54 protein-coding genes (2 of these 54 cut by a window edge) are annotated in these 55,953 nt (G+C 70.2%); 23 read left to right on the forward strand and 31 right to left on the reverse strand.

The annotated features are described in order from the left end of the window. Window positions 1-657, reverse strand: the 5' portion of a protein-coding gene (locus AB0I04_RS07715; protein WP_360880768.1) for an ABC transporter ATP-binding protein. It extends 87 nt beyond the left edge of the window; only the first 657 of its 744 coding nucleotides appear in the window; its start codon is at window positions 655-657; its stop codon lies off the left edge, out of view. A 212-nt stretch (window positions 658-869) separates the two neighbouring features. On the opposite strand from AB0I04_RS07715, the gene AB0I04_RS07720 reads away from it, so the two are divergent. Further along, window positions 870-1,253, forward strand: coding sequence for a hypothetical protein (locus tag AB0I04_RS07720; protein WP_360880771.1), 384 nt, complete (start codon window positions 870-872; stop codon window positions 1,251-1,253). 433 nt (window positions 1,254-1,686) lie between these two features. Here AB0I04_RS07720 and AB0I04_RS07725 read toward each other — a convergent pair whose 3' ends face one another. Both AB0I04_RS07725 and AB0I04_RS07730 read right to left on the reverse strand, forming a co-directional pair. After that, window positions 1,687-1,887 (reverse strand): hypothetical protein, encoded by a 201-nt coding sequence (locus AB0I04_RS07725; protein ID WP_360880774.1) that lies wholly within the window; start codon window positions 1,885-1,887, stop codon window positions 1,687-1,689. A 160-nt stretch (window positions 1,888-2,047) separates the two neighbouring features. Continuing rightward, window positions 2,048-2,548, reverse strand: a complete 501-nt coding sequence (locus AB0I04_RS07730; protein WP_360880776.1) for a MarR family transcriptional regulator — start codon at window positions 2,546-2,548, stop codon at window positions 2,048-2,050. 58 nt (window positions 2,549-2,606) lie between these two features. Here AB0I04_RS07730 and AB0I04_RS07735 point away from each other — a divergent pair, with 58 nt between their 5' ends. Beyond that, window positions 2,607-3,431: an NAD(P)H-binding protein gene (locus AB0I04_RS07735; RefSeq protein WP_360880778.1), complete on the forward strand. Its 825-nt coding sequence runs from the start codon at window positions 2,607-2,609 to the stop codon at window positions 3,429-3,431. Between the two features lie 49 nt (window positions 3,432-3,480). On the opposite strand, the gene AB0I04_RS07740 is transcribed toward AB0I04_RS07735, so the two are convergent. Then, window positions 3,481-4,554: a LacI family DNA-binding transcriptional regulator gene (locus tag AB0I04_RS07740; RefSeq protein ID WP_360880780.1), complete on the reverse strand. Its 1,074-nt coding sequence runs from the start codon at window positions 4,552-4,554 to the stop codon at window positions 3,481-3,483. 359 nt (window positions 4,555-4,913) lie between these two features. Here AB0I04_RS07740 and AB0I04_RS07745 point away from each other — a divergent pair, with 359 nt between their 5' ends. Beyond that, window positions 4,914-8,117 (forward strand): LamG-like jellyroll fold domain-containing protein, encoded by a 3,204-nt coding sequence (locus AB0I04_RS07745; protein WP_360880782.1) that lies wholly within the window; start codon window positions 4,914-4,916, stop codon window positions 8,115-8,117. Between the two features lie 61 nt (window positions 8,118-8,178). On the opposite strand, the gene AB0I04_RS07750 is transcribed toward AB0I04_RS07745, so the two are convergent. After that, window positions 8,179-9,024 carry an SDR family oxidoreductase gene (locus tag AB0I04_RS07750; RefSeq protein WP_360880784.1) on the reverse strand — a complete coding sequence of 282 codons (846 nt, stop codon included), beginning with the start codon at window positions 9,022-9,024 and terminating at the stop codon, window positions 8,179-8,181. Window positions 9,025-9,101: 77 nt separating this feature from the next. On the opposite strand from AB0I04_RS07750, the gene AB0I04_RS07755 reads away from it, so the two are divergent. Further along, on the forward strand, window positions 9,102-9,662 hold the full coding sequence (locus AB0I04_RS07755; RefSeq protein ID WP_360880786.1) for a MarR family transcriptional regulator: 561 nt from the start codon (window positions 9,102-9,104) through the stop codon (window positions 9,660-9,662). Window positions 9,663-9,690: 28 nt separating this feature from the next. On the opposite strand, the gene AB0I04_RS07760 is transcribed toward AB0I04_RS07755, so the two are convergent. Together AB0I04_RS07760 and AB0I04_RS07765 are read right to left on the reverse strand one after the other, a co-directional pair. Further along, the gene (locus AB0I04_RS07760; RefSeq protein WP_360880788.1) at window positions 9,691-10,125 is read right to left on the reverse strand and encodes an NUDIX domain-containing protein; all 435 of its coding nucleotides are present in this window, start codon (window positions 10,123-10,125) and stop codon (window positions 9,691-9,693) included. Window positions 10,126-10,133: 8 nt separating this feature from the next. Beyond that, window positions 10,134-10,475 carry a DoxX family protein gene (locus AB0I04_RS07765; protein WP_360880790.1) on the reverse strand — a complete coding sequence of 114 codons (342 nt, stop codon included), beginning with the start codon at window positions 10,473-10,475 and terminating at the stop codon, window positions 10,134-10,136. On the opposite strand from AB0I04_RS07765, the gene AB0I04_RS07770 reads away from it, so the two are divergent. Both AB0I04_RS07770 and AB0I04_RS07775 read left to right on the forward strand, forming a co-directional pair. Then, window positions 10,474-10,707, forward strand: a complete 234-nt coding sequence (locus AB0I04_RS07770) for a hypothetical protein (protein ID WP_360880792.1) — start codon at window positions 10,474-10,476, stop codon at window positions 10,705-10,707. The genes AB0I04_RS07765 and AB0I04_RS07770 overlap by 2 nt on opposite strands. Next, window positions 10,697-11,326: a GNAT family N-acetyltransferase gene (locus AB0I04_RS07775; protein ID WP_360880794.1), complete on the forward strand. Its 630-nt coding sequence runs from the start codon at window positions 10,697-10,699 to the stop codon at window positions 11,324-11,326. Before AB0I04_RS07770 ends, AB0I04_RS07775 begins: the two co-directional genes overlap by 11 nt. A gap of 87 nt (window positions 11,327-11,413) precedes the next feature. On the opposite strand, the gene AB0I04_RS07780 is transcribed toward AB0I04_RS07775, so the two are convergent. Genes AB0I04_RS07780 through AB0I04_RS07790 form a run of 3 tightly spaced genes read right to left on the reverse strand, consistent with a single transcriptional unit; the run spans window position 11,414 to window position 13,077 of the window. Then, entirely contained in the window at window positions 11,414-11,983 is a 570-nt protein-coding gene (locus AB0I04_RS07780; RefSeq protein WP_360880796.1) for a 1,4-alpha-glucan branching protein, read from the reverse strand. 54 nt (window positions 11,984-12,037) lie between these two features. Further along, the gene (locus tag AB0I04_RS07785) at window positions 12,038-12,745 is read right to left on the reverse strand and encodes an NAD(P)H-dependent oxidoreductase (protein WP_360880798.1); all 708 of its coding nucleotides are present in this window, start codon (window positions 12,743-12,745) and stop codon (window positions 12,038-12,040) included. Between the two features lie 32 nt (window positions 12,746-12,777). Further along, complete coding sequence (locus AB0I04_RS07790; protein WP_360880800.1) at window positions 12,778-13,077, reverse strand: hypothetical protein; 300 nt, start codon at window positions 13,075-13,077, stop codon at window positions 12,778-12,780. 114 nt (window positions 13,078-13,191) lie between these two features. Between AB0I04_RS07790 and AB0I04_RS07795 the strand changes: the two genes are divergently transcribed. Next, a complete protein-coding gene (locus AB0I04_RS07795) occupies window positions 13,192-13,815 on the forward strand; it encodes a TetR/AcrR family transcriptional regulator (RefSeq protein WP_360880802.1) in 624 nt (207 codons plus the stop codon). Between the two features lie 74 nt (window positions 13,816-13,889). Here AB0I04_RS07795 and AB0I04_RS07800 read toward each other — a convergent pair whose 3' ends face one another. Together AB0I04_RS07800 and AB0I04_RS07805 are read right to left on the reverse strand one after the other, a co-directional pair. Continuing rightward, complete coding sequence (locus AB0I04_RS07800; protein WP_360880804.1) at window positions 13,890-15,182, reverse strand: MFS transporter; 1,293 nt, start codon at window positions 15,180-15,182, stop codon at window positions 13,890-13,892. Beyond that, on the reverse strand, window positions 15,182-15,757 hold the full coding sequence (locus AB0I04_RS07805; RefSeq protein WP_360880806.1) for a helix-turn-helix domain-containing protein: 576 nt from the start codon (window positions 15,755-15,757) through the stop codon (window positions 15,182-15,184). The genes AB0I04_RS07800 and AB0I04_RS07805 overlap by 1 nt, the downstream gene beginning before the upstream one ends. Window positions 15,758-15,853: 96 nt before the next feature. On the opposite strand from AB0I04_RS07805, the gene pip reads away from it, so the two are divergent. After that, window positions 15,854-16,816 (forward strand): prolyl aminopeptidase, encoded by a 963-nt coding sequence (gene pip / locus AB0I04_RS07810; protein WP_360880808.1) that lies wholly within the window; start codon window positions 15,854-15,856, stop codon window positions 16,814-16,816. Window positions 16,817-17,391: 575 nt separating this feature from the next. Here pip and AB0I04_RS07815 read toward each other — a convergent pair. Together AB0I04_RS07815 and AB0I04_RS07820 are read right to left on the reverse strand one after the other, a co-directional pair. After that, complete coding sequence (locus AB0I04_RS07815) at window positions 17,392-17,514, reverse strand: DUF397 domain-containing protein (protein WP_360880810.1); 123 nt, start codon at window positions 17,512-17,514, stop codon at window positions 17,392-17,394. After that, a complete protein-coding gene (locus AB0I04_RS07820; protein ID WP_360880812.1) occupies window positions 17,511-18,362 on the reverse strand; it encodes a helix-turn-helix transcriptional regulator in 852 nt (283 codons plus the stop codon). The genes AB0I04_RS07815 and AB0I04_RS07820 overlap by 4 nt, the downstream gene beginning before the upstream one ends. Before the next feature lie 108 nt (window positions 18,363-18,470). On the opposite strand from AB0I04_RS07820, the gene AB0I04_RS07825 reads away from it, so the two are divergent. The 4 genes from AB0I04_RS07825 to AB0I04_RS07840 all read left to right on the forward strand — a co-directional run bounded on the left by AB0I04_RS07825 (window position 18,471) and on the right by AB0I04_RS07840 (window position 21,577). Further along, window positions 18,471-18,878, forward strand: a complete 408-nt coding sequence (locus AB0I04_RS07825; protein WP_360880814.1) for an ATP-binding protein — start codon at window positions 18,471-18,473, stop codon at window positions 18,876-18,878. A gap of 16 nt (window positions 18,879-18,894) precedes the next feature. After that, on the forward strand, window positions 18,895-19,215 hold the full coding sequence (locus AB0I04_RS07830; RefSeq protein ID WP_360880816.1) for a hypothetical protein: 321 nt from the start codon (window positions 18,895-18,897) through the stop codon (window positions 19,213-19,215). A 158-nt stretch (window positions 19,216-19,373) separates the two neighbouring features. Beyond that, window positions 19,374-20,576 (forward strand): serine hydrolase domain-containing protein, encoded by a 1,203-nt coding sequence (locus AB0I04_RS07835; RefSeq protein WP_360880818.1) that lies wholly within the window; start codon window positions 19,374-19,376, stop codon window positions 20,574-20,576. A 653-nt stretch (window positions 20,577-21,229) separates the two neighbouring features. After that, entirely contained in the window at window positions 21,230-21,577 is a 348-nt protein-coding gene (locus tag AB0I04_RS07840; RefSeq protein WP_360880820.1) for a hypothetical protein, read from the forward strand. Between the two features lie 30 nt (window positions 21,578-21,607). On the opposite strand, the gene AB0I04_RS07845 is transcribed toward AB0I04_RS07840, so the two are convergent. The 6 genes from AB0I04_RS07845 to AB0I04_RS07870 form a co-directional block, all read right to left on the reverse strand. After that, a complete protein-coding gene (locus tag AB0I04_RS07845) occupies window positions 21,608-22,474 on the reverse strand; it encodes a carbohydrate ABC transporter permease (protein WP_360880822.1) in 867 nt (288 codons plus the stop codon). Beyond that, complete coding sequence (locus AB0I04_RS07850; RefSeq protein WP_360880824.1) at window positions 22,471-23,418, reverse strand: sugar ABC transporter permease; 948 nt, start codon at window positions 23,416-23,418, stop codon at window positions 22,471-22,473. The genes AB0I04_RS07845 and AB0I04_RS07850 overlap by 4 nt, the downstream gene beginning before the upstream one ends. 64 nt (window positions 23,419-23,482) lie before the next feature. After that, the gene (locus AB0I04_RS07855) at window positions 23,483-24,799 is read right to left on the reverse strand and encodes an extracellular solute-binding protein (protein WP_360880826.1); all 1,317 of its coding nucleotides are present in this window, start codon (window positions 24,797-24,799) and stop codon (window positions 23,483-23,485) included. Between the two features lie 61 nt (window positions 24,800-24,860). After that, a complete protein-coding gene (locus AB0I04_RS07860; protein ID WP_360880828.1) occupies window positions 24,861-26,978 on the reverse strand; it encodes a glycoside hydrolase family 36 protein in 2,118 nt (705 codons plus the stop codon). Window positions 26,979-27,279: 301 nt separating this feature from the next. Then, window positions 27,280-28,335 (reverse strand): LacI family DNA-binding transcriptional regulator, encoded by a 1,056-nt coding sequence (locus AB0I04_RS07865; protein WP_360880830.1) that lies wholly within the window; start codon window positions 28,333-28,335, stop codon window positions 27,280-27,282. Between the two features lie 185 nt (window positions 28,336-28,520). Then, complete coding sequence (locus tag AB0I04_RS07870; protein WP_360880832.1) at window positions 28,521-29,189, reverse strand: helix-turn-helix domain-containing protein; 669 nt, start codon at window positions 29,187-29,189, stop codon at window positions 28,521-28,523. An 80-nt stretch (window positions 29,190-29,269) separates the two neighbouring features. Between AB0I04_RS07870 and AB0I04_RS07875 the strand changes: the two genes are divergently transcribed. After that, on the forward strand, window positions 29,270-30,856 hold the full coding sequence (locus AB0I04_RS07875) for a DHA2 family efflux MFS transporter permease subunit (RefSeq protein WP_360880834.1): 1,587 nt from the start codon (window positions 29,270-29,272) through the stop codon (window positions 30,854-30,856). Beyond that, the gene (locus tag AB0I04_RS07880; protein WP_360880836.1) at window positions 30,853-31,644 is read left to right on the forward strand and encodes a class I SAM-dependent methyltransferase; all 792 of its coding nucleotides are present in this window, start codon (window positions 30,853-30,855) and stop codon (window positions 31,642-31,644) included. The genes AB0I04_RS07875 and AB0I04_RS07880 overlap by 4 nt, the downstream gene beginning before the upstream one ends. Before the next feature lie 19 nt (window positions 31,645-31,663). Here AB0I04_RS07880 and AB0I04_RS07885 read toward each other — a convergent pair whose 3' ends face one another. Continuing rightward, on the reverse strand, window positions 31,664-33,721 hold the full coding sequence (locus AB0I04_RS07885) for a hypothetical protein (protein ID WP_360880838.1): 2,058 nt from the start codon (window positions 33,719-33,721) through the stop codon (window positions 31,664-31,666). Window positions 33,722-33,954: 233 nt separating this feature from the next. Between AB0I04_RS07885 and AB0I04_RS07890 the strand changes: the two genes are divergently transcribed. Continuing rightward, complete coding sequence (locus tag AB0I04_RS07890; protein WP_360880840.1) at window positions 33,955-34,428, forward strand: MarR family transcriptional regulator; 474 nt, start codon at window positions 33,955-33,957, stop codon at window positions 34,426-34,428. Window positions 34,429-34,595: 167 nt separating this feature from the next. On the opposite strand, the gene AB0I04_RS07895 is transcribed toward AB0I04_RS07890, so the two are convergent. Beyond that, entirely contained in the window at window positions 34,596-35,102 is a 507-nt protein-coding gene (locus AB0I04_RS07895) for an NUDIX hydrolase (protein WP_360880842.1), read from the reverse strand. Between the two features lie 224 nt (window positions 35,103-35,326). Here AB0I04_RS07895 and AB0I04_RS07900 point away from each other — a divergent pair, with 224 nt between their 5' ends. Continuing rightward, on the forward strand, window positions 35,327-37,294 hold the full coding sequence (locus AB0I04_RS07900; RefSeq protein ID WP_360880844.1) for a family 20 glycosylhydrolase: 1,968 nt from the start codon (window positions 35,327-35,329) through the stop codon (window positions 37,292-37,294). A gap of 78 nt (window positions 37,295-37,372) precedes the next feature. Here the strand turns inward: AB0I04_RS07900 and AB0I04_RS07905 are convergent, their stop codons facing one another. Next, the gene (locus AB0I04_RS07905) at window positions 37,373-38,131 is read right to left on the reverse strand and encodes an enoyl-CoA hydratase-related protein (protein WP_360881044.1); all 759 of its coding nucleotides are present in this window, start codon (window positions 38,129-38,131) and stop codon (window positions 37,373-37,375) included. A gap of 377 nt (window positions 38,132-38,508) precedes the next feature. On the opposite strand from AB0I04_RS07905, the gene AB0I04_RS07910 reads away from it, so the two are divergent. Further along, window positions 38,509-38,676, forward strand: a complete 168-nt coding sequence (locus tag AB0I04_RS07910) for a DUF3117 domain-containing protein (protein WP_360880846.1) — start codon at window positions 38,509-38,511, stop codon at window positions 38,674-38,676. Between the two features lie 97 nt (window positions 38,677-38,773). After that, a complete protein-coding gene (locus AB0I04_RS07915; RefSeq protein ID WP_360880848.1) occupies window positions 38,774-40,249 on the forward strand; it encodes a leucyl aminopeptidase in 1,476 nt (491 codons plus the stop codon). Window positions 40,250-40,264: 15 nt separating this feature from the next. Here AB0I04_RS07915 and AB0I04_RS07920 read toward each other — a convergent pair whose 3' ends face one another. From AB0I04_RS07920 to AB0I04_RS07955, 8 genes are all read right to left on the reverse strand, one after another. Continuing rightward, entirely contained in the window at window positions 40,265-41,407 is a 1,143-nt protein-coding gene (locus tag AB0I04_RS07920; protein WP_360880850.1) for a hypothetical protein, read from the reverse strand. 189 nt (window positions 41,408-41,596) lie between these two features. Beyond that, window positions 41,597-42,523: a hypothetical protein gene (locus AB0I04_RS07925; RefSeq protein WP_360880852.1), complete on the reverse strand. Its 927-nt coding sequence runs from the start codon at window positions 42,521-42,523 to the stop codon at window positions 41,597-41,599. A 17-nt stretch (window positions 42,524-42,540) separates the two neighbouring features. Further along, the gene (locus AB0I04_RS07930) at window positions 42,541-43,275 is read right to left on the reverse strand and encodes a polysaccharide deacetylase family protein (RefSeq protein WP_360880854.1); all 735 of its coding nucleotides are present in this window, start codon (window positions 43,273-43,275) and stop codon (window positions 42,541-42,543) included. Beyond that, on the reverse strand, window positions 43,272-44,612 hold the full coding sequence (locus AB0I04_RS07935) for a polysaccharide deacetylase family protein (protein WP_360880856.1): 1,341 nt from the start codon (window positions 44,610-44,612) through the stop codon (window positions 43,272-43,274). Before AB0I04_RS07935 ends, AB0I04_RS07930 begins: the two co-directional genes overlap by 4 nt. A gap of 12 nt (window positions 44,613-44,624) precedes the next feature. Beyond that, a complete protein-coding gene (locus AB0I04_RS07940; RefSeq protein WP_360880858.1) occupies window positions 44,625-46,148 on the reverse strand; it encodes a polysaccharide deacetylase family protein in 1,524 nt (507 codons plus the stop codon). After that, window positions 46,141-47,487, reverse strand: coding sequence for a glycosyltransferase (locus AB0I04_RS07945; RefSeq protein WP_360880860.1), 1,347 nt, complete (start codon window positions 47,485-47,487; stop codon window positions 46,141-46,143). The genes AB0I04_RS07940 and AB0I04_RS07945 overlap by 8 nt, the downstream gene beginning before the upstream one ends. A 195-nt stretch (window positions 47,488-47,682) precedes the next feature. Next, window positions 47,683-48,981 (reverse strand): nucleotide sugar dehydrogenase, encoded by a 1,299-nt coding sequence (locus AB0I04_RS07950; protein WP_360880861.1) that lies wholly within the window; start codon window positions 48,979-48,981, stop codon window positions 47,683-47,685. 324 nt (window positions 48,982-49,305) lie between these two features. After that, on the reverse strand, window positions 49,306-50,730 hold the full coding sequence (locus tag AB0I04_RS07955) for a sugar transferase (protein WP_360881046.1): 1,425 nt from the start codon (window positions 50,728-50,730) through the stop codon (window positions 49,306-49,308). A 216-nt stretch (window positions 50,731-50,946) separates the two neighbouring features. Between AB0I04_RS07955 and AB0I04_RS07960 the strand changes: the two genes are divergently transcribed. The 5 genes from AB0I04_RS07960 to AB0I04_RS07980 form a co-directional block, all read left to right on the forward strand. Continuing rightward, on the forward strand, window positions 50,947-52,008 hold the full coding sequence (locus AB0I04_RS07960) for a glucose-1-phosphate thymidylyltransferase (RefSeq protein ID WP_360880863.1): 1,062 nt from the start codon (window positions 50,947-50,949) through the stop codon (window positions 52,006-52,008). Then, window positions 52,005-52,958: a dTDP-glucose 4,6-dehydratase gene (rfbB, locus tag AB0I04_RS07965; protein ID WP_360880865.1), complete on the forward strand. Its 954-nt coding sequence runs from the start codon at window positions 52,005-52,007 to the stop codon at window positions 52,956-52,958. The genes AB0I04_RS07960 and rfbB overlap by 4 nt, the downstream gene beginning before the upstream one ends. Continuing rightward, window positions 52,955-53,812: a dTDP-4-dehydrorhamnose reductase gene (gene rfbD, locus AB0I04_RS07970; RefSeq protein WP_360880867.1), complete on the forward strand. Its 858-nt coding sequence runs from the start codon at window positions 52,955-52,957 to the stop codon at window positions 53,810-53,812. The genes rfbB and rfbD overlap by 4 nt, the downstream gene beginning before the upstream one ends. A gap of 2 nt (window positions 53,813-53,814) precedes the next feature. Beyond that, window positions 53,815-55,026, forward strand: a complete 1,212-nt coding sequence (locus AB0I04_RS07975; protein ID WP_360880869.1) for an MFS transporter — start codon at window positions 53,815-53,817, stop codon at window positions 55,024-55,026. A 97-nt stretch (window positions 55,027-55,123) separates the two neighbouring features. Then, a protein-coding gene (locus AB0I04_RS07980) for a hypothetical protein (RefSeq protein ID WP_360880871.1) crosses the window boundary here: on the forward strand, window positions 55,124-55,953 show its 5' portion. It continues 166 nt past the right edge of the window; 830 of the gene's 996 nt are visible here — the first part of the coding sequence; it begins with the start codon at window positions 55,124-55,126; its stop codon lies off the right edge, out of view.

The raw sequence follows: 55,953 nt of genomic DNA on the forward strand, positions 1-55,953 counted from the left end.
CAGCACCCGGTCCGCGTACGACGCGGCGAGCGGGTCGTGCGTCACCATGACGACCGTCTGGCCGTACGTGTCCACCGCCGCGCGCAGGAACCGCAGCACCTCCCCGCCGGCGGAGGAGTCGAGGTTGCCGGTCGGCTCGTCGGCGAAGACCACCTCCGGCCGTGTCAGCAGCGCCCGCGCGACCGCGACCCGCTGCTGCTGCCCGCCGGACAGCTCGGCCGGCCGGTGCCCGAGGCGCTCGCGCAGCCCGAGCGCGTCCACGAGGGTCCGGAACCACTCCCGGTCCACGCGCCGCGCGGCCATCCGCGCGGTCAGCCGGATGTTCTCCTCGGCGGTCAGCATCGGCATCAGGTTGAACGCCTGGAAGACGAAGCCCAGCTTCTCGCCGCGCAGTCTCGTGAGGCGCGTCCGCGACAGCCGCGTGATGTCCACCCCGTCGATCACGACCGAGCCCGACGTCACGGTGTCCAGCCCGGCGAGGCAGTGCAGGAACGTCGATTTGCCCGACCCCGAGGGCCCCATGATCGCGGTGAACTGCCCGCGCGCGAAGGAGGCCGAGACGCCGCGCAGCGCGGCCACCGTGTTCTCTCCGGAGCCGTACGTCTTCACGAGTGAGTCCGCATGAGCCACCGGCGCCAGGACGGTCGTCTGTGTCATGGCTCAACCCAACCCCGTACGGGCCGGAGGCACATTGGCGCGACCTGGAGAGCCGGAGTAGGGCTGGCCCCACCTGGACGGGGCGGGGGTCCCGCGCGTACGCCGAGTGGACTGCCCACCACGCCGACGACTACCGCTGATCCGGACGGACCTCATCCCCTGCCGTTCTATGGTGATCTACGGCAGGGGAGGCCGATGGGGCGGAGGTCACAGTGAGCGAGCGCGCGATCCGCCGGTTGAAGAATCTCGGCCTGATCGTCGCCGGCGGTGTTCTCGGCGTCGTGCTGACCGTCGCGGCGTCGTGGCCGCGATCCGCGGTCGTCTACCGGAGCCGCCAGCCGTCGACCGTCGCCTACCAGGACGGGTCGCCGCACTATCTCGGTCTGATCCGCGACCGTTCATCGCTCGCCGGTGAGTCCTACCACCTGATGATCGGCCGTGATTCGAGCCTGTCGTACGGTCATCGGATCCGCGTCGACACCGCCACGTCGGTCGCCATCGGCTCGACCGAGTGGCGGGCCGACGGCGTGCGAGTCCGCTTCACCACCGGACACGAGCTGTTCGTCCCCGCGCGGTACTTCACGTTCGGCCGGTGATGGGGGATCAGTACCGGCCCTCGACGGAGACGTGCTCCCAGGCGTCCAGGTCGGCCGCCGATCCGGTGCGGACCGGAGGCACATCGGCGTGCCCCGGAGAGCCGGAGTAGGGCTGGCCCTACCCGGACGGGTCTACCGCATGTCGGCATTCCGCCCTACTGATCTGCGGGCTCGCCGTCGGTTGGCTGGCATCGACCCGCCCCCGACGCAGGAGCACCCGCATGACGATCACCGTCTTCCCTCCGCCGATCACCGGCCACCCGGGCGACCCGCGGAAGCGCGTGCGCCGCGCCGGTCGACGTCGCGAGCCGGACCGCCGGGTGTTCGCGGCGGAGCCGCAGATGTACGCGCTGTTCGCCGGGTTCGCCGATGTCTTCGCCGCCATGGCGGGAACGGCCGCGCATCGCGCCTGGGGAACGGCCGCGGCGGTCGGCTACGCGTGCGCCGCGCTCGTCGCCGTCACGAGCCGGACCGCCGGAAGGGCGTGCGCGTTCGCGGGCGCGGCACTGGTCCCGCTCGCCGTGCTCATCGCCACCGGAAAGGCCCAGGAGGAGGTCTCCGTGGTGGCGCGGTCCGGCGCCGCGCTCCTGCGCCACGGCACGCCGTACCCGCCGGTGCCCGGCACGGTGTACACCGCCTACGACCCGTACCTGCCGGGGATGGCGGTGTTCGGGCTGACCGGGCTGGATCCGCGGGTCCTGTTCACGGGCGTGTTCGCCGCCGCCTCGATCCTGGAAGCGCCTGCCCGTACGGGTCCCGCGTGCCGACGCTTCGGCCCCGGTCCTCGCATGGGGTCAGGGAGTCGCCGGCCGCCAGTCGCGTACCTCGTGGGCCCAGGCGGTCAGACCGGTCACGAATCCCTCCCGGTCCTGCGGAGAAAGGTCGCGCAGGACGCGCACCAGCGGGGCGGACCGTCGGGCGATGAACGCCTCGATCATCGGACGATGCCGATCCGCGATGGACACCAGGGTGCGGCGGCGGTTGTCCGGGTCCTCCCGGCGCTCGACCCATCCGGCCCGGCTGAGGTCGCCGACGAGCTCGCTGGCGGTCGACAGGGAGATGCCCAGGCGGCGCGATAGTTCGGTCACGGTCATCGCATGGGTGCCCAGCAGGTGGGGGAGCGCGGCTCCGTGCCGAGCGGTGAGCCCATGCGTGCGGAAGGCCTCGAGGATCTCCCCGGACATGTCGCCCCGCGCTCGCTGGAAGTAGGCCGCCACCAGCGGAATGAGGGCCAGCACCTCGCGGTATTCCGCCGGGATCGGCGCGTCGGCCGGAGAGGGAGGGGTGTCGCTCACGAGGCTCAGTCTATATATTCGGATATCCCAAGTATTCGATTATCCGAATGGAGATGTGATGATCCTTGTGACGGGAGCGACCGGGAACGTCGGCCGGAATGTGATCGAACAGCTGGTGGAGGCGGGCGAGGAGGTCCGCGCCCTCACGCGCAGGCCCGACCGGGCCGGCCTGCCGGACACGGTCGAGGTCGTCCGGGGAGACCTCGCCGAGCCGGACACCCTGCCCGCCGCGCTCCGCGGCGTCGAGGCGGCGTTCCTGTTTCCGGTGCCCGGGCGGGTCCCCGGATTCATCGACGTGGCCGAGGAGACCGGCCTTCGCCGCGTCGTCCTGCTGTCCGCCTCCGCGGTCACGTACGAGCGGCCGAACGCGATCGGGCGCGTGCATCAAGGCGCCGAGCAGGCGGTCACCGGCGCCGGGCTCCCGTGGACGATCCTGCGGCCCGGCGCCTTCATGGCCAACGACCTGAACTGGGCAGGGCAGATCCGGGCCACCGGGGTGGTGCGTGGCATCGGGGACGGCGCCGCCACCGCCCCGATCGACGAACGCGACATCGCGGCCGTCGCCGTCCGCGCCCTCCTCGATGACGGACACGCTGGAAAGGCCTACCTGCTCACCGGCCCAGAGGCGCTGACCGAGCCGGAACGCGTCCGCGTCCTCGGTGAGGTGCTGGGCCGGCCGCTGCGATTCCAGGAGCTGTCGGTCGAGGAGGGACGTGCGGCGATGCTCGCGCACATGCCCGCCGAGGTCGTCGACTCCATGCTCGCCATGCGCGCGGAGGCCAAGGAGATGGCCGAGGTGTCGCCCGCTCCGGCCGACCTCCTCGGCCGGGCGCCGTACACCTACGCCGAATGGGCCGCCCACCACGCCACCGACTTCTCCTGACGCCCGATCAGCGGCGGCCGGCGGACGGCTTCGCCGCCCGCCTGCGTTCCTAGGAAAGGGGCGTCGCGGTGCTGCTGCGGACGATCAGGGAGGGGTCGATGACCAGGTGCGGCTCGTCGGGGCTGTTGCCCTCGATCCGGTCGAGGAGCAGCCGGATGCTGGCCTTGCCGACCGTTTCGAAGTCCTGGCGGACCGTCGTCAGCGGCGGCGCGAAGTACTCGGCCTCGGGGATGTCGTCGAATCCGGCGACGGCCACGTAGTCCGGCACGCGTACGCCCGCCTCGCGGAAGGCGCGCAGCACCCCGAGGGCCATCTGGTCGTTGGCGACGAACACGGCCGTCAGGGCGGTGGCCCGTCCCGCGGCACCGACCGCCTGCCCGGCGAGCTGCTGCCCGGCCCGGTAGCCGGACAGCGGGCTCCAGTCGCCGAGCAGGGGAGGCGGGGGCTCGGCCCCTGCGTCTTCCAGGGCCGCGCGCCACCCGGCCATGCGCGACTCCGCCTCGATCCAGTCCTGCGGGCCGGCGACATGCCAGACGGTGCGGTGACCGGCGGCGAGCAGGTGCTCGGTGATCAGCCGTGCGCCCAGGTGCTGGTTCACCGAGACGCCGGGGATGTCGAGGTCGTGTCCGCCCTCCACGGTCACGATGGGGAAGGGGCGTCGCATCGTCGACAGCGCGACGACCGCCTGGCGCTGTGGGGTGATGACGACCGCACCCTCGACGCCCCACTCGCCCAGGTGCTCCAGCGCCTGGGTCAGGGACTCACGGCTCAGCCGGCGGAGGTTCACGGTGGAGGTCAGGAACCCTTCGGCGCGGGCGGCCTCCTCGATGCCGGCGAGGGTGCTGGCCGGGCCGAACAGGGCCGTGTTGACGGCGACGACGCCCAGGGTGTGCGTGCGGCTGGTGGCCAGCGCACGGGCCGAGGAGTTGCGGCGATAGCCGAGGTCCTTGATCGCCCGGAGCACCTCCGCGCGGGTGCTGTCCCGTACGTTCGGGTGGCCGCGGAGGACGCGCGACACGGTCTGATGGGACACCCCGACCGCCCGCGCGACATCCTCCATGGTCGGACGGCGCAGCGGAACGTCATCCAGGGGCGAGGGCAGGACTCCTCCCTCCGGGTTCACGTCCTGTTCGGTCCATGTTCGCGCTCACAACTTACCGGGGTCAAGCGACGGACCGAGGTCGTACGGCCCCTCCAGAGGCGCCTCGAAACATGACCTGGCGGGTCCGTTGACACGTCGTATTGTGAGCGCTAACAATACCGGGGCAATGCGCACTTAACTCGCTCGATACCACACCGATCGACCCAGTTACCCGAGGCTGAGACCGTTCACCCGACGGCGCGCCTCCTCCTGCCAGCCGAGGGTTCGGCGCGAATCCTCGCTCGCCGACGCGAGCTTTGTTAGCGGTCTCATTCCGAGAGGACCACGTCCCGCTGCTCGAAATACGGAGCCCACGGATCCCCCAGAAACCGGAAGGCGCCATGTTCACATCGAATCGCAATGGCCGACGATGGCCGGCCGGCAGAGCACGCACCCGAGCCGCGCTCGTGGTCACGGCATGTTCGGCGTTGCTCGCCGGCGTGCTGACGACCACGGGCGTGGCCGCCGCCGACGGCCCCGCCCTGGCCGGCCACTGGACGCTCGACGAGGGCAGCGGCACCGCCGCCGCCGACTCCTCCGGCAATGGGAACACCGGCACGCTGGGATCGGGCGCGACCTGGACCGGCGGGCAGATCGGCCCGCACGCGGTCCAGTTCAACGGCACCGGCAACGGCAACGTGGACATCCCCCAGCCGGTGGTGGACACCTCGCAGAGCTTCACCGTCTCCGCCTGGGTGAAGCTCGACTCCACCTCCGGCTACCAGACCGCGGTCAGCATCGACGGTGGCCAGATCAGCGGCTTCTACCTGCAGCTGAGCGCCGCGTCCGGCGGGTTCTCCTTCACCCGCCGGACCGCCGACGACTCGAACGCGACCGAGGTCCGCGCGGACTCCGGGGTCTCGCCGACCGCCGGCACGTGGTACCACCTCGTCGGCGTGGACGACGCCGCGTCCGGCAGGCTGAAGGTCTACGTCGACGGCGACGACGGCACCGACGCCGCGTACACCTCGGGGTGGAAGGCCACCGGGCACACGCTCATCGGCCGCGGGAAGTACGGCGGCGGCCCGGTCGACTTCGTCCACGGGGCAGTGGACGACGTGCGGTTCTACCAGGGGGCGCTGACCGCCGGCCAGGTGGAGGCGCTCGAGGAGGCCGGGCACTGGACGTACGACGAGGGCAGCGGCACCACCGCCGCCGACTCCTCCGGCAACGCCCACACCGGCATTCTCGGATCGGGCGCGAGCTGGACGACCGGCCGGGTCGGCGCGCACGCCGTCGCACTGAACGGCACCGCGAACGGCGAGGTCACCTCCCAGAGCCCCACCGTCGACACCGGCGGTTCGTTCTCCGTCTCCGCCTGGGCGAGGCTCGACCAGACCACCGGCGATCAGGACCTCACGAGCGTGGACGGCTCACAGGTCAGCGCGTACGAGCTGCAGCTACGCGGCGGAAGGTTCGCGTTCGCCCGGCCGGCCGCGGACTCCTCGTCGGCGGCCGTCGCGTACGCCGCGGCGAGCACCGCTCCGAAGGCGGGCCAGTGGTACCACCTCGTCGGCGTGGACGACGCCGCCGCGGGGAGGCTGCAGCTCTACGTCAACGGCCTGCCGGCCGGCTCCGCCGCGTACACGTCGCCGTGGAAGGCCACCGGTGACACGGTCATCGGGGCCGGCCGTGCGGGCGGCGCCGCGGCGAACTTCCTCCACGGCGCCGTGGACGACGTGCGGATGTACGGCTACGCGATGTCCCTCCACCAGGTGCAGGACCTCGCCGGCAACATCGGCGGCACGCTGAGCGTCGACGCGGGCACGTCGCTGCACTCGCTGCCGTCCACCTTCTTCGGCCTGATGACCGAGGACATCAACCACTCGATGACCGGTGGCCTGTACCCCGAGCTGATCAACAACCGTTCGATGATGGCCGACGCGTCCAAGCCGGTGGACTGGTCCGCGGTCGGTGCCGCGGCCATCTCCCTCGACCCCGGCAACCCGCTGAACACGGCGCTGACGCGCTCCCTCAAGGTGGACGTGCAGAGCGCCCGCGCGGGCGTCGCCAACGGCGGCTACTGGGGCATCCCGGTCACCCCGCGGAAGACGTACAAGGTCTCGTTCTTCGCCAAGGCGAGCGCCGGCTTCACCGGCCCGCTGACCGTGGACATCGAGAGCACCGACGGCACCAAGGTGTACGCGAGCGCCGACGTCCACGGCGTGGGCGGCGACTGGAAGTGGTTCACCGCGACACTGCGCACCAAGGCGGACGCGCCGACGACCGCCGACGCCCGCTTCGTCCTGTCCACGAGCGGCAACGCGGGCCGGACCCTGTGGCTGGACAACGTCTCGGTCTTCCCGCCCACGTACAAGAACGTCAAGAACGGACTACGCCCCGACCTGATGAAGCTGTTCGCCGGGCTCAAGCCCGCCTTCATCCGCGAACCGGGCGGCAACTACCTCGAAGGCAACACCATCGGCACCCGGTTCGACTGGAAGAAGACCATCGGACCCGTCTGGACCCGGCCCGGTCACCCGGACGACGCCTGGGGCTACTGGTCCACCGACGGCATGGGCCTGCTTGAGTACCTGGAGTGGTGCGAGCAGCTGGGCGCGGAACCGATGCTGGCGGTCTACGCGGGCTACTCGCTGAACGGCAGCCACGTGGCGCAGGACCAGCTCCAGCCGTACGTCCAGGACGCCCTGGACGAGATCGAGTACGCGACCGGCCCCGTGACGAGCACGTGGGGCAGGAAGCGGGCCGAGGACGGGCACCCCGCACCGTTCAGGATCCGCTACGTGGAGATCGGCAACGAGGACTGGTTCGACCGGTCCGGCAGCTACAACGGCTACCGGTTCCCCATGTTCTACGACGCGATCAAGAAGGCGTACCCGTCGATGCAGCTGATCGCCACCACCGGCGTGACCTCACGGACGCCCGACATCGTCGACGATCACTACTACCAGTCCCCGGGCTGGATGAACACCCACGCCAACCTGTACGACAGCCACTCCCGCAGCGGGCCGAAGGTCCTGGTGGGTGAGTGGGCCGCTCAGGAAGGCGCGCCCACGCCGGACCTGAACGCCGCGATCGGCGACGCGTCCTGGCTCACCGGCCTGGAACGCAACTCCGACCTGGTCATCCAGGAGGCGTACGCCCCGATGCTCGTCAACGTCCACGACGATCGCTGGAAGACCAACCTCATCGGGTTCGACGCGCTGACCAGTTACGGTTCGCCCAGCTACTACGCGCAGAAGATGCTGGCGCGCAACCACGGCGACCAGGTGATCGGCGCGACGTACACCGGCGTCGGCGGCATCAACGTCGTCGCGACGAAGGACAGCCGGAGCGGCCGGATCTACCTGACGGTGGTCAACCCGAGCTCCGCGTCCCAGCCGGTCGGCGTCGACCTCAGCGGCGCGGGACACATCGGGCGGAGGGGCACCGCGACGGTGCTCAGCTCCGCGCACCCGGCCGACACCAACACCATCTCCCAACCCGCCAACGTGGTGCCGAAGACCACGACCATCACCGGACTCGGCTCCACCTTCACGCACACGGTCCCGGCCTACTCGGTCACCGTGCTCACCCTGAACTGATCCCCACCGGCCCGGCCCGGCGCGGCGACCGCAGCACGCGGTCGCCGCGCCTCGGCGGCCGTCAGTGGCGGGTGTCCAACGAGACCGGCTCCCAGCGCTCCAGATCGGCCAACTGCCCCTGGAGCTTCCGCCGGATGCGCTCCACCGCCTCAGGACCGAGCGGCAGACGAAGCGGCGTGTCCTCCTCGTCGACGGCCCGGACGATCGCCTCGGCGGCCTTGACCGGGTCGTTCGGCTGCGCGCCGTCCTGGGCGGAGAATCGCTTCCGCAGCGCCCCGGCCGGCGTTTCCCGGTAGTCGTCGATCGGGTCGGCGAACCGCATCGACCGGCCGGCGAAGTCCGTACGGAACGGCCCCGGCTCGACGATCGTGACCCGGATCCCGAGCGGCGCGACCTCTCCGGCCAGCGCCTCGGACATCCCTTCCAGGGCGAACTTGGAGGTCGCGTAGATGGCGTGGCCCGGGTTGCCGACCACGCCGCCGACCGAGGACATCTGCACGATGTGCCCGCTCCTGCGGGCCCGCATGTGGGGGAGCACCGCCTGGGTCACGGCGATCACACCGAACACGTTGGTGGAGAGCACCGCCTGGATCTGCTCGTCGGACAACTCCTCCAGCGCGCCGAGCAGACCGTGGCCGGCGTTGTTGACCAGCACGTCGATCCGCCCGAACTCCTCGATCGCGGTGCCGACCGCGGTCGCCACCTGCGCCGGGTCGGTGACGTCAAGGGCGACCGCGCGGACGCGGTCCGGCGCCCGCTCCACCAGGTCCTTGACCGCCTGCGGATCCCGCGCCGTGGCGACGACACGCTCACCGCGGGCGAGCACGGCATCGGCGATCGCACGCCCGAGGCCGCTGCTGGTGCCGGTGATGAACCACACGCGGGCGTCGTTTCCCGTGTCAGGCATACTCGACCCTTCTCAGTAGGTTAATTTGAGCATCAAAGTTTGATCCTCAAAGTATTTTAGTTCGAAGGATGTGTCCAGTGGCCGAAGAGCACGACGAGCTCCCGCCCGACTCGGTGGGCGCCGACTTCGCGGAGTGGATCGAGCAGATGCCCTCCGGCGTCGACCCCGTAGTCGAGGCCGCACGCCAGCGGATCGGCCGGATCGCGCGGCAGTTCGAGCGCGTCCTCGAACGCGTCGCCGACCGGCAGGGCGTCACCGTCGGAGACTGGGCCGCGCTGTCCGTCCTGCAGCGCTCCGGCCCGCCGTACGAACGCACGCCCAAGCAACTGGCCGACGCCCTCGGCCTGACACCCGGCACCATCAGCGTGCGCATCGACCGCCTCGCCCGAGCCGGTCTCGTCGAGCCGGCGCCCGCCGCCGACGGCCGCAGCCGCCCGATCCGCCTGACGGCGGAGGGGCGCCGCCTCTGGAGCGACGCCACCGCGCAACGCACGATCGAGGACCGGCGCCTGTTCGAGCTCGCACTCGACAGGGAGGAGCTCGACCGCCTCAACGCACTGCTCGGCCCACTGCTGGCCCGCCTCGAAGCGGAGTTCGGCCCCGCGCCGCGCCACGACCGGCTGCGCCCCGGCAGCTGAGGCCGATGCCCGCCTTGGTCACGACGGCTCAGTCGTAGAGCGCGCCGATCAGGGCGCCTTGGCCCGACTGGAGGACGTGAGCCGTCTCCAGCGGTATCCAGAAACACTCGAACGTCGTGGGCTCCCGCTCGCCGTCGTGGAGCTCCTGACTGACCCATCGCTCCGGCGCAGGCCCGGCCAGACCCAGGGCGAAGACGTGCCGCCGCTGAATCTCGAAGCGGTACGGGCTGATGTCGTACGTGACCTCTCCCAGCTTCCGGGTGATGCTGAACCGGGTGAGACCGGTCTCCTCCCGGGCCTCGCGAAGGGCGGCCTCCTCCGGCGCCTCACCCTGGCGAATGCCGCCGCCGGGAACCTGGACGCCGACCTCCTCGTAGGACTCGCCAACGTGCCGGAAGACCAGAAGCCGTCCCTCGCGGACGACATAGCAGAGCACCTTGTCCGTGACGGCCTTCTCGGTCATGGCGCTGCTCAGCCCGTGGTGATCAGGTACGCCAGCGCGCCGACCAGAGCCAGGACGACGGCGTCGACAGAGATCATCTTCACGGAGTCGCGGACCCGCAGACGGCTGATGATCGCACCGCACATCAGCGCGGCCAGACCGATCGCCGCGACCGCGCCGAGCCCCGGAAACGCCATGCCGATCAGCAAGCCGGCACCACCCGCCGCCTCGAGGGACCCGATCACACGCCATAGCTCTGGTGGCAGGCCGAGATGGTCACGGATCTTCACCGACTCCGGCCGGTCCACCACCTTGACCATGCCGGTCACCACGAAGAGCAGCCCAAGGATCACCGACAGTGTGATGGTCATGAAAGGCATCCTGGTCCTCCAGCGCATCGAGCGACTGAACGGTCATCATCGGTCACTTGAACGGCGCTGTTCAATCCGTAACCGTTCGAGCACGAACCGCCTTCTCGGCCAGCGGCGCATGGAACCGGGCTTCCCGCCGTCGACGATCGACCGCTTCCTCGCCACCGGCGAGCTCGACGCGGCATCCACGGCCCGGGAAAGCGGCCAATACAGTGACATCTGTGATCGATAAGGAAAGCGCCCAGGGCGCGCGGCAGACCGATGCGGCGATCGAGGCTTTCTTCGCCGGCCGGCCGGACGATGCCCGCAGAGTGACCCTGCGCCCGCTCGCCGGCAGTGATCAGAGCGAGTTCCTCGATCTGGTGAGCGTCAGCGACGACCTGCATCGTCCGTGGATGTCCCTGCCCTCCACACCGCAGCAGTTCCAGGCGTACGCCGCGCGGTACGAGCAGCCCGGCGAGGAGTCGCTGCTGGTGTGCGTACGCGGCACCGGTGCCATCGCCGGCATGGTCAACATCAACAGCATCATCCGCGGGCGCCTCCAGTCCGGCGCCCTCGCCTACGCCGCCTTCGCCCCCACCGCCGGTCAGGGCTATCTGACCGAAGGCCTCGACCTGGTGGTGCGGTACGCCTTCGAGCAGTTGCGGCTCCACCGGCTCGAAGCCCAGATCCAGCCCGACAACCATGCCTCCATCCGGCTGGTCCGGCGAGTCGGCTTCCGGCACGAGGGCAACTCGCCGGAGTTCCTGTTCATCGACGGCGCCTGGCGAGACCACGAGCGGTGGGCCATCACCAACACCATGATCGATATCAGGCCGACGGCTCCCCATCCGACCCTGCCCGAACGCTGAGCACCGGTCGGCCGCGTGACCGCGCGGCCGGCGAGCCGGGTGGCAGTGGCCGCCGACTCCGGCCGGGCAGTGGCGGACCCGGCCGACCTACCGCTGGGCGACGGTCGCGAACACGCCCCGCGCAGCCGTCCCATCCGGCCAGGTCCACCCGGCAACGAGGCGTCCGGGCGCCTCCTCGGCGGCCTCTGCCGACCGCAGAACGCGGTTGATCCGCACATCGCCGTCAACAGGGCTGTGCACGACCACGGTCGGGTCCGGGGTGTCGCTCACGCTCTGACGCTGCGGCACCGCCTCGCCGCGCAGAAGCGCACGCAACCGCGCCGTCACCACCGGGTCGTGGACACCGTCGTAAATCCACCGGGTGCCGAGCACCCCGTGCTCGGAGGTGCCGATCAGCGCCTCGCCGGGAACGCCCTCCAGCGCCGCACCGCGGTAGCCCATCGGCACCAGGTACGCTGCCGGCTCCTGCGCGCTGGTGTCGACCACGACCATGAGCTCGATCCCGACCTCGCCCTTCGGATCGTCCAACCGGAACCCGCCGGCCTTGAGCAGCTCCGGCGTACCCGCACCGCCCACATACCAGCTCTGGTCCGGCAGCCACTCGGTGAGCAGCTCCAGCTTGGTGGGCGTCATGGTGGTGTGGTGGATGATGGCCATGCGAGCTTCCTCACGCGTGTGTGCCGCCCCGTCTCTCTCGGGCTGTGATCGAACCTATCGAGGCAGACCGATGAGGCCCTGACCTGACGTGCGTAGCGGTGCCAGCGCCGCGGACCAGGCGATGATCTCCTCCAGCATCCGGGTCAGCGTCTCGGCGTGATGCGGGGCAGGAGTGCAAGTGCCCGGATCGGTGGGGTCGGTCGGGTCGGTGAAGGTGAAGTCGGTGAACATCGACAGCGCGACCTGGGTGGGCACATCGGCGACCTTCAGTTCGCCCATGACCTGACGCAGCTGCTCCACCGCACGAATTCCGCCGCTGGTGCCGTAGCCGACGAATCCGGCGGCCTTGTGCTGCCATTCGGCATACAGATAGTCCAGGGCGTTCTTCAGCGGGGCGGGGAAGGAGTGGTTGTACTCGGGGGTGACGAACACGAACGCGTCGAACGCCGCGACCGCCTGGGACCAGCGGCGGGTATGGGACTGGGCGTAAGCGCCGAAGGCGGCCGGGACCGGTTCGTCCAGCAGCGGCAGATCGAAGTCGGCCACATTCAGGATGTCGATGCTGGCACGGCCGCCGGCGACGGCCGGGACCGGTTCGTCCAGCAGCGGCAGATCGAAGTCGGCCACATTCAGGATGTCGATGCTGGCACGGCCGCCGGCGACGGCCGGGGAGGCGGCGGCCGTGTCAAGGGCCCAACGGGCCACGGCGGTGCCGCGGCGTCCGGGGCGGGTGCTGCCGACGACGAGGGCGATGCGGATCATCAGGGTCTCCTTGGGGAAGCGGTGGAGGGGTCTCACCGGGATTGGTAGGCCCCAGCCGGTTCCAGGTGGGTCACGGTCGGCGGCTGGGTGCAGATCCCGTTCAGCGCGGCCCGGTAGCGCTGGAAGGAAGCCAAGTGGTGATGGGCGGCCTCGGCCGGGCCACCGTCGGACTCGATGATGGCCAGGAACTGGCAGGTGCCTTCCAGGCGGAAGGTCTCGTAGCGCAGCCGTGGCGGTCGGCTGCGCTCCAGGTCCGCATAGACCTGTCGCAGCAGCTCGATGCTGTGGTCGACCAGTTCCGGCTGAACGGTGTAGCGGATCATCACGCGCATGCGGGCTCCCGGTGGCACGACGGCACAGGCTGATTTCGTCAGACAAGCTGTTTTTTGCCGGACATGCTGTCTTCCATCGGACGTGCTGTCAAGCGAAGCGGTAGGCTCAAGTACATGCCCCCTACCCGTAAGTACGAGCAGCGGCTGCGGGCCAAGGCTGCCGACCAGACTCGGCGGCGCATCCTGGACGCCGTCTACCAGCGCCTCGTCGAGGCCCCCTCCGAGCAGGTCAGCATGGACAAGGTCGCCCAGCTCGCCGAGGTGTCCCGCTCGACGATCTACACCGTGTTCGGATCACGCGCGGGCCTGTTCGACGCGCTCGGTATGGACCTGCTCCACCGCGGCGGCTTCACCGACATGGTCACGGCCGTCCTGCAACCCGACGCCCGGCGCGGGCTCCGTGATGGGATCACCGGCAACGTGCACATGTACGCGGCGCACCGAGACGTACTACGCGCCCTGTTCTCCATGGCCCAACTCGACGCCGACGCCGTCGGCGGCACCGTGCGCCGCCTTGAGGACGGCCGCACCCAGGGCATGAACGACCTGGCCCAGCGCCTCCACGACCAAGGCGCCCTCCGCGACGGGATCACCATCGACCAGGCCGGTCACCTGCTATGGCTCCATACCGGCTTCGACGCCTTCGACCTGCTGTTCACCGGACGATCACTGTCCACCGACACGGTCGCCACCCTGCTGGCCCACGCCGCCGAACACGCCCTCTGCCGCCCCGCGTGACCGCTTACCTCAGGGCACCCCGATCACGGCAACGCACCGACACCTCGCGGGAAATCTGCTGGTCCTCGAGTGCGTCAGGCATCCTGGCCCCGCCGAGGAGATTCTCCTGTCCGCTGACCGCCGTCGCGGAGGGTGGCCGCCAAGTCGACGCAGTCACCACCGACTTGGCCGAACGAACCCTGGGGGAGCGGCGCGGTCAATCGACGAGCGAGCCACAGATAGGCGGCGGCGGTGAGCATGCCGATCGCGACGACTACGAGCAGGAGCCGGTAGTCCACGACGGACACCAGAGCGGCGCCCGCCGCGATGGAGATCGTCTGCGGACCGCTGACCAGTGTTTCGGCCGCGGTGGAGACCCGGCCGATAAGGGGACCGGGCGTGTGCCGCTGTATCACGGTGGTGAACCCGGTGACCATTATGGTCAGGCCCAGGCCGCCGATGACTCTTCCCACGAGGATGACGGACAGCCACGGAAAGACGTACAGGGCGTCGCCGAGCCCGAACGCGGCCATGCCGATCGCGATCGCAGCGAGTTCACCGACGCCTCGGGCGAGCCGACCGGCCCACAGTCCTCCGGCGATGGCGCCGACGCCCTGGGCCGAGGCGAGCACGCCGACGAACTCGGGCGGCCGGTGCAGGCCCTGGCCGACGACGGCGAACAGCACCGACTCATTGATGCCGATGACCAGGAAGCCGATGGCCGTGGCGATCGTCATGCGGCGCAGTGCCGCTTCGGTCCTGATGTGCGACAGGCCTGCGGTCAGTTCGCTCAGCCAGTGCAGGCCCGAGGGCACCGGCGGCTCCTCGTGCAGGCGCATGCGGGCGATGGCCGCCGCGGCGACCAGGAAGGTGACCGCGTCGATCGCGGCGACGGCCGCGCCGCCTAATACGGCGAACAGCGCCGCGCCCGCGAGCGGACCGCCCAGCCGGAGCCCTTCCCTGACCGTCTGCAGGGTGCCGTTGGCGCCGGCCAGCAGGTCGTCGGCGAGCAGTTCCTTCAGCAGGCCGCTGAGCGCGGCGGCGATCGTCACCGACGAGATGCCGTAGAGCGCGGCGACCGTGTAGATGATCCAGACGTCGGCGGCGCCGCGTACGGCGAACAGTGGGAGCAGCATCAGCGCCGAGGCGAGATTCGCGACGATGAGGAAGGGGCGGTGCCGGAAGCGGTCGACCAGCCAGCCGCCGAGCGGCGCCAGGACGTACGGCACCGCGATGAAGAGGGTGACCAGTCCGGCTGCGCCGTTGGAGCCGGTGAGGCTCTTGACCCAGATGGCGTACACCAGCATTAACAGCGCGTCGCCGACCATGCTCGCGGCCAGGCCGGCGAACAGCAGCCGGAACGCGGGAACCCGGAAGACGGCGCGCATCAGTCTTCGGCGTACGGTTCGGCGGGCACGGCCCAGGCGAAGATCCGGACCCGGCGGGCCCCAGGGGGACGTTCGGCCGGGTCCCGGCGCTTCTTGTGGCGGCTGACGATCGCGGTGATGGCCTCGTTGAGCTCTTTCAGCTCTTCCACGGTGAGCCAGTCGATGTTCTGGACCCAGTTCGCGGCGTCCTGCCATTCGGGCGGGTCGGTGCGCCGCCACGCCTGCCAGTCACGCAGCCCGGCGAACTCCTGCTCGACGAACTGGGCGCTGAGCGCGTCGCTGGCGGCGGCCACCTCACCGGACTCGTCACTGTCACCCCACGACAAGACACGCGGTACCGGCCGCCACGGACGATGCCGGCCCTTCCCGCCGCCGGCCTCCTCGACGAAGCCGTACTTGGCGAGCTGACGCAGATGCCAGGAGCAGTTCGCCGGGCTCTCCCCGATCATCTCGGCGAGTTCGGTGGCGGTCGCGGTGCCGCGCTCGTACAGGGCCTGGCTCAGCCGCATGCGTACGGGGTGGGCGAGCGCACGCAGTTCACCCGGGTCGCGGAGTCTCCGTTCCGGTGTCTCCATGCCAGGGACGATAGCCGTCAAAAGCATCTTTCGAAAGAGTCTTTCTATAAAGGTGCTAGTACAGTCCATCGGGCGTCGATTCAGGGAGGCCGGGCCGTGGGTGAGCCGTATCCGCCGATTGAGCCGTACGAGAGCGGGATGCTCGACGTCGGTGACGGCAACCTCGTGTACTGGGAGGCCTGTGGTAATCCGGACGGCAAGCCGGCGCTCGTCGTCCACGGCGGGCCGGGATCAGGGTGCGGCACGTGGATGCGCCGGTACTTCGACCCGGATCGGTACCGCGTCGTCCTGTTCGACCAGCGCGGCTGCGGGCGCAGCACTCCACACGCGAGCGATCCCGCGACCGACATGCGGCACAACACGACCAGGCATCTGATCGCCGACATGGAGCAGCTGCGGGAGCACCTGGGCATCGACCGCTGGCTGTTGTACGGCGGCTCGTGGGGCTCCACGCTGATCCTCGCCTACGCCGAGTCCCACCCCGAGCGCGTGTCGGAGATCGTCATCTCCGCCGTCACCAGCACCCGACGCTCCGAGATCGACTGGCTCTACCGAGGTGTCGGGCGCTTCTTCCCCGAGCAGTGGGAACGCTTCCTCGCCGGAGCCCCCGGCACGCCACGCGACGGTGACATCGTCGCCGCCTATAGCCGCCTGATGGAGCACCCGGATGCCGCGGTACGGGAGAAGGCCACGGCCGACTGGTGCGCGTGGGAGGACGCGGTCCTTTCCGGGGAGACGAACAACACCTCCAACCCGTACGGCGACCGTCCCCCGGCCGCCCGACTGGCCCTCGTGCGCATCTGCTCGCACTACTTCGCCCACGGCGCGTGGCTCGAAGAGGGTGTGCTGCTTCGCGAGGCCGGCCGGCTGGCCGGCGTACCGGGTGTCCTGATCCACGGCCGGCTCGACATGGGCGGGCCGCTCGAAACGGCGTGGGAACTCAACCGTGCCTGGCCCGACGCGGAGTTGATCGTCGCCGAGGACGCAGGACACCTGGGCAGCGAGACGACACGCGACCACGTACTCCGAGCCCTCGACCGGTTCGCCGTTCCGGCTTGAGGGTGGGGAAACCCGAACCCCGGACGTCCGGGCCGGCACGATCGATCGCACCGACCGCCCTTCGGGAGCATGAAGCCGTCGAATTCCCCCTCTGTTACGAGGTGACGCTTCATGCACCGATCATCCCGCCTGTTGGCGCTCGGTCTGGCCGCGATCTGCGTCGGTACGGCCCTGCCCGCGGCCGCGGACACGGGCCGGTTCACGCCGGGAGCGCCCGGCGTGGGCGACCCGTGGTTCCCGGCCGAGGGCAACGGCGGCTACGACGTACGGCACTACGGCCTCGATCTGTCCTACGACCCGCGGACACAGCGGCTCGACGGAACCGCTCACATCGAGGCGCGGGCCACCCAGGATCTGTCCCGCTTCGATCGCCGCCTCGCTGGACGGCACGGAGGCAGGCCGCGCAGCAGTGGGGGCCGCCGAACTGCAGAGGCGGCAGGAGCACGACACCCTCGTCACGAGCCACCCGGACTGCTTCAGCGCACAGCAGGTCCAAGCCGCCTCAGCCAGGCTCCGGACCACCGCCCGCTGACCAGGGGGACTAGAGGACGAAGGACGTGCTCTCCTGCGTGTTGTTACTTCCCGATCTGGGACTCCATGCCGCTGCGGATCACAGCCGCCAACTCGACGCAGTTGCCACCGGAGTTCCCGCTGCGGCTGCTCTTGCGCCAGCCGGTGAGGAGTTGAGGGGTGTTCACAGGGCCTCCCGGATCAGCTTCTTGCTGTCGTCGACGCTTAGGGCCTCGGCGCGTATGAGCTCGAATCGCGTGAGGGCACGCGCGACATCCCTTTGCTGTTGAATCATGTGCCCTCCACCGGACGCCTCGGCGAAGGCCATATCGGCGCCTTCATCGAAGCTTAGGATCGAGAACCCTCCTTCTAGACCAAGGTACTCACCAACCGATGCTGGTACGAGTTGGAATGTGACATCGTGACGCTCGGTCATCTCTAGGAGATGCATGAGCTGCTTCCGCATCACACTTAGTCCACCGACTTTTCTCCTGATCACACCTTCGTCGAGGACGATCCATAGGCACGGGGGATCTGGATCCTCACGGTAGAGGATCTTCTGACGTTCCAGCCGGGCGGCGACGGCCTGCTCTAGCTCTTCCGGTTTTCGCCCGGCCGCCAGCACGGCGCGAGCGTACTCCTCGATCTGCAGGAGACCGGGTATGAGAAGCGGCTCGAACATACGGATGTGCGTTGCTTCCGGCTCCCTGACGGCGAAGGGGCGGAAGAAGTCGGGGAGCTCTTCGCGGACGATGAGGCCGTGGAGCCAGCCGAAGCGGTCGGTGGCGAAGAAGGTGTCGAGGTCCTTGGCGTGGTCGGAGGTGGGGGAGCGGAACGCCGTCTCGAGGTTGCCGACCGCGGACTTCGCCCAGTGCAGGCGATCGGCCAGCTCGGCCTGGGACAGCTTCACGTACTCGCGGTGCTTGCGAACCTCGAAACCGAAGTAGGCGGTGAGGCTCTGATCCGGAGTTAGGGCTTTGGGGGGTTTTGGCATTGTTCGCATCCATTCGGTGTCCACAAAGCGGAGCCCGCTCACGTGTGGATATAAAGCTGATGCAGAGAGTAACAATTCGGTACGACGATTAGCGGGTCAACGGAGGATTCGGCCGGCGGGAGCCGCGTCGAGAGATGACAGGCATGGCCCATGGATCACCTACCGGCGTCCCAGGCGCTGTCGTTCACGGCTACGGAGAGCACCGTTCCCGCCATTCGCCGATGGGTCTCGATAGTCATCGGTGAGTTCGGTCGGCATGACCGGTGTTCCGACGCCGAACTGATCATTTCCGAACTCGCGACCAACGCGATAAAGGCTGCACCCGGGAAACTCATCAAAGTGATGATCACTCGGGACGGCGAGGAAAGCATCCTCTCCGTCTGGGACCCGTCCCCCGAACTCCCTGAGGTCGGATACGACCCGCTCGCCGACCTGGACGACGACGACTTCGACCACAACGGAGGCCGCGGCCTGCTCCTCGTGACCACCGCCGCTACCGCGTGGGGCTGTACGCCGACCCCTGACCAGGGAGGCAAGTGGGTATGGGCGCGGATCTGACAGCAGAGGGCCGGAAATGAGCACTCCCGAAGAACGGCTCCAGCGCTCCCTGTCCGACTTCTACGTCACCCTCGACGCGCTGCGCGTCATCGGTATGTCCCAGGTGGCCGAGACGCGGCAGCTGAAGATTCTGGTCGGTCAGCGGCCGACTTTGAAATCGCCTGGATGCGGGGCGTGCTATTCGGTCCGGCTCTGCCGAGAGTGGGCTTTTTTGAGCGATTCGGCGGTGACCCGTGATGCCGGCGAGAGCCTCGCCGTGGCCGACGGCCGGGTCTACATCGTGTCCGAGGTCCGCCGGAACGACGGGTCACCGAACCACGAATCCTCGGGAGCATAACCGCTGCAACGGCTTCGGCTCCCGCTGCGGTATCGGTTAAGGCGATGTCATCACGCCACGGGGGGAGACCCAGGTTCCCCCGGCGTGGGGACGCCGCCTCGGGTCGTGTGGGCGTTGAGTGGTGCCTCGCTATTCGACGTACTCACAGGAGGTATCCGATGGACGCACGTGCGAAGGTCCGGCGGCGGACCGTGACCGTGTGGGCGGCCTGCCTGGCCGCGCTGGCGGTGCCGATCACTTCGGCCTGCACCCCGAGCGATCACGATGCCCGTACCGCAGGCGACCGGGCGTCGGTCTCGCCGGCTCAGGGAGGGCAGCTGCAGCGGTCGCTGGACGCGGTGACGGCCGCGGGGGCGGTGGGGGTGCAGGCCGAAGTGATCGGCGCCGACGGCCGGTGGCGGGGTGTCAGTGGGCACGCTCGGCTGGGTGGCGCGCAACCGGTGCCCCGGCAGGGGCGCTTCCGGATGGGGAGCATCACCAAGTCGTTCACCGCGACGGTCCTGCTCCAACTCGCCGCGGAGGGAAAGGTGGGCCTGAACGACCCGGTCGAGCGGTACCTGCCCGGCCTGGTGTCCGGCGGGCAGCACATCACGCTGCGCCAGCTCCTGAACCACACCTCGGGGATCGCCGATTACCTCGATGACACCAAGACCTATCCGATAGCCGGCCGGGCGTTCCTGGAGAAGGTGCGGTTCCACACGTTTCCGGCCGAACAGCTCGCCCGTAGCGGCGTCGCGCTTCCGCGGTACTTCCCGCCCGGCAAGGGCTGGCACTACTCGAACACGAACTACGTGCTGGCCGGTCTCGTCATCGAAAAGGTCACCGGCCGGTCCTGGCGAGACGAGATCACCCGCCGGATCGTGCGGCCGTTGGGGCTGCACAACACGACCGTGCCCTACGGCGACCCCGACATTTCCGGCCCGCACGCGCACGGATACATGGAGATCGACGGCCGGGCCGTGGACATCACCCGGATGAACCCCTCGATCGCGGGACCCGCCGGCGCGATGATCTCCACCACCGGCGACCTCGATCGGTTCTACGCCGCGCTGCTCGGCGGCCGGCTGCTGCCCGCGACGTGGCTCGCCGAGATGAAGAAGACGGTCCCGATTCCTGACGGCGGCCCGGCCAAGGAGGCGGACGGGCTGGGCATCGACAGTATGCAACTCCCTTGCGGCGTCACGGTCTGGGGCTACGACGGAGGCATCGTCGGCTACGGCAGCAAGAGCCTGCACACCGCCGACGGCCATCGGGGCATCACCCTGTCCGTGACCCTGCGCGACCTCTCCGACCCCCACACCGGACAGATCCTGGACGCGATCCAGAAGACGGTCGACACCGCTTTCTGCGGGACCCGCTGAAGGCATTCCGAACGGCACAAACCCATGCCTGGGCCGCCACTGCTCGGTGGCGATGCCCGGGCGGGTGCGTGGCACTCGGCCGGGCGGGAGTTGCTAGTGGTCACGGTCGTCTGTCCTGTACGCGCTGCGCGGGCAGCGTGGGAGCGGCGTTGGTCCATCCGGTGCTGACCGAGGTGTAGGTGTTGTGATTTCCGGGCGCGCTCTGATTTCCGACGGCGAGGATATTCGCAGTGGCGGGATCGATGATGAACCGGTCCTGATACGAACCACCATCCACCGCGTGAGCATGGCGCGAATCGAGAAAACGATCTCGTCCGCTCCGATTCGCTACCGAACCTAATGTCGTTCCGCAATGACGGTCCCGAGCGTCTCAGTGTCCTTGCACCCATCGCGCACCGCCATTGGGACCTGGTCGAAGAGGTTTGTAGGCGTGCGCGAGTCGGCGGGGAGGGGCTGGCTGCGCTGGCTTCTTCCGATTGCGACTTCGTTCTGCGGGTAGTTGCTTACGTATCGGAGGGCGACCAATTCTCTCCGGGGTTCGCTCTGAGTAAGGATGTCGTTTCGTTGCTGGCGAACGTGGGAGCCTTTGTGGACATCGACCTCTACGTCGTGGACTAGCGGCAACAGGTCAGGTGATGGAATGATCGCTCTTTATGGGGCAAGCCGTGGGTGGCCCGTCCGATGGGGCATTGGGTGGTTGGTTCGGTGTTCGTTGCGTTTTCCTGGACGCGAACAACGGAATCTATGAGGAGCGCGTCACTCTCTGGCGGGCGGCCGGCTTCGCCGAGGCGATCGCGCTCGCAGAGGCTGAAGCGCTGGAGTATGCGGCGATATTCGACAATGTAAGGTACCTGGAATTGGCGCAGGCTTACTCGATAGGGGAGGAGGAGCCTGGGCATGGTAGCGAAGTCTTTTCATTGATGCGGGACAGCGATCTGGGCGAAGAGGAGTACCTGGACCGCTTCTTCGTTACCGGCGATGAGCGGGAAGCTCACCTTTAGCCTCCACCACGCAGAAAGCGCCGTGTCGGGTTACTTCACGGCTCCGCTGGTGATGCCGGAGATGATTTTCCGCTGGGCGACGGCGAACACGGCGATCAGGGGGAGGCTCATCAGGATCACGTACGCGAAGATGAGGTGCCAGTTGTTGAGGTACAGGCCCGCGCTGGCGACCTGGAACAGGTTGAGCGGCAGCGTGTCGATGCGCCCGCCGATGACGAAGAACGCGTAGAAGACGTCGTTCCACACGTACAGGCAGATCAGGATGGTGGCGGTCGCGAGCACCGGCCTCAGCAGCGGAAGGACGACCCGTACGAACACCCGTACCGGTCCGGCGCCGTCGATCTGCGCGGCCTCCTCCAGGGAGGCCGGGATCGTACGGACGAACCCGGTCACGAAGAAGATCACGGTGGACAGGTAGATGCCCATGTAGACGCCGATCATCCCGACCGCGCTGCCGGCCAGGCCCAACTGGCGCAGCAGCAGGACCAGGGTGACGACGGCGGGCGGCAGCACGATGCCGCTGATCCCGAGGGCGTACAGCATCGCGGTGAGGCGCGTGGTGCGGCGGGCCAGGATCCAGGCGGCCATCGATCCCAGGACGAGGACGCCCACCACGGACGGGACGACGACCAGGAGGCTGCCGAAGAACGCCGTGGGTATCCGGCCCTGGTGCCAGACCTCCGCCAGGTTGTGGAACAGCTGCCAGTGACTCGGCGGCGACAGGTTCGGTGTCAGCGCCTCGCCCTGGGACTTGGCGGCTGTCGCGACGACCAGCCACAGCGGGATCCCGATCAGGAGCGCGACGAGCGCGATCGCGCAGAACGGCTGCAGTCGCCGCCAGATCGACGCGTCGCTGAGCCCGGTACCGCGGCGGCGGGATGAGGTGGCGGCGTTCACAGGATCTCCTCGCGCTTGCGCAGGATGGCGATGACGGGGAAGGCCATGAGCGCCACGACGAGGAACAGCATCAGGCTCATGGTGGTGGCCTGGGCGAACAACCCCTGGCCGAAGGTCCGGAAGATGAAGATGTTGAGGATCTCCGTCGTACGGGCGGGACCGCCACCGGTGGTGGCCTGAACGATGTCGAATCCGTTCATCGAGCCGAGGAGCGCGGTGGAGACGTTGAAGGTGACGGCGGGCGCCAGGAACGGGAACCGGACCGACCAGAACATCCGCCAGCGGGAGGCGCCGTCGATGCGCGCCGCCTCGGCGATCTCCGCCGGGATCGTCTTGAGGCCGGCGAGGTAGATGAGCATGGACAGGCCCATCCACTTCCAGGCGTGGATCACCGAAACGGTGACGATCGTCCAGGTCGTGTCCCCGAGCCAGGGGTAGCCGACGTGATGCCCCAGCACGGTGCCCAGTAGCCGGTTCACGCTGCCGTCGGGCTTGAGCAGCGCTTGGAAGATGTAGCCGACGGCGAGCGCGGACATCAGCACCGGGATGAGGAAGAAGACCCGGGCGAAGCGGTTCACGATGGTGTCGCGCTCGAGCAGGACCGCCAGCACGAAGCCGAACACGTTCTGGAAGACGGCCACCAGTACCGCGTAGACGACGGTGATGCGGAGCGCGCGCAACAGGGTGCCGTCGGAGATCAGGTCCTGGAAGTTGGCGAGGCCGACCGGGCGGATCGCGCTCTTGAAGCTGGACCAGTCGGTGAAGGCGTAGATGAAGTTGAACAGCGTGGGCACGAAGAAGAAGACCAGCAGGATGAGGAATGCCGGCGCCAGGAACCACATCGGATGCGTGCGATGCGCGTTGCCGTGGCCGCGTCGCCGCTGACGAGGCGCCTGAAGCGTGGTCGGGCTCTCCCGCACGGCTCTTTCCTTGACCGAGTGCACGTGTCGGACTCCTTCGCGGAGGGGGTGCCGGAGCACAGCCCCGGCACCTCCGAGGGACGAGTGATCAGAAGCCGGGTGCCCCGGCGGCCTTGGCGAGCTGCGCGAACTGGTCCTGGGTGGTCGAGGCCACCTTCTCCGGCGGCATCTTTCCGGCGATCATGTCGGAGAGGTTGAGGTACAGGTCGGGGTTGGCGACGGCGAGGGCCTGCATCGAGCCGACGGAGGTGGGCAGGGAGGCGTGCACGGCCAGCAGGGCCTGCGGCACGCCCGCCGGGTTCGGCACCGAGGGCTCCAGCGACACGGTGTTCTGGGTGGTGATGAAGTTCTTGTAGTCGGGGCCCATCCAGAAGGACAGCAGCTGCCGGGCGGCCGCCTCACGCTTGGCGTCGCCGGTCTTGAACGCGACCAGGGCGTTGGACTGGTCCGGGATGTACGTGCCGACGTTCCCGGACGGTGAGATCGGGAAGAACCCGATCTTCTTGTCGAGGGTGGCGGTGTCCGCGCTCGCCTGCAGCTCGCCGAAGAAGGAGTTCACCTGCATGGCCATGGCGGCCTTGCCGCCGAGCAGCGCCTTGCCCTGGTCCTCGAACTTCGCGGTCTTGATGTTGGAGTTGAACAGTCCTTCGTCGATCAGGGACTTGTACTTCTTGATCGCTCCCAGCACGGTCGGGCCGGTGAACGTCTCCTTCTTCGTGTTGACCCTGCCCCAGAGCCCGCTCTTCGCGGCGTCGGCGAGCTGGACCTGAACCCACCACTGGGTGGCCCACTTGTCGCCGCCCATCTCGTAGAACGGGGTGACGCCCTTGGCCTTGAGCTTGCGGGCCACGGCGATCATCTCGTCGAAGTTCTTCGGCGTCTGGGTGATCCCGTTGGCGGCGAAGACCTCCTTGTTGTAGTAGACGCCCTCGACCGCCGGGCTGGTGATCAGCGCGGCGTAGCGAGTGTTGTCGAGGAGCCCGGTCATGTCCTTGAGGGCGGGCGAGAGCTTCGACAGCCAGGGTGCGCCGGTGAGCGGTTGAAGATTGGCCTTCGCGTTGATCGCCGTCAGCATGGACGCGGTCGGCTGCCAGAACGCCAGGTCCGGCTTGTCGCCGGTGGCGACCTTCGTCTGCACGCCCTGCTCGTACGGGTCGGGGATCGTGACGACCTTGACGGTGGCGCCCGTCGCGGTGTGGAAGGCGTCGATGACCTGCTTGGGCACGGTGTTGCTGTTCTGGGCGGCCCAGATCGTCAGGTTGACGCCGGCGAGCTTGGCCGAGGGGTCCGTCCAGGTCGCCGCGGCAGCGCTGGACGAGGAGCCGGCACCGGGGTCGCTGCAGGCGGTGGCGGCCAGGCTCAGCGCGAGCGTCGCCGCCACACCGAGGAGGGTCCTTCTTTTCATCGCAGATCCTTTTCGGGAGGGGGACCCCGCTCTGTTGTGGCAGAGCGGTCAATCTAGCGGTTCAGATGCTGTTTTTGCTGGTAGAGCGGATGCGGAGGAGTCGTGCGGCGACCGTTTCGGTGTCGGGTGCCTGGATGGACAACCGGCCGGTCCGGGAATCGAAGTGCCGGCCGAAGGAAGGGAGACGGCGGGGGAAGAGCGTGTCGATCTCCACATCGGCGCCCGCCAGGTGCGGCAGGGACAGCACCGCGTCGTCGGCGGTCCCGCCCCGGTACCAGACGGTCACGTACGTCGTGTCACCGCGGCGCAGCGCCAGGCTGAGCCACGAATCCGACCAGCCGGGCAGGCCCAGTGGCCACAGCGGCGTGGCCGCCGCCAGTTCGGCTCGGATGTCGCGGTGGACGGCGACGGCGTCCCGTACGGAGGCCAGCTGCCGGTCCGTCATCCGGTCGAGGTGGCCGGACAGGTAGAGGCGGCCGAGGAGGCCGGTGCACAAGGTGAAGGCGATCTGCTCGTCGCTCATGTCCGGCTGCGGGTAGGCCCAGTTGCCGGACTGCTCGGGCAGCAACGACATCGGCGCCGCGGCGGCGATCGGCGGGTAGCGCAGGAAGTCCTGCTGGTCGCTGGTGGACTGGAGCTGCATCCGCGACAACATCGCGTAGTCCATGCGCATCGCCCCGGACGCGCAGTTCTCCAGGATGAGCCCTGGATGCCGGTCCAGGACACCGTCCAGCCAGGCCAGGTGGGCGCGGTTGTGGGCCAGCAGGCCCGCTCCCGCGCTGTCGGCGTCCCGGTCGGTGCCGACGCCGGGGTCGATGTTGTAGTCGAGTTTGAAGTAGCCGACGCCGAGCTGCTCGACCAGCCGGTTGATCGTCTCGTCCAGGTGCGCGACGGCGCGGGGGTGCCGCAGGTCCAGGTGGTAGCGGCCGTGCTCGACCACCCGTACGCCGCCGCGCTGCAGGAACGCCTCCTCGGGCAGTTTGTCGGCGATCGGGCTGCGGACACCGATCACTTCGGGTTCCAGCCACAACCCGGGCACCATCCCTCGCCGCCGGATGTGGGCGAGGACCTCTTCGATCCCGCGTGGGAACCGTGCCTGGGACGGCTCCCACGCGCCGACGCTGTCCCACCAGTTGCCGTCGCCGTACCAGCCGGCGTCGATGCAGAACACCTCGGCGCCGACGCCGGCAGCCGCATCGATCAACGGAAGCAGTTTCGCGGTGGTCGGGTCGCCACTCAGGGTGTTCATGTAGTCGTTGAACACGACCCGGAGAGCGTCGCGGTCGGGGTGCGGCCGCACGAGGGCGCGCCGGTGAGCCGTCAAGGCGGCGGCCGCACCGTGCAGGCCTTCGCCGGAGACGGCGACCGACACCGGAACGGTGGTGAAGGATCCGCCGGGCTCGAGGTCGTGCTGCCACTGGTGGTCGAGATCGGTCGGGCCGAGCAGCGCGACGTAGGCGCCGTCGAGACGCTCACCGGTCTCCCAGCGCCACGCGCCGTTGTGCTCGATCTGCCACAGCCAGGCGTCTCCGCCCTCCCGGTCGATCAGGCCGCCGGTCGGCAGGACGTGGGCGGTGGACCAGGCACCGGTGCTGATGGCCGCGAACCGCCCGCGACCGTTCTGCCCGTGGAACGGCAGGTTGAGGTCGACCGCGATCTCCCGGAAGGGGCGACGGCTCCATCGGCCCTCGCCGATCCACTCACTGGATCCGCGCACGAGGTCCAGGCGATCGACGGGGTGCCCGTGGAATCCGGCCGAGAAGGATGACACGCCCAGCAGAAGGAACGGCCGGTCGCCGTGATTGGTCACGCGGACCTGACTCTGTACCGCGCTCACGCCGTCGGCCGACCGGAGCATCACCTCGACTCGCAGGCCTGTCGGCTCGTCTCGCAACTCGATGCGCAGCAGGTGCCACCTGCCGTCCCGGGACCGCTCACTGCCGGCGAATTCCAGGCGGCGGCCGATCGTGGTCTCGGAGAACCGCTCCGATATGGCGTCCCGCCCCGTACCGGCGGTGAGGATCTCCACCAGCGGCTGCGCCGTGGGGCCCGGGGGAGGGCCGGCGTGGTCGGGCGTCATCGTGCGCACACTCACCGGCCGTCCCGGGGTGACGTCCACGACGAGGGACAACGCCGAGTGCCCCCACGTGATGCTCGTTCCGTCGTCGAACGCGCTCAACTGCTGCTCCTTCTCGTACGGGCGGGAGGACAAGGGATCGGGGCCTGTCTTCGCGGGGTCGCCGGGAAGACCGGGCACCTGGCCGCTATCGCGGTGCCGGGTGCCATCGGCGCTCGGCGGTGTGCCCGCCGTGGAGACGCCGGTCGGCCGTGTCGTCGCTCTTTAAAGGGGTCATCAGGGCCGGTCACCGGCCGGTCGGCTTCTCGATCGACCAGATATGTGACCGGTCACATGCGGATGAGTGTGACCGGTCACATTTCGGAAGGGAAGGTCTCGTTACCGTCTTGTTACAAGCGGGTTTCTAGCGCGCCGTCCGCGGCGGGGCGGTCGACTCCCGGACGACCAGGTTCGGGGCGGTCAGCGCGATCTCCGGACGGGGCCGGCCGTCGAGTTCGGCCGCCAGGGCGGCGAGGCAGGCCCGCCCCCAGCCCGCGAAGTCCATGCGGATGGTGGTCAGGGCCGGAATCCAGTACGCCGAGCCGGGAACGTCGTCGAACCCGACGAGGCTGACGTCGGCGGGAACGTCCCGGCCCGCGTCGTACAGGGCACGACGTACGGCCATCGCGGTGTCGTCGTTGCCGCACAGGATCGCCGTCACCGCGTCATCGGCGGCCAGCGCACACCCTGCCTCGTACGCCGATCGGGCGTCCCACCCGGCGGCCACGATCTCCGGGACCGGAGCCTCCGCCTCCAGCAGGGCACGCCGCCACCCCGCCTCGCGTCCCCGCGTCCCGGCTTCGGAGGGGATCGCCACGTGGTGCACCGTACGGTGCCCGAGCGACAGCAGGTGCCGGGTCGCGTCGGCGGACGCCTGCTGCTCGTCCAGGCAGATCGTCGTCCGCCCGGCCTCGGCGAGAGCACCCGGCTCGACCGCCGCGACCGCCGGGACGTCGCCGGGGAGCCGGCGCAGCAGCTCCATTCCCGCGGCGTCGAAGGCGATCACCACCACGCCGCCCACGCTCGGGTCGCTGACGTGCTCGACGGCCTGCCGGATGTCGCCGGAGCGGGCGGACTCGATCACCTGGACGCCGACGGCGAGCCCCTCCTCACGGGCGGCCTCCTCGATGCCCTGGAGCGTGGCGGCGTAGCCGTAGAGCGTCGTGTTCGAGGTGACGACCGTGACGGCGCGGGCCCGCCCGAAGCCGAGCGCACGGGCCGCGCGGTTCGGCCGATAACCCAGCCGTTCGATCGCGTCCATCACCTGATGCCTGGTCACCGGCCGCACTCTCGGCGAGTCGTTGAGGACGCGGGACACCGTCTGATAGGAGACGCCGGCCGCCGCCGCGACGTCCCTGATGCTCGGTGCCGCGTCCCGGCGCTTACGGGAGGGGGCCCGCTCAGGAGACGGTTGGCTCACGCCGTCATGGTGATCGCTCGACCGTCGCCCGGTCAAACCCGGGCCGGGCGACGGGTACCGGCCGGACCAGCGGCTTCACCTGTGAGGCTCCGCCGCCGGTGCGGGAGGGGTGCACGCGTCAGGGCTGATCTGGACCGATGAAGGCGGTCCGGACGCGGATCCTGAATCGCCGTCGGAAACGATGCTCAGTGTTCGGCCGTGGATGGAGCGCCTTCGGGATCCGCGGCGACAGGTCGGAGGCGGGCGAGCACGTCGTGACGACCGCGGCTGGTCAACCCGATCTTGGTGGCGAGGTCGATGTCGATCATGCCGTTGAGCAGCCCCAGGATGGCGCGGGGCGGGCCCTCCAGGACCAGGTCGGGGTCGGCGGCGCGGCCGACGCGGGTGTGGACCTGCCCTCCGCCGATCTCGATGACGGCTTGCTCGTCGGATGCGACGAGCTGGATGACCACCGGCGGGGCTCCGGGGTCGGCGTCAGTGGTGAACCAGGCGGGAGCGTAGGCGAGCCAGCGTGCCTGGAACGCGTCGTCTGGCCGTTCGACGTCCATGAGTCGCAGTCCCCACAGTCCGAGCGCCTTCAGCACCGGCTCCAGCGACAGGCCGTTCTCGGTCAGGGCGTAGAGGGCGGTGGCGACGGGCGGAGGCGCGTCCTCGCGGCTGATCAGCCCGGCGTCCTCGAGCTCCTTCAGGCGGGTCGACAGCAGGTTGGTCGCGATGCCGGGCAGCCCGGTCTTCAGATCGGTGAACCGGCACGAGCCCTGCAGTAGCAGCTCCCGGACGATCAGCAGCGTCCAGCGGTCCCCCACGATGTCGAGGGCCCGGGCGATCGAGCAGTACTGGCCGTAGCTTCGCATGCGCCAAGCCTAACGCACCACGGTTTAGTTCCAAAACCTTGTAGTTGAAAAAGTAAACCGACTGTGTCTACTCTTCAACCGTGATTCGTGAACCGTCGAAACCACTGGTCCTCGTCGCCCTGCTCACGGCATCGTTCGTGATCAATCTCGACACCATGCTCGTCAACGTGGCGCTGCCGACGCTGTCCCGTGAACTGGGCGCGACGACCTCGCAGTTGCAGTGGGTGGTGGACGCCTACAACCTGGTCTTCGCCGCGCTCCTGCTCACTTCCGGGAGCCTGTCCGACCGGTTCGGCCGCAAGGGCATGCTGCTGGCCGGGCTGGGGGTGTTCGGTCTCGCAAGCTTCGCCGGCGGGTACGCCACGTCCATGGCGGAGCTGATCGCCGCGCGGGCGGTCATGGGCCTCGGGGCGGCGATGACGTTCCCAGCCACGTTGTCGCTGCTGACCGGGGTGTTCACCAGCCGGAAGGAGCGGGCGATGTCGATCGGCCTGTGGGGAGCCACGGGCGGGATGGCCATCGCTCTTGGGCCGATCGTGGGCGGCTTCCTGCTCGAGCACTACAGCTGGTCGAGTGTCTTCTACGCGCTCGGGCCGGTGTCGCTGGGCGTCATCATCCTGGTCGCGCGGTACGTTCCCACCTTCAAGGACCCGGCTCCGCACCGCCTGGACCTCCCAGGCCTGGTCCTGTCCGGCGGCTTCATGGGGCTGCTGGTCTACACCGTCATCGAGGCTCCGGACCGGGGCTGGACGTCGACGGCGTCGCTGCTCGGGTTCGCCGGCGCCGCGGTCGTTCTGGTCGCGTTCATCGTCGGCGAGCGCCGCGCCGACCGGCCGATGCTCGACGTACGGCTGTTCACCGACATGCGCTTCAGCGCTGCCAGCGCCTCGGTCACCATCGCGTTCTTCACGCTGTTCGGGTTCATCTTTCTGATGACCCAGTACTTCCAGTTCGTCCGGACCTATAGCCCACTGGCCACGGGCGTGCGCCTTCTGCCCGTCGCGATCTCGGTCGCCGTCGGATCGATCGCCGGCACCAGGCTCGCGGTCCGCCTCGGCACCAAGACCATGGTCGCCGCCGGGCTGGCCCTGCAGGCGATCTTCTACTTCTGGGTCGCCGGTGATATCACGCCGACGTTCAGTTACGGGATCATCGCCGTGCAGATGGTCGTCTACGGCCTGGGCATGGGCCTGACCTCCGCGCCCGCGACCGAGTCGATCATGAGGGCCGTCGGCGCCCACCAGGCCGGCGTCGGCTCCGCCGTGAACGACGCGACCCGCCTGCTCGGCGGCACCGTCGGCGTGGCCGTCCTCGGCAGCGTCTACGCCTCGCTGTACGCCTCGCGGCTCACCACCGCTCTTCCCGCCACGTTGCCGCACACCCTGACCGACCCCGCCCACCAGTCGATCGGGGCGGCGTACGGCCTCTCCGGCTACCTCGCCGCACACGGCCAGAACGACGCGGCCCAGGCCATCCACCAGGCCGCCACCAACGCCTTCGACCACGGCCTCAGCATCGGCTGCGTCGTCGCCGGAGCCGTCGCCGCGGTCGGTGCGCTCCTCGCCGCCGCCTTCCTGCCCGCCCAACCCGCACAGCAGCCAGAACCGCCGACCCGACCGAGCGAGCCGGCCCACGCCGGCAGCCACCGGAAGGACCTCACGCGATGACCTACGAAGAGACCGGCGTCGACCAGACGATCAACCGGCTCCTGGACGAGTATCCCGACCTCGACATCTCCGCCGACGGCGCGCTGGACGGCCTCGACCAATTCCACATCGGCGGCGCCGACGCGGTCGACCTGCTCATCGGCAGCCTCACCCTCACCGAGGGCGAGACCGTCCTGGACGTCGGCTCGGGATTCGGCGGACCAGCCCGGCAGATCGCGCGCCGCACCGGCAACCACGTCACCGGCATCGACATCACCCCGGCCTACGTCAACGCCGCCCGCGACCTGACCGCCAGATCCGGACTGCGCGACCTCGTTCAATTCCGGGTCGGCGACATCGCGACGTTCGACCCTGACCCGCTGTTCCAAGCCGCGATCACCATGCATGTCCAGATGAACGTCCACGACAAGACGGCCTGGTTCGCGCACATCGCCCGCTGCCTCGCCCCCGGCGCACGCCTGGCCGTCTGGGAGGTCTGCCGGCCGCGTCAGACCGACCTGGCCTGGCCCATGCCGTGGTCACTCGACGGCACCGACAGCTTCGTCGTCACCGCCGACTCACTTCACGCCTCGATCGAGCAGGCCGGCTTCACCACCACCGAATGGACCAACGAAACGGCCTGGGTTCGAACCTGGATCACCAAGACCTTCGCCGGCGGCCTGCCCGCCGGACCGGCGCTGCCGATGCTCCTGCACGACGGCTACGCCCGAGTCGTCAACTACGCCACCGCGCTCAGCGACGGCTCCCTCCAAGTCTGGCGAGGATCCTTCACCAGAGACGCAGGCTGAGGAGATCTTTGGGCCGGCCTCAGTCGTCCGTGGCGTGTGGCGGGTCGTCGGAGGATCGCTCCTCGCTGCCGTGGTCGGGCTTCCGCTCGGGCTCGGAGGCGGAAGGCGGCTCGGGTCTCGGATCGGCCGATGTCGTCTCAGGCGGTGCCTGGGGAGGGGGCGGGCCGTACCCCGGTGGCGGTCCGTAGCCGGGCTGAGGCGCGTATCCCGGTGGCGGTCCGTAGCCGGGCTGAGGCGCGTATCCCGGGGGCGGGCCGTACGGCGACGGTGGGCCGTAGCCCGCGGGTGGGGCGTAGCCGGGTGGGGGAGCGTACCAGGCCGGCGGGCCGGAGGGCGGCGGAAGGCCCGGGCCGACGGCGGGGATCGGGGCGGGCCGGCCCGGCTGCTGGGCAGGCCCCGGCATGCCCGTGGCCTCTTCGTCCGGGCCGGTGGTGATGACGAGCCGGTCCAGGTAGAAGATCTGGAGCGCTGCCAGCGCGATGAACACCAAAATCACCGCGACGATGGGCGTCGTCAGCCCGACCTGGGCGTTGGCGCTGATGAACTCGCCCACGCGGACCAGCAGTTCGACCGGCGCGGTCCGGTTGCCGACGCTGACGCCCACAATGCTCGGCCAGAGCACGCCCTGCGCGCCGATCAGGGTGATCGCCCCGGCGAGCAGGCCGGCCAGGGGGAGTGCCGGGACGACGACCGTCGCGAAGAACGACGGCGCGGCCGGAGCGCCGGTTGCGCGCTGTGCCCGCCAGCGGGCCGCGTGGCGCCGGCAGAAGAGCGTCAGGATGAGGAGCGCCGGGACGCTCACCCAGATCGGCGAGAACAGCGACGTGAACTTGTCGAGAAGGTGCAGGCTCCGCTCGTTCTCGTAGCCGGTGACGCTGAGCGGGCCGATGCCGACGAACAGCCACGGTGCGAACGGCAGGAGCAGCAGTTCGCTGCGGCGGCCGAGCGGGCGCAGGCCGCCGATGCCCAGCGCCGCGAGGAACGCCACGCCGACGGAGACGAGGGCGTTCAGCAGCGGCGGGACCCAGGTGTTCAGGTAGATCTTGCCGGTGGACCCCCCGGAGGGCGAGGAGCCGTGTCCGCTGGAGAACAGCGCGGACAGCCAGGGCCACAAGCCCAGAACCGTGAAGATGAGGACCACGACCACGGACAGGATCGCGATCACCGAGCGGGCGGCGTCCGGGCGCGGGCCCGGCTCCGGCGCACCGCGACGCGGGGCTGGGGCGAGCTTGATCCCCAGGCCGGTCCTGATCGCGATGACGGTGGCTCCCACCCCGAGGACCGCGAGGATCAGGCCCGTGATGGTGGCGACGGCCGACCCGACGCCGAGGTTCGCCATGCGGAACGCCACGTTGTACTGCATGCCGATGAGCGTGCTCGACTTCCTCGAGTCGCCCATCACCCCAGAGAACGTGAACGCCTGCAGGCTCGTCGCGGCGGCGGCCAGCACGACGATCGCCCCCACCGCGAGCATCGCCGGGGTGATCCGCCGGCCCTCGGCACGGGCGCGCAGGACGGGCAGGAAGACGAGCAGCGCCAGGCCGCACACCGCGCCGAACATCGCCGCCGCCGTGACGAACGGGATGACGGTCGCCGCCTTGTCGGGGCTGTCGATCCGGCCGAAGATCGTGGCGATACCGTCCTTGCCGGTCGCCTGGCTCATGTGCCAGGCGACGGCGACCGCCAAGGGGGAGAAGACGACGAGCGGCAGCGACATCAGCACGCGACCGACCCGGCGGGGCCAGGTGCCCGCCTGGTCGAGGGCGGCGGCGAGCGCCGGGCCGATCAGCACCGCCACGATGATCGGGACGACGGCGATCGCGATCGAGAAGCCCAGCGCCCGCCAGAAGTCGCCTTCCTTCAGCACGGTGCCGTAGTTGTCCAGGCCGACGAACCGATGGGAGCTGCTGAGGAACCGCGAGTCCTGGAGGCTGCGCACGATGGTCTGGCCGGTCGGGACGACCAGCGAGGCGAGCGCGAGCACGGCGGCCGGGAGGACGAGCAGCAGGGCGGGGCCGAGATGCCGGTCGGCGGCGGGCCGGCCTGCGACGGGTAGCGCCGGGGGATGAGGGGCCATCGTCCGCTCCGCGTTCTTCCGTTGTGATCGATCTCACTGATCGTCAGTGCTGACGGTAGCGCCCGAGGGACGTTCTTGTCGCGGGTCCGTCCCCTTATGACCTCTCCAGGCCGCCCGTGGCCTTGCCGATGCCGCTGGTCGCTCCCGTCACCAGACAGGTCGCCTCATTCATGATTTTGCTCATAAAATATGACTATCATGCTCCATGTCCGCAAAGGCGTATGATCGCCCGCATGGCGGATGAAGGAGGAAGATCCGAAAAGGGCGCTCCCGTTCCACCGCCCGAGCTCCGGGCCAGCACCGGCTATCTGCTGGCGCGGCTCGGTGCCGAGTCGCGGCGGCGATGGGCGCGCATGCTCGCCGAGCACGGGATGACGCCGCATCACTACGGCGCCCTCATGACGCTCGACGACCTCAAGACCACCCACCAGCAGCGCCTCGCCGAGCTGATCGGCGTCGATCCGCGGAACGCCGTCTCGGTGGTCGACTTCCTGGAGCGCCAGGGGCTGATCGAGCGGACCCGGGACCCCGCCGACCGGCGTCGTCACACCATCGCGCTGACCGCGGAGGGCCGGACCGTGATCGCAGGCCTGCGCCGTACCGGCGAGGGCATCGAACAGGACATGCTCGACGGGCTGACCAGCGATGAGCGGGCCGCGCTGCACGTCCTGCTGCACCGGCTCTTCGAGCTCACCGTCGACCGATGAACGGAGGCCGTACGGCCAAGGAGCGTCTCCGCGCCGGCGCCGTACGGTCAAGGAGGATCTCCGCGCCGACGGCACGCGCTCCCGGAGGGCACACGGCGGACGAGCGCTCTCCGCACCGGCGCCGTACGGCTAAGGATCGATCTCCGCGTGCTCCCGAACGCGCACGGCTACGGCGCGACCTCCGCGTCAGAGGGCCGGGTCACCGGAAGGTACTGGGTCTCGCCGGTCCGGCGGGCGTGGAGCGCGGTGGTGAGGCGGCTCGCGAAGGCGGTGGCGAGCATGCCGACGCCCTCCTCAGCCGTCACGAACGCGTAGTCGTCGAGCTCCTCCTCCTGGAGCCGGATCGGCGGGTCGCCCTCGTACACGCCGCAGTCGAACAGGAAGTACACGCTCGGGCGCGGGCGCTCGCCGCCGGCGGGGACCCAGTCGGAGACGAGCAGGCGCCCCGCCGCGACGCTCAGCCCGACCTCCTCGAGCACCTCCCGCTCGCATCCCCGGTGCGGCGCCTCGTCGGCCTCGACGACGCCGCCGGGGAAACCCCAGTACGGGCGGTAGTTCGGCTTGACGAGCAGGGCTCGCCCCGCAGGGTCGGTGATGAGGCCGCCCGCCGCGACGTACACGGACGGAAGCGAGGCGTACCAGTCCTCGGCCGACAGCCATTCACGTTGCGTCACCTAGCCGACGCTAACGCCTCCCGGCCGGGCGGGATGCCGGAACCGGCCAGGATCGCCGCGAGCTTTTTCCGGCCAGGTCACAACCCGTACGGAGGGCGCGCCGGACTCACTCGTGTCCCGGGTGATCTGGAAGTCCTGCGCAAAGCTGCTTACCATGCCGGAGAATCGATCACATTAGAGCAACTCCCGGGGGTGAGTGGCTCGTACGTCGTGGAGGCGATGCCGTGCGCCGGTTCGTCGGAACACTGACCGGAGTCATCCTCGCCGGGGCGCTGGTGCCCGTCGTACCGGCGGCGGGAGCGCCGAGCGGCGCGGCGAATCCCGTCATCGCAGCGCCGGGCAGCGCGGCGAATCCGGCCCCTGTCGTCGTGCCGGGCCTGCGTGAGTGGCACGGCGCGACCGGGACCTGGCGGCCGCGCCAGGGCAGCCGGATCGTCGTCGGGCAGTCCCGGCTGCGCGCCCTCGCGACCCGGTTCGCGAGCGAGCTGCGCGCCGAGTCGGGCGTACGCGTGCCGGTCACGAGCGGCCGGTCCCGCGCCGGCGACGTCGTCCTGTCGCTCGGCTCCGCCGACGCGCAGCTCGGCGACCAGGGGTACGCGCTGAGCGTCGGCGACGCGGCGGCCGTGCGCGCCCGCACCGAGACCGGCGTGTTCTACGGCACCCGCACGATCCTGCAGGCGCTGAAGGCCGGATCCATCCCACGGGGCGACGCGCGCGACTGGCCGAACGTCCCAGAACGTGGGCAGATGCTCGACGTCGGCCGCAAGTACTTCCCGGTCTCCTACCTCAAGCAGCAGATCCAGCGGATGGCCTGGTACAAGCTGAACCTGTTCCACCTGCACCTGTCGGACTGGAACGGCTTCCGCGTCGAGAGCAAGAGGTTCCCCGGGCTGACGGCCAAGGAGCACTACACCCGGAGTGAGCTGCGCGACCTGCAGGACTACGCCCGCCGCTACGACGTGACGATCGTCCCGGAGATCGACCTGCCCGCCCACTCCGTGGCGATCAGCAAGTACGACCCGAGCCTGGCCTTCACCTGCGACTCGCTGTCCAAGCCGGACACCGGCTGGGAGGGCCACGACGCGGGCGGCTGGACCCTCGACGTCACCAAGGAGCACACCCGGACGTTCATCCACGAACTCCTCGACGACATCATCCCGATCTTCGACGGGCCGTACTTCCACATCGGCGGCGACGAGATCCCGCTCGACCCGGCCAAGAACGCCTGCCCCGAGCTCGTCGCCTATCAGAAGGCCAAGGGGTACGCCGCGCCCGGCGACGTCTTCACCGCCTTCGCCAACGAGCTGGACGCGCAGGTCCGCGCGCACGGCAAGACCACCCAGCTGTGGCAGTGGTGGGACTACAAGCAGGCCCACGGCGTCGAGGCGAACAAGGACATCCAGGTCAACGAGTGGCTGAGCAGCCCGGTCGCCCGCGCGCAGGCCGGCTACCAGGTGATCGGCTCCCAGGACGGCCACCTGTACGTCTCGCCCGGCTTCTCCACCTCGCCCGGCGGCTACGGGTACGCCGACCCCCGCCACATCTACGGCGAGTACGACTTCGTCGCCGCGCCCGGCATCCGCGGCTACAAGATCTCCCGATGGTCGGACAAGGCCGAGCAGAACCCGCCGGAGTGGTTCGACTTCTTCGCCCGCCGCCCGATCGCCGCGCTCGCCGACCGTACGTGGGGCGCGCCCCGCGACGGCGACTTCAAGGCCTTCCTCGACCGGTACGACCAGGTCGGCCTCCCCGGCGACCGGCCGGCGCTGTCCCAGAAGGGCTGGAAGCTGGTGTCGGCCTCCAGCCAGGAGACCGCGCACGAGAACGGCGCCGCCGCGAACGCCTTCGACAACGACCCGTACACGATCTGGCACAGCGACTGGTCGGCGAAGCTCCCGCAGGAGATCACCATCGACACCGGGGCCGCCCAGCGCCTCGGCGCCTTCCGGTACATGCCGCGCCAGGACGGCGGCATCAACGGCCGCGTCGCCTCCTACGAGCTGTACGTGAGCGCCGACGGGAAGCACTGGGGCGCGCCGGCGGCCAAGGGCACGCTGCCCGACACCCAGCTGGAGACCACCGTCCCGTTCAAATCGGTCACCGGCCGCTACGTACGCTTCCGGGTGCTGAGCGAGCACGGCCCGAACAACACCTACGCCTCGGTCGCCGAGCTCGACCTCTACCGCGGCTGACCCGCCCCGCGGGGGTCATTCCTGAAGGAGCGGGGCCCGTCAAGTCGCCAGGAGCGAAGGCCCCGCTCCTTCATCGCATCAATGGCCTTCGAAGACAGGCTGTTCCTTCTTGAGGAAGGCCTTGGTGGCGTTCGCGTGGTCGGCGGTCGCGGCGCAGGCGTCCTGGAGCTCCGCCTCCTTGGCGAGGGCGCCCGCCAGGTCGGCGGTGGCCGCGTGGTCGAGGGCGGTCTTCACCGCGCCGTACGCTGCCGTCGGCCCGGCGGCCAGGCGTTCCGCGAGCTCCCGCACCTCCGCTTCGAGCCGGTCGGCGGGCACGACGCGGTTCACCAGGCCGAGCTCGAGGGCCTCGGCCGCCCGTACGGGCTCGGCCAGCATCAGGAGCTCCGTCGCCCGGGCCCGGCCCACCAGCCGCTGCAGCGTCCACGACAAGCCACTGTCGGGGGCCAGCCCGATCCTGGTGAACGCCGGCGCGAAGGACGCCTTCTCCGACGCGATCCGGAAGTCGCAGGCCAGGGCCAGGGAGAATCCCGCGCCCGCCGCGACGCCGTTGACCGCGGCGATCACCGGTTTGGGCATCTGGGTGATCGCCAGCACGGTCGGGTTGTAGTGGTCCTGGATGGTGCCGGCCAGGCCACGGCCCGCCTCCAGGTTGGCGGCGTGCTCGCGCAGGTCCTGCCCGGCGCTGAACGCCCGGCCGCTACCGGTCAGGATCACCGCCCGTACGGCCGAGTCGTCCCGGGCCCGCTCCACCGCCGCCCGCAGCGCCGTCTTGGTCTCGGCGGTCAGGGAGTTCATCGCGTCCGGGCGGTTCAGGCTGATCGTCGCAACGCCGTCCATCAGGTCGTACCGCACGCTCTCCGACACGTTCAGGCTCCTTTGCCTGCGCCCGGCACCGGGGCGCTCCGTCATCCGAATCCTCCAGGCAACGATCGACGACGCCGGAGGCGCCGGGCAAGAGCCGCGCCGGAGGTTGTGGAAATCGGGCCGACCGGCCTCCGGGCCCGGGCCCATCGAACCCCCGGATCCGGGCCGCCGTCGGCCGTGGAGACGGCCCTCCGGCAGGTCTCAGCATGATCTCGAAGCTGATCGTTACCACTTAGCGCCCGGAAAACGGGATAATGGACCACCACCAGTTGACTTGAAGCGGCAGACGGGTCAGCGGCCAAAGAAGCCCGGCGGTCCCGCGCGGCCCTAGGCAGGAAGGGGATTCACGCATGGCGGCGATGAAGCCGCGGACAGGCGATGGTCCGCTCGAAGTTACCAAGGAGGGGCGCGGAATCGTCATGCGTGTCCCGCTCGAAGGCGGCGGGCGGCTCGTTGTCGAACTGTCGGCGGACGAGGCAGGCGAGCTCGGGGACGCGCTGAAGAACGTCGTCCCCTAGGACGACGTCCCACCCTGGTTCATCGAGGTTTCGCGAAGGCCCCGGCGGACGAACGCCGGGGCTTCGCTGTCCGTACCGAACCCGTACAGGAGAGACCTTGCCGGTCAACACCCGACTGAACAGCGTCGACGGCACGATCCGGGACTTCGCGACGACCGCCGAGGTCGTCGCCGTGCCCGTGCAGGCCGGTCCGGAGATCGACCCGGCCTACGTGGAGGAGCTGACCGGCCTGTTCGCCCTCGGTGCGGCCGACCTGCTCGCCCATGAGGAGGCGAAGGGCGGTCCCGGGGAGATCGTCGGTGCTCCGCTGCGGCTGGGTGACGGCATCACCGACCTGCTGCTGTACGGCGTCGGGGACGGCTCCCCGGCGGCGCTGCGCCGGGCGGGCGCCGCCATCGCGCGGCGCGGGCGGGGCTGCGCGCACGTCGCCGCGGCCGTGCCGTCCGGAGCCGGCGACGAGGGCCTCGCGGCGTTCGCCGAGGGACTGCTGCTGGCCTCGTACGACTTCCGCGTCGGCGGCCCGCCGAAGAAGCCGGCCGCCGAGAAGATCACCCTGCTCACCGACGCCGAGGCCGCCATCGAGCGCGGCGCCACGGTGGCGGGCGCCGTGGCGATCGCGCGCGACCTGGCCAACACGCCGTCCCGGGAGAAGTCCCCGCAGTGGCTGGCCGAGCAGGCCGAGCGGCTCGCCGCCGAGTCCGGACTGACCGTACGGATCCGCGACGAGCAGGAGCTGCACGCCGGGGGCTTCGGCGGGATCGTCGCGGTCGGCGCCGGGTCGGCCCGCCCGCCCCGCCTGATCGAGCTGACCTACGAGCCGGACGCGCCGGACGCCTCCGCGCGGCACGTCGTGCTCGTCGGCAAGGGCATCATGTTCGACTCCGGCGGCCTGTCGCTGAAGCCGAACGAGAGCATGAAGGCCATGAAGACCGACATGGCGGGCGGCGCGGCGGTCATCGCGGCCATGACCGCGCTGCGGGCCCTGCGCGTGCCGGTCCGGGTCACCGGCCTGGTCGCGGCGGCCGAGAACCTCCCGTCCGGGTCCGCCATGCGCCCCAGCGACGTCATCCGGCACTACGGCGGCACCACCTCCGAGGTGCTCAACACCGACGCGGAGGGCCGCCTGGTCCTGGCCGACGCCCTCGCCTACGCCGACGCCGAACTCGACCCTGACGCGCTCGTGGACATCGCCACGCTCACCGGCGCGGCCAAGATCGCGCTGGGCACGCGGCACGGCGCGCTGTACGCGACCGAGGACGCCCTCGCCGCCGCACTGCTCGGCGCGGGCGAGGAGAGCGGCGAGCCGCTGTGGCGCATGCCACTGACCGACGAGTACCGCGAGGCCATCGACTCCGACGTCGCCGACCTCGCGAACGTCGGCCGGGGCGGCTTCCGCGCGGGTTCGATCGTCGCGGCGCTGTTCCTGCGGGCGTTCACCGGGCGGCGGGCGTGGGCGCACCTCGACGTCGCCGGGCCCGCCCGCGCCGGCTCCGACGACGCCGAGGTCACCCGGGGTGCGACCGGTTACGGCGTCCGTCTCCTGCTCCGCTGGCTGAGCCCCGACGCGGCCTGAGCGCGCCGCCGCCGGTCATTCCGCGCTCGACCGGCGGATCGAGTCGAGCGTCCGCAGCGCCGTCGTGTACTCCTCGGTCGCGTCCTGAAGCTCCTCGACCGACTCACGAAGGATGCCGAATCGGCGATCCTCGGCGAGGCGGCTGAGCAGGTGCAGCGGGACCACGATCGCCCGGAAGGCGGCCGGCGTGTTGGACCGGACCAGCGGAACCCGGCCGTACAGCGAGTCCGCCGTGTCCCGGTAATCCCAATGACCCGGTGCCTGCCGGATCAGCGTCTCACCCAGGTAGCGAACCGCCCCTACGACGAACGGGTCGTCGGCGGCCGAATGGGCCGCGTTCCAGTCGGCGAACCGATGGAGGACCTGCCGTTCCAGCGCGTCCAGGGAGTCGAGGGAGAAGTCGACGCGGTGATCCTCCGGCAGGAACCGGGCACGCCACCCGTCGAGCGCATCGGCCATGTCGGACAGCCATGTGTCGAGGAAGACCTTGGCCGGCTCGGTCATGGATTGGCGGGCGTCCTGCATGTACCACTCGACCGTGCCCGGCTCCGCCGTCGGCGGCTCTCCGAGCCGCGGCCAGTCCGCGTCCAGCCCGTGGAAGTCCAGGCCGAACTCGTCCCGAAGCGCCATGGCCTGTTTCGGCGAGGCGAGGACGTACACGTCGTCCTGGCAGGCCTCCCTCTTCTCCCGGAGCAGCTCGTAGAACACGCGCGGATCATCACCGCCCGGGTCCAGATCGTTGATCTGCTCTGACACCGCCGCCTGGTCCACGTAGTCGTCGGACTGGTGCTCGACGTGCCACCAGACCGCCTCGCCGTTACGCAGGAAGTGCAGATACTCGGCGCTGTCCTCGTCATCCTCGTCGCGCACCAGCACGACGTCGGTGACGACCACCGCGCCACCGGTGCACGCCGTCACCTGCGTCTCCAGCAGATACGCGTAGTAGCTCTCCACGTAGTCGACGTCCTCGCCGTGCACCGAGATGGCGACGCCGAACTCGGGCAGCCAGCCGAACACGTCGCGCTCGCTCAGATCCTCATCCAGGTGATCTTCCCGCCACTCGGCGATCCCGGCGAGCACAGCTGCGGCCTTCTCCTCCGTCAGCATGCCCAGCCCGACCATCCACTCGGCCAGCGCTCGAAGTGTTCTCCTCGCCATACCGCGGGATTGTGGCATCGATCGCCGACAGACCGGCGGCGAGCCGGTGGTCACCGCGTCGCGTACGAGCCGCAGGGCAAGCCCCGCGGCCTGCATCGAGGCTCCGGCAGCCCGGCGGTGCTCTCGCTCGCCGCCGACGAGGCATGGCACGGGCTCCGGGGCCGGTGCGGCGTTCCGGCCCCGGAGCGGTCACGCCCGGGTGACGCGGAAGCCGGTGAACTCGAAGTCGCAGTTGTCGCCGCGCAGCCCGACCGCGCCGGGGGCCAGGATCGCCGCGCCTTCGCCGCCGTCGTCGGTGGTGGACAGCACCTGCCGGCCGTCCCGCGCGACGGTGATGGTCACGAGCCCGCCGCCGGACGTCGCGATCCGGACCCGGAACGCCTGCCACCGGCCGTACGGGACGGCGGAGGGGACCTGGCCGAGCGTGACGTACGTGCCGCCGTTGGCCTCGCCGCCCGGCAGCTTCTTCTTGACCACGATGAGGCCGTCCCGGCGGTTCAGCGAGACGACGTAGAGCTTCTCGGGGCTCTGCCAGCGTAGGAAGACGTGTACGCCGTCGATCTCCGACGCCGCCGCGCGCCCGGCGCCGGTCAGCCCCAGGTTCCGCAGGCGCAGGGAGACCGCCACGTCGCCGAAGTCACGTCGGCGCGTGGTCATCCGGAACACGCTCGACCCGGTGCTCCGGGACGAGCCCGCGTCCGGCACCGAGGCGTCCGGCACGCCCGTCCACGCGACGCCCCGGTGGATGAACAGCGACCCGCTCGTGACGTCCCAGTCCCGGGAGACGTGGGTGCCGGGCGTGCGCGGGTTCCAGTGCGCGAACTCGTTGGTCACCAGGCGGTCTGGCCCGGACAGCCGGGGCGCGAACAGCGCCGGACGCGGCCGCGTCACGACCGCCCAGGTGCCCGCCGCGACGACCGCGACGGCGGCGCCGATGAGGACCGCCCGGCCGCCCCGCCCGCCGCCCCAGCGCCAGGCGCCGGCGGCGCGGCGCGATGGGCGCGCCGCGCCGAGTGCGTCTCTCCCGGGCTCCCCTCGATCTACGCGGACCGCGTCGGACCCGTCTTGTCGATCTACTCCGAGGGCGTCTCCCGTACGCCCGTCGTGCCGATCCATCGGCGCGTCCTTCCTGGTCAGTCGGTGGCGAGGGCGGTGCAGAACCCGCGTTCGCGGAGCCCGCGGATCACCGTGGGCAGCGCCTGGACGGTGGCGGCGGACTGCCGTACCCCGTCGTGCATCAGGACGACGGAGCCGGGCACCGCCTGGTCGAGGACGGACGCGGCGATGTCGCCGGGCTCGCGGCCCCGCCAGTCGTCGGTGTCGATCGACCAGCGGATGACGCGCAGGCCCAGCAGCTTCGCCTCCCCGTCCACGGCGGCGCTGGTGTTGCCGAACGGCGGCCGGAACAGCGTCGGGGCGGGCGCGCCCGCCGCGGTGATCGCCTGCTGGGTCCCGGCCAGCTCCCGGTCGATCTGAGCCTGGTCGAGGTCGGCCATGTGCGGGTGGCTCCAGCTGTGGTTCTCCACGAGGTTCCCGCCCGCGACCTCGGCCCGGATGAGGTCTGGTCGGGCGGCGGCCTTGCGGCCCATGACGAAGAACGTCGCCCGGACCCGGTAGGCGCGCAGGACCTTCAGCACCTGCGGCGTGTAGATGTCGGGCCCGTCGTCGAAGGTCAGCGCGACCCGTCCCCGCGTACAGCGGTTGTCGGTCCGCGCAGCCTGCAGCATCGCGTTGGTGACGACCGTACGGGCCTTCTCGGCGCCCGCCCTGCGCGGCGGGGACAGCACGTCGACGGCGAGACCCGCGGTGAGGGCCAGCAGCCCGACCCCCACCCCGAGCTCCGCGAGTGTCCTCCTGGTGAGACTCATGGGTTCGCCGGGTCGGTGATGTCGTAGTCGTCGGTGTAGACGGTGCCGGTGCCCGCGAGCGAGAGGCCGACGCTCAGGCCGGTGGCGCCGGAGGGCACGGCCGGGCTGGTGTAGGCGGGGGTCTTCGTCCAGGCGCTCGTCGCGGGCAGCGCGGGGCCGCTCGTCCAGTACGCCCACGTGCCGGCCGTGGTCCGGTAGTACAGCGTCAGCTTGACCTGCGTGTCGGCCGGCCAGGTGCCCTTGTACCAGACCGACGCGTCGTAGACGTGGCCCGGTGTGGCGACCGGCGCGCAGGTGTTCGCGTCCTGCTTGGTGACGAGTTTGCGGTCACCGCTGGTCCAGGCCGTGACGTCGAGCTGCTGGGCGTACGAGCCGGTGTGCGCGTCGGTGGTCCGGGTCCAGGTGTAGGTGTTCGTGCCGTACCCGCCGTACTGGAAGCACGCCGGCAGTCCGCCCGTGGCCGACTCGAGCGACGGGTTCTGGACGAGGTTGCCGTGGGTCGGCGGGTTCAGCGGCGGGCCGTTCACGGGCGGCTGCTGGGCGCCGCCGATCACCTGGTCGACGGTCTTTACCGTCGTGCCGTGCAACAACCTGCGCGGGGCGAGCCAGTCGAGGAAGTCCGACAGCGTGCTCGGGCTCACCGAGTAGGTGTCCGTGCAGGCGTCGCAGACGTGGTGGAAGACGAGTTGCACCCAGCCGCCGCCGTGGTTCTCCGCGTTGGTGACGTAGCTCTTGATGGTCGCCAGGCTCGTGTCGGACTTGATCGAGTCGGGGGTCTGCGTGTTGTACGCGTCGGCGGGCGGTATCGTCTCGGCGTACCCGCAGCCGTCGCAGGAGCCGGGCGAGACGACGCCGCCGACCGTCCGGGCGCTGTTGTACCCGCAGTCGTGCGCGATCTGCTCGGTGGCGGCGTTCGACGCGCCGTACGGGTAGGCGAAGTTCTTGACCGCGAAGCCCCAGTTCAGCAGGGTCACCCGGTCGTTGCAGACCTCCCGCTTGGCGTCGTCGGAGGACAGGGTCGTCAGGTCGGCGTGGTCGACGGTGTGGCCGCCGATCTCGTTCCCGTCCGAGGCGAGCGCCGCGATGTCGGCCTGACTCATGTAGTTGGTCAGGTTGGTCTGGCCGCTGTTGATGTAGAAGACGCCGTGCATGGCGTGGGCCTGGAGGATCGGCCGCGCGTTGGTGAACTGGTCCTTGACGCCGTCGTCGAAGCCGAGGGTGACGACGGTCGTCGTCGCGGCGTGCGCCGTGGTGGCGCCGGGCACGGCGAGTGCCGCGCACAGCAGGGCGAACAGCGCCGCGAGGCGCGTCGTCGGCGGAGGAGGTATGGGGGGCATCGGTCCTTCTCTCTAGGGTTGCGGGGTGAGGGTCGGGGCGGAGTAGACGACGGTCCGGTGGCCGCCCTCGGCGGCGATGGCGAACTTGACCCCGCCTTCGTGGAGCCGCGGGTCGAACTTCACGCGCAGGCGGCGCCCGTCGATGGTCACGTCGGCGGTGTCGCGGCGGACCTGGATCCGCACGGTCCGGGCGGTGCCGCCGGGCGGGAGGGCGGCCTTGGCGAGCACGACCCGGGCCGCGTCGCCGATCTGCTGGCGGACCACGACCGAGCCCTCCCCGATGAGGACCTCGACCCGGCCGCGGTGGCCCGCGCCCGCCCCGTCCCGTACGGCGATCACGGCGGCCGCGTGGCGGTCCACGCCGGTGAGGCGCGTGCGCAGCGTGTAGTCCACCCACTGGCTGGTGTTGACGTCGCCGAGCATGCAGGTGCCGTAGCCGTCGCTGCGCACGGCGAGCGCCCCGGGCCGGTGGGAGCAGGTGGCGAGGTCGCCCATCCAGTGCAACGGCGCCAGGCCGTGGGGCGGCGCGACCGGCACCGCGCCCCGGACCATCTCCAGCAGGTCGGACACCGACGTCGTCGCCCGGACGCCGATGCGGTCCAGCGTCCACCGGGGCGATCGCCCGCTGATCGCGTTGACGTGCTCGGTCGGGACGTTCTCGCCGATGAAGGCGACGCCGAACCCGGCGGCCCGCAGCAGGCCGGGCAGTTCCCGGGCGAGCGCCGGGGAGTTCCCCGTGCTGCCGGTGTCGCCGAACGGGTAGGAGAACGCGCTCGCGGGCCGTCCGAAGACGTGACGGAAGAACGCCTGGCTCTTCGCGAGGTCGCCGCGGACGCGGGACCGCCACGCGGCCGGGGACTCCAGCCGCCCGTGCACGAGGATCCGGTTGCCGAGCGACGGCGCGAGGTCGCCCGGCACCGGGACCTGCTCGTGCAGCGCGTGCGTGTGCGAGCCGAACTCCCAGCGGCCCGTCGCGCGCAGCGACTGCAACTGCCGGGTCGACAGGTAGTACGACGGGGTGCCGGCGGCGACCATCTTCGACGTGGTCAGGAAGGCGACCGCGGTGAAGTGGTACCGCTTGAGCATCGGGTCGACCGTCGTCCAGTCGGTCAGCGTCCCGTCGTCGAACGTCAGGAGCAGCGCCCTCGGCGGCAGGCTGACCGGCTGGTGCGCGATGAGCCGCTCCACGTCGGCGAGCCGGACCGTGCGGTACCCGGCGGCCGCCAGGGCGGCCAGGTGCTCGCCGAACAGCCGCCGGGTCAGCGTGCTGCCCGCGTGGTCGTCGTCGGACACCGCGTGGTACGTCAGCACGACCACCGACCCCGGATATCCGGGCAGGGCGGCGGCGGTCCGCGCGGTGGCCGCGTCCAGCCGTTCGGGGACCGGGGTCTGCTGCGGCGGGTCGAACGGTCGGCTCGCCGCGACCCACACGACGAGCACGAGGGCGAGGGCGGCGGTGAAGACCGCGCTGTTCACGGCGGCGGTCAGCCGCCCGACCGCCCCGCGACCGGCCGCCGGGCGTACCGCCTCAGCCATCCTGCACCGTCCGCGGGCTCGGCTTGATCCGCGGGTACGGCGGCCGGTGCCGGTCCACCGAACGGGTGCCCCATTTCCCGTCGCGAATGCGGGCGATCGCCCACAACAACTGCGGCGAGAAGCTGATATAGAAGAACGTTCCGAGAAAGGCGTACAGCCATAGGCCGTCCTTTCTCAGCATGCGGTACACGAACGCGTACGCCATCGAGACGAGATAGAGGCCGAGGAAATAGATCAGCGGCGAATGCCCTTCCACGACGGCCCGGGCGACGGTGAGGAAGATGACGATGGGGCTGAGCAGCCCGGCGCACGTCTGCACCAGGACGGACGGCAGCGCGCGGGTCCGGCTGCGCCAGATGTGCGCCAGCAGCAGCGGCCCTTCCCGGCTCCAGGACTTCTTCCAGCGCAACTGCTGCCGGAAGAACTTCCGGTAGGCGTCCGGGACGTCGGTCCACGCCTCCGCCCGTGAGTCGTACCTCGTCACCCAGCCGGCCTTGATGACACGGTTGGTCAGCGCCCGGTCGTCGCCGTAGGTGCACTGCGTGCCGAGGAACCGCTGGTTCTCCCAGGCGTCCAGCAGGGGTTCGACGGCCGCGCGACGGTAGGCCGCGAAGCAGCCGGAGCAGCAGGTCACCGCGCCCAGGACGGACTCGGCGCTCTTGAGCAGCTGGAACGAGACGTAGTAACGCGCCGCCTGCATGCGCGTCAGCGTGTTGGTGTCGGCGTTGCGCGCGTACGTGAGTCCGGAGATGGCACCGACCTTCGGGTCGGCGAACCCCTGGACGAGCTTGCGCACCGCGCCCGGTGCCGGCATCGAGTCGGAGTCGACGAAGACCAGGATCTCCGCCGACGTCGCGCGGATGCCGGCCGCCATCGCGGCGCGTTTGCCCTGGTTGCTCCCCAGATCGACGCACTGCACCGACCCCAGGGGATGGCGGGCGGCCGCTCGCAGCATGTGGTCCCAGGTGTCGTCGCTCGACCCGTCGTTGACGACGACGAGCTCGAGCCGGTCCCGCGGGTAGTCCAGCGCCATGCAGGAGTCGATCGTGCGGGCCACGGCCTCGCCTTCGTTGAAGGCGGGCACGATGATCGCGACCGTGGGCGTGATCCCCGCGTCGCGCGGCGGCCGGTAGAAGGCCGCGAGCAGGAACCGGCTCAGCACGTAGCCGCTGACGGCGATCGTGTACGTCGGGGTGAACGGGTCGCCGCGCAGGAAGGCGACCTTGATCCCCACGTGCCAGCCGATGACCAGGCAGATGACGGTGACGCCGACGAACGCCCCGAGGGACGCGAGCCGCCCGGGCCGGGCTCGGTCCCCTGGGAGGGGTGGCGTGGTCACGAAAGCTCTCCTCATGCTCGAAGGGCAGGGCAGGGCAGGGCAGGAACAGGTCGGGGCAGGACTAGGGCGGGGCCGGATGAGGCAGGGCAGGGCGGGACTGAGCGGGGCAGGGCACGAGACGGCGCCGGCGGTCCGGCTCCGCGATTCGGTGGAGGACGGTCGGGATTCGGGGAGCGTGATCGCGCCCCGCGGCGGTCAGAGGGGGACGCGGCGGCCCGCGCCGGTCAGGCGGTAGGTGGCGTCCAGGACGAGCTGGTCGGCGGGCAGCCAGGACAGGTCCAGGGCCCGGTGCGTGGTGTGCGCGACGACGAGGTCGGGGGCGTCGCCGGGCGGGTCCACGCTGCCGAGGAGACTGCCTCCCGGCAGCCGGAGCTCCGGGACGAACGGGTCGTGGTACGCGACGTCGGAGCCGGCGGCGAGCAGGCCCTCGATGATCTCCAGGGCGGGGGACTCGCGGACGTCCTCGACGTCCGGCTTGTACGTCACGCCCAGCAGGAGGATCCGTGCTCCCGCCAGGCCGATCCCGGCTTCGGACAGCACCTCGCGGACGCGTTCGATGACGCGGCGGGGGCGGCCCGCGATCGCGGACATGGCCTCGGTGACGAGGGGGGTGGGCAGCCGGCTCTTGCGCAGCTGCCACAGCAGGTAGTGGGGGTCGCAGGGGATGCAGTGGCCGCCGGCGCCCGGACCGGGGAAGAAGGGCATGAACCCGTACGGCTTGGTCGCCGCCGCGGTGATGACCTCCATGACGTCGAGGCCGAGCGTCCGGCTGATCTCCGCGATCTCGTTCGCCAGGGCGATGTTGACGGCGCGGAAGGTGTTCTCGAACAGCTTGGTCATCTCGGCCGCGCCGGAGGAGGACACCTCGTGCAGGTTGCCGGTGCAGTGGGCGAGAACCTTGACCGCCTCCGCGGTGCACTGCGGCGTGGTGCCGCCGACGACCCTGGGCACCACCTCATGGGCGTACCGGTCGTTGCCCGGGTCGATTCGCTCCGGGCTGAACGCGACGAACACGTCCCGGCCCACCTGGAGCCCGCGCCGCCCGAGCGGCCCGGCGAGCAGGTCGTCGGTGCAGCCCACGTAGCTGGTCGAGGTCAGAATGACGACCTGTCCGGGGACGGCGTGCAGGACCGCCGCCGCACAGGCCCCCTCAACGGCGGACAAGTCCGGGGTGAGGTGAGGGGTGACCGGCGTCGGCACGCAGATGACCACGGCCCGCGCCCACGACGCGTACGACGGGTCGGTGACCAGTGCGAACGCGTCATCGGCCAGCGCGGCCTCGAGGCGCCGGTGGTCGGAGTCGAGCAGGTCGACCTGGCGTTCCCGGATCCGGGCGAGGCGGCCGGCACTGGAGTCGATGGCCAGCACGCGGGCGCCCGCGGCGTGGAACGCCAGGGCCGTCGGCAGGCCGACGTAGCCGAGGCCGACGATGGCGACGTCGTACGCCCCGGACGCCGGGGCACGAGAGTCGAGGTCCAGCGCTGCGGCGTTCATGCGGCGGCCTCCGCGCAGTAACCGACATTTCCGATTAATGCCGCGCGAATCGCCGACGAGAAAGGTGACGTTCCTCTGATATCCATCTTTCGCCTCACTGAGGGGGTGATTGCCGAAAGGGCGGCAGAAGGCATGTTGTCGTGCCTGATGCCCGGAGAAACCCCGCAAAGGGGTGAGGCGCTCTACGTCACCCGCCGACGTTGCAAATGCTTGGTCGTGTTAAGTAAGCGACGTTAATTAGTGCAAGATGGATAAAACGCCCGCGCGGGTCGGCGGTCGCGGGTGTCCTCGCGTAACCGGGCGGGGGAAGCCCTCGGCCCGGGGTCAGTAGGCTCCCGAGCCGCGGATCACCGCGGAGAGGGTCTTGCAGAGGATCTGCATGTCCAGGGTGAGGGACCAGTTCTCGACGTAGCGCAGGTCGAGCCGGACGGCCTCGTCCCACGACAGGTCGGAGCGGCCGCTGACCTGCCACAGCCCGGTGAGCCCCGGCTTGACGGCGAGGCGGCGGTACACGTCGCTCTCGTACCGCGAGACCTCCTCCGGCAGCGGCGGACGCGGCCCGACCAGCGACATGTCGCCGCGGAGAATATTGATCAGCTGGGGGAGCTCGTCGAGCGAGTAACGGCGTAGCCACCCGCCGATCCGCGTGACCCGAGGATCTACTTTGAGCTTGAAGAGGACGCCGTCGCCGTCGTTGCGCCCGAGAAGCGCGGGCCGGAGCTTCTCCGCGTCCTTCACCATCGTGCGGAACTTCAGCATCCGGAACACCTTGCCGTCCCGGCCGATGCGCCGCTGGACGAACAACGCGGGACCGGTGAACCGCAGGAGGGCGGCGATCACGACCAGTGCCGGGGCGAGGAAGAGGAGGGCGAGCCCGGCGACCAGCCGGTCGAAGAGGCTCTTGACCACCCGTCGGCCGCCCGTCAGTTCGGGGTGATCGACGTGGAGCAGGGGCAGGCCGGCGATCGGCCTGATCGTCGTACGTGGTCCGGCGACGTCCATCAGCGCCGGGGCGACGAAGAGATCGGTGTCGCCCTTCTCCATCTGCCAGGCGAGGCGTCGCAGCCGTGCGGCGTCGATCTCCGGACAGGCGAGGACGGCGACCGTGTCGGCACGGCACACGTCGATCACCCGGGCGACATCGTCGAATCCGCCGAGTACCGGAACGTCGTCCAGATCGTCCTTTCCGCTCTCAGGGGGGAGGCAGGCGGCGACGATGTTCAAGCCGTGGAACGGTGTCCGCCTGAGTTCGTGGATGAGTTCGGTGACGGCGCTGCGGTGGCCGACCACGACACTGCGCCGCATGCACGCGCCGCGGGCGCGCAGGTGGTGCAGCCGCCTGCGCAGGAGATAACGCCCAGTGACGTCCAGGAAGATCATCAGCGGCAGCGTCACGAGGGTGTATCCCCGCGCGACCTCCGCCTTGGTGACGTAGGACAGGTTCGTCACCGCCGCGCTCAGTAACAGGCCGACGTTGAGCACGCGCCGGAATTCGTCAGATCCGACGCCGAAGAATCGTGGCTCGTACGCGCGGCCGGCGGCGACGGAGAGAATCCAGATGAATGGCAGTGCAATCCCTAGAGTGGCGTCCGGCCAAGGCGTGGTTATGGCACCCCAGAAACGCCCGATAAGGCCGACCGTGCTGGCGGTGATAGCGCTGGAGACGTCGATGATGACGAGCCAGCGAATATAAGGCGGAATCCAACCGTGGCGACCGGTCAGTCGAAAACTTTTTTCTCGTAGGGTGATGGCATCCGCTTGCTCGACAGTCGTCACGACCCGCCCCCGCGATCTTGGTGCGATGTGTTCCTGGGCTGGAGAATGTCAAGCGATGCGGTAGATAGGAAGGGTTTACATCGAGGCCGCATGTGGCCGAGCGTCGTTATCGTGGCGGTTTGCCGTGGTGCTGGCCGGACGTGGCCGCGCGCTCGCTTATTTCCTGTTCGGGTATCTAGGTTCACTCTCGTGAAAGCCCTTGTGTTGGCCGGGGGATCGGGCACGCGGTTGCGGCCCATTACCTATACATCGGCCAAACAGTTGCTGCCGGTCGCGAACAAGCCGGTCCTCTTCTACGGGCTGGAGGCGATCCGTGACACCGGGATCACCGAGGTCGGCATCGTCGTCGGGGACACGGCACCGGAGATCCAGCGTGTTGTCGGCGACGGCTCGGCCTTCGGCCTCGACGTCACCTACATCCGGCAGGACGCCCCCCTCGGCTTAGCCCACGCGATCCTTGTCTCTCGCGGCTACCTCGGCGACGACGACTTCGTGATGTACCTGGGCGACAACTTCATCGTCGGCGGGATCACCCCCTTCACCCGGCAGTTCCACCGGGACCGGCCGACCGCGCAGATCATGCTGACCCGGGTTCCGGACCCGCGCGCCTTCGGCGTCGTCGAACTCGACGCCGCCGGGCGCGTCGCCGGCCTGGAGGAGAAGCCCGAACACCCCAAGAGCGACCTGGCGCTCGTCGGCGTCTACCTGTTCACGCCCGCGATCCACGACGCGGTGGCCGCGCTGAAGCCCTCCTGGCGGAACGAACTGGAGATCACCGAGGCGATCCAGTGGCTGGTCGACACCGGCCACGAGGTCTCCTCCGCCGTCATCTCGGGCTACTGGAAGGACACCGGGAACGTCGAGGACATGCTCGAGGTCAACCGCCTCGTGCTCGAGGGGCTCGAGCCGCGCGGCACGGTCGACGACTCCTGCGAGGTCATCGGGCGGGTCGTGGTCGAGGAGGGCGCGATCGTCACCGGATCGCGCATCGTGGGCCCGGTCATCGTCGGGCGGGGCACGCGGGTGACCGGCTCCTACCTCGGCCCGTTCACCTCCATCGCCGAGGACTGCGTCATCGCCGACAGCGAGATCGAGTACTCCATCGTCCTGCGCGGCGCCTCCATCAGGGGCGTACGACGGATCGAGGCGTCGCTGATCGGGCGCGAGGCCGACGTGACGCTCGCGCCGAAGGTCCCGAACGCGCACCGGCTCGTCCTGGGCGACCACAGCAGAGTGCAGATCTCCGCATGAGGGTGCTCGTGGCCGGAGGCGCCGGCTTCATCGGATCCCACTACGTGCGGACGCTCGCCGGCGGTGGCTATCCCGGATACGAGGACGCCGAGATCACCGTTCTCGACAAGCTCACCTACGCGGGCAACCGCGCCAACCTCGCAGGCACCCGCTGCACCTTCGTCCACGGCGACATCGGCGACGCCGAACTCCTCGCGAAGGTCCTCCCGGGCCACCAGGTGGTCCTCAACTTCGCGGCCGAGACCCACGTGGACCGGTCGATCGCCGACGGCTCGGACTTCGTGGCCACGAACGTGGGCGGCACGCACGCGCTCATGCGGGCTTGCGCGCGCTCCGGGGTCGAACGGGTGGTGCAGGTCTCCACCGACGAGGTCTACGGAAGCATCGAGACGGGCTCGTGGACGGAGGACGCCCCGCTCGCGCCGACCTCGCCGTACGCCGCGGCCAAGGCCGGCGGCGACCTGATCGCGCAGTCCTATGCCCGGACCCACGGCCTGGACGTCGTCATCACCCGATGCTGCAACAACTACGGGCCCTACCAGTTCCCCGAGAAGGTCATCCCGCTGTTCGTGACGAACCTCCTCCGGGACCGGACGGTTCCGCTGTACGGCGACGGCCGGAACGTACGGGGCTGGGTGCACGTGGACGATCACTGCCGGGGCATCCAGCTCGTCCTGGAGAAGGGGCGGACCGGAGAGGTCCACCACATCGGCGGTGACGTCGAGCTGACCAACACCGAGCTGACCGAACGCCTCCTCGAAGCCTTCGAGGCGGGCTGGGGAAGCGTGCGGACCGTGGCGGACCGGAAGGGACACGACCGTCGCTACTCCCTGAACGACGACCTCCTGCGCGGCATGGGCTACCGGCCACGGATCCGCTTCGACGCCGGCCTCGCGGCGACCGTGCGCTGGTACGCCGAGAACCGTGCCTGGTGGAAGGCCCTGACATGAGCACGTGGCTGGTGACCGGTGCGTCGGGCATGCTCGGCGGCGAGGTCGTGAGCCTGCTGGCCGCGGAAGGCGAGACGGTGACCGGGCTCGACCGGGCCGGCCTCGACATCACCGATGGTGACGCCGTACGCGCGACGCTGCGGGCGGCGCGCCCGGACGTCGTCGTCAACTGCGCCGGGTGGACGGCGGTCGACGCGGCCGAGGAACACGAAGAGGAGGCGCTGCGCGTCAATGGCGACGGAGCGCGCAACCTCGCCCTCGCCTGCGCGGCGATCGGCACCCGCCTGGTCCAGGTCTCCACCGACTACGTCTTCGACGGGACCGCCCGCGAGCCGTACGCCGAAGACGCGCGGCCCTGGCCGACCGGCGCGTACGGGCGGACGAAGCTCGCGGGGGAGCGAGCCGTGCTGGCGGAGCTGCCCTCCGCCGGGTACGTGGTCAGGACGGCGTGGCTGTACGGCCGGGGCGGGCCGAACTTCGTCGCGACCATGCTCCGGTTCGAGCGCGAGCGCGAGAAGATCGAGGTCGTCGTCGACCAGCGCGGACAGCCGACCTGGGCCCGTGACGTGGCCGGTCGCATCCTGGCCCTGATGCGTTCCGGCGCGGAGCCCGGGATCTATCACGCGACGAGTTCCGGGCAGACAACGTGGTGGGGGCTTGCCCGCGAGGTCTTCCACCTGCTCGGGGCGGACGAGCAGCGGGTGCTGCCGACGACGGCCGACGGGTTCGCGCGTCCGGCGCCACGTCCCGCGTACAGCGTGCTCGGACATGGGCGCTGGGAGCGTGCCGGGCTGGAGCCGATCCGCGACTGGCGGGCCGCGTTGCGCGCGGCGCTGCTCGACGGCCTGGGCTGACGGTGTACGTCTCGGCGGGGCTCGGGAACGCCGCACGCGCGATGCGCGTCTGGCGGCTCGTCGCGCCCAACATCATCGCCCTGGGCGCGGTCAGCCTCGTCACCGACGTCTCGTCAGAGATGATCACCGCGGTCCTGCCGCTCTACCTGGTCCTGTCGCTGGGCCTCACGCCCCTGCAGTTCGGCGTCATCGACGGCATGTACGCCGGGGTGACCGCGCTGATCCGGCTCGCCGGAGGACGGCTCGCGGACCGGTCACAGCGCCACCGGCTCGTGGCGGGTCTTGGCTACGCCCTGTCGGCGGTGTGCAAGCTGGGCCTGCTCGTCGCGGGGAGTTCTCCCGTCGCCCTGGGAGCGGTGCTGGCCGCCGATCGCACCGGCAAGGGACTGCGCACGGCACCGCGGGACGCCCTCATCGCGGCGAGCAGCGCGCCTCGCGACCTCGGGCTGTCGTTCGGGGTACACCGGACGATGGACACGGCCGGCGCGCTCGCCGGGCCGCTGGCCGCCTTCGCCGTGCTGTGGGCGGCTCCGGGCGCCTACGACGCGGTCTTCGTCGTCAGCTGCTGCGTCGCGGTGTTCGGGGTGGTCCTGCTGGTGGCGTTCGTACGGGATCCGCCGATCCGTGCCCTGCCCCGCGCCGCGATGTCGCTCAGGCCGCTGGGGCGGCCGGGGTTCGCCCTGATGTGCCTGGCGGCCGCGCTGCTCGGCGCCTGCACCATCAGCGACTCGTTCGTCTACCTGCTGTTGCAGCGGCGGCTGGGCATCGCGGCCGGGTACTTCCCGTTGCTGCCCCTGGGAACGGCGGCGTCCTTCCTGGCCCTGGCGGTCCCGTTCGGCCGCCTGGCCGACCGCGCCGGGCGCCGGGCGGTCTTGCTCGGCGGGCACCTGCTGCTGCTCGGCGCGTACCTGCTGCTGCGCGGGCCGCTGACCGGATCGCTGCTGCTCGCCGGCGTGCTCACGCTGCACGGCGCCTTCTACGCGGCCACCGACGGCGTGCTGATGGCGGCGGCCGGGCCGCTGCTGCCCGGCCCGGTGCGGGCCAGTGGCATGGCCGTTCTGCAGACGGCGCAGGCGCTCGCCCGGCTGCTGTCCTCGGTTCTCATCGGCGCCGCGTGGACGGCGTGGGGCAGGCCGGCGGCGGTGACGGCCGCGACCGCCGGCCTGGGCGTGGCGATCGTGGCGGCGTGGCCGCTACTCCGGGCGGTCCGATGAGCGAGCCGGAAGGGCGCGACGTGGCCTGGACTGAGGACCGGAGTGACGAGGGAAGGCAGCGTCTGAAGGCGCCCTGGAGGCTGAGCGGGGGGCACCGATGAGCGCGGAAGGCGGTGCCGTCGGCGGGCGCCGGGCGTGGCTGGTCCTCGCCGCCGCGGCGTTGCTCGCGCTGGCCGCGACCGCGTACGTGCTGCGGGCCGCCGGCCGGGGCGGTGCGGCGACGGCCCGGCCGGCGGCGATCCGGCTCGATGAGCGTGGCCGGCTGCTGTTCCGCAACGCGGGCTCGAACGGCGTGCTGGCGTCGGTGCCCCTCGCCCATCCGGGCGGGTCTCGCGTCCTCAGCGGGCTGAACTGCGTGCGGGTCTACGCCTCGGCCGGCACCGGCGTGTGCCTCACGGTGCGGCGCGCCGCCGTTCCCAAGATCTACGCGGTGATCCTGGACCGCGGGCTGCACGAGGTTCGCCGCGTCCAGTTGCCCGGAGCGCCGAGCCGGGCGCGCGTGTCACCGAGCGGGCGCATGGTGTCCTGGACGGTCTTCGTCAGCGGCGACTCCTACACCAGCCCCGATCTGTCGACGCGGACCGGGATCCTCGACACGCGCACCGGGCGGGTGGTCGAGAGCCTCGAGGACTTCACCCTGCTCAAGGACGGGAAGCCCTACCGATCGCCCGACGTGAACTACTGGGGGGTGACGTTCGCCGCCGCCGACGACCACTTCTACGCGACCGTGCGGACGAAGGGCCGGACCTACCTGGTCGAGGGCGACGTCGCCGCCCGGACGATGCGCACGCTGCGCGAGAACGTCGAATGCCCGTCGCTGTCCCCGGACGGGACCCGTCTGGTCTTCAAGAAGGCGACCGGCGATCCGTCGCGGCCCTGGCGGCTGCACGTCCTCGAACTGCGGACGATGGGGGAGACCGCCCTGGC

Source organism: Actinoallomurus sp. NPDC050550, from assembly GCF_040655075.1.
In the GTDB taxonomy this organism is placed as follows: Bacteria; Actinomycetota; Actinomycetes; order Streptosporangiales; family Streptosporangiaceae; genus Actinoallomurus.

Excerpts from the sequence above, each read along its gene's own strand:
- AB0I04_RS07735 (WP_360880778.1), top strand. The coding sequence starts at position 2,607 with ATGATCCTTGTGACGGGAGCGACCGGGAACGTCGGCCGGAATGTGATC.
- AB0I04_RS07745 (WP_360880782.1), top strand. The coding sequence starts at position 4,914 with ATGTTCACATCGAATCGCAATGGCCGACGATGGCCGGCCGGCAGAGCA.
- AB0I04_RS07750 (WP_360880784.1), bottom strand. The coding sequence starts at position 9,024 with ATGCCTGACACGGGAAACGACGCCCGCGTGTGGTTCATCACCGGCACC.
- AB0I04_RS07760 (WP_360880788.1), bottom strand. The coding sequence starts at position 10,125 with ATGACCGAGAAGGCCGTCACGGACAAGGTGCTCTGCTATGTCGTCCGC.
- AB0I04_RS07770 (WP_360880792.1), top strand. The coding sequence starts at position 10,474 with ATGAAAGGCATCCTGGTCCTCCAGCGCATCGAGCGACTGAACGGTCAT.
- AB0I04_RS07765 (WP_360880790.1), bottom strand. The coding sequence starts at position 10,475 with ATGACCATCACACTGTCGGTGATCCTTGGGCTGCTCTTCGTGGTGACC.
- AB0I04_RS07780 (WP_360880796.1), bottom strand. The coding sequence starts at position 11,983 with ATGGCCATCATCCACCACACCACCATGACGCCCACCAAGCTGGAGCTG.
- AB0I04_RS07785 (WP_360880798.1), bottom strand. The coding sequence starts at position 12,745 with ATGATCCGCATCGCCCTCGTCGTCGGCAGCACCCGCCCCGGACGCCGC.
- AB0I04_RS07790 (WP_360880800.1), bottom strand. The coding sequence starts at position 13,077 with ATGCGCGTGATGATCCGCTACACCGTTCAGCCGGAACTGGTCGACCAC.
- AB0I04_RS07795 (WP_360880802.1), top strand. The coding sequence starts at position 13,192 with ATGCCCCCTACCCGTAAGTACGAGCAGCGGCTGCGGGCCAAGGCTGCC.
- AB0I04_RS07800 (WP_360880804.1), bottom strand. The coding sequence starts at position 15,182 with ATGCGCGCCGTCTTCCGGGTTCCCGCGTTCCGGCTGCTGTTCGCCGGC.
- AB0I04_RS07805 (WP_360880806.1), bottom strand. The coding sequence starts at position 15,757 with ATGGAGACACCGGAACGGAGACTCCGCGACCCGGGTGAACTGCGTGCG.
- AB0I04_RS07825 (WP_360880814.1), top strand. The coding sequence starts at position 18,471 with ATGGATCACCTACCGGCGTCCCAGGCGCTGTCGTTCACGGCTACGGAG.
- AB0I04_RS07830 (WP_360880816.1), top strand. The coding sequence starts at position 18,895 with ATGAGCACTCCCGAAGAACGGCTCCAGCGCTCCCTGTCCGACTTCTAC.
- AB0I04_RS07835 (WP_360880818.1), top strand. The coding sequence starts at position 19,374 with ATGGACGCACGTGCGAAGGTCCGGCGGCGGACCGTGACCGTGTGGGCG.
- AB0I04_RS07840 (WP_360880820.1), top strand. The coding sequence starts at position 21,230 with ATGGGGCAAGCCGTGGGTGGCCCGTCCGATGGGGCATTGGGTGGTTGG.
- AB0I04_RS07855 (WP_360880826.1), bottom strand. The coding sequence starts at position 24,799 with ATGAAAAGAAGGACCCTCCTCGGTGTGGCGGCGACGCTCGCGCTGAGC.
- AB0I04_RS07870 (WP_360880832.1), bottom strand. The coding sequence starts at position 29,189 with ATGCGAAGCTACGGCCAGTACTGCTCGATCGCCCGGGCCCTCGACATC.
- AB0I04_RS07880 (WP_360880836.1), top strand. The coding sequence starts at position 30,853 with ATGACCTACGAAGAGACCGGCGTCGACCAGACGATCAACCGGCTCCTG.
- AB0I04_RS07885 (WP_360880838.1), bottom strand. The coding sequence starts at position 33,721 with ATGGCCCCTCATCCCCCGGCGCTACCCGTCGCAGGCCGGCCCGCCGCC.
- AB0I04_RS07890 (WP_360880840.1), top strand. The coding sequence starts at position 33,955 with ATGGCGGATGAAGGAGGAAGATCCGAAAAGGGCGCTCCCGTTCCACCG.
- AB0I04_RS07905 (WP_360881044.1), bottom strand. The coding sequence starts at position 38,131 with ATGGACGGCGTTGCGACGATCAGCCTGAACCGCCCGGACGCGATGAAC.
- AB0I04_RS07910 (WP_360880846.1), top strand. The coding sequence starts at position 38,509 with ATGGCGGCGATGAAGCCGCGGACAGGCGATGGTCCGCTCGAAGTTACC.
- AB0I04_RS07920 (WP_360880850.1), bottom strand. The coding sequence starts at position 41,407 with ATGGCGAGGAGAACACTTCGAGCGCTGGCCGAGTGGATGGTCGGGCTG.
- AB0I04_RS07925 (WP_360880852.1), bottom strand. The coding sequence starts at position 42,523 with ATGGATCGGCACGACGGGCGTACGGGAGACGCCCTCGGAGTAGATCGA.
- AB0I04_RS07930 (WP_360880854.1), bottom strand. The coding sequence starts at position 43,275 with ATGAGTCTCACCAGGAGGACACTCGCGGAGCTCGGGGTGGGGGTCGGG.
- AB0I04_RS07935 (WP_360880856.1), bottom strand. The coding sequence starts at position 44,612 with ATGCCCCCCATACCTCCTCCGCCGACGACGCGCCTCGCGGCGCTGTTC.
- AB0I04_RS07940 (WP_360880858.1), bottom strand. The coding sequence starts at position 46,148 with ATGGCTGAGGCGGTACGCCCGGCGGCCGGTCGCGGGGCGGTCGGGCGG.
- AB0I04_RS07950 (WP_360880861.1), bottom strand. The coding sequence starts at position 48,981 with ATGAACGCCGCAGCGCTGGACCTCGACTCTCGTGCCCCGGCGTCCGGG.
- rfbB (WP_360880865.1), top strand. The coding sequence starts at position 52,005 with ATGAGGGTGCTCGTGGCCGGAGGCGCCGGCTTCATCGGATCCCACTAC.
- rfbD (WP_360880867.1), top strand. The coding sequence starts at position 52,955 with ATGAGCACGTGGCTGGTGACCGGTGCGTCGGGCATGCTCGGCGGCGAG.